Raw genomic sequence first — 51,868 nt, forward strand, 5'->3', positions numbered from 1 at the left:
GTCTCCGATCCATGGACCATTATTTCAATTGGGCTACGTGATTGGGCACATAGGTTCTAATTAATGAGCTCTAGTATCAGCACCCGCCATCGTGCTCGACATGGAGTTTCGCAATCAGGGCGTCTATGCCTATTTTCGCCTGACGCTGACCGACAAGACGGCTGGTGTGGAGTTGAACCATATCGCCTTCGAGGATGCCGACGAAGACCCGGCGAAGAACACGGCCAGGCTCGCCAACGCATTTGACGCCGCGCGCCTGCCGCTCAAAAAAAGAGCCTGAAGCATTTTCCGCAAAACTGCAAAGCGGTTTGCGGAAAATAAATAGTCGAACACCGGATGCCCAAGACATCCGGTATCGTTGTTTAAATCATTATGCTGCAGCTGAAATTAAACCAGATGCTGCACTTCCGGCATTTCGATAAGGCCAAGTGACAACGCTGTCGCGACGGCTGAAGTGCGGTTGGAGCAGTTGAGCTTGATCTTCGCATTCTGCAGATAGGTCACGACAGTCCAGCGCGCGATGTTCAGGATTTCGGCAATCTCTCCGTCCGTCTTGCCGTTGGCCGCCCAACGCAGGCAATCGATTTCACGCGGCGTAAGCAGGCTTGCGACCGTCGCGACATCCTTACAACCGCACAGAGCCGAATGAATGATCCCGGAAAGGCTCAAAAGGCGTGGACGAAGCTTGGCCACGAACTGTTCGCGATCCTCATCGGAGCCGATCTCGAAGCTGAACAGAGTGCACCCCACCGCTCCCTTCTGGCTGCGTGCCGACACGGCAATGTAGATATTGCCAAGCCCGTGCTTTTCGGCATCCTGCAACAGTTCTGCGATGTCCGGGCATTTGTTTGCATCTTCCTTGAGATCGCGAACGATGCCGCTCGCATCATTCTGGAAATAAGGCGCATCTTCCTGAAAGATCGGATCAATAACAAAGTAGTTCTTGGCAGAATAACGTGCGGCCCAGCCAGTCGGCATAGTCATCACGACCGTCAGGTCTGAAGAGTTGGTTTTCGTACAATCGCCCATGCGCCCTCGATAGGTATGCATGATATAGCGGCAACCGATCTCATCGCGAATTCGCGTCAGGAGAGCCAGCGTGTCGCTTTGGAAGGCCGTTCCAAAGAAGGTCTTTTTGAAATTCGGAAAATGAATGAGATCGAGTGTCATTTTATAATATCCTTGGTACGCAATTCCCAGGGGTGTTTTATCGCCTTTGAAATATCAGCGAATCGTGTCCCTAGAACTTTTCAATCGTTTATAAGTGACTAAAAAAATATAGCCTCTGGCAACCCGCAATTAATGGATTGCAAACCATTACACACAAAAACAGTGCAGAAATTAAGGCTCTCTTATGATTTTTATGGGTCAAGAAACGATATAAAATTGACCCAGCCGATTTGTAGAAATCAACTGTTCTCTTTCCGAACACTTTGCCGATCTTTTCCATAAGCGCGATAGAAAAAATCAATCGCCAGTTCGACATTCTTGCGAATCGTTTCCGCCGACGGCGGTTCCGGCAACGCACCGAACAGGCGCGGTCTGTAGAGACCGGACAGAAACAGGTCGGAAAGCTGATAGGCCATTTTCTCAGGATCGAAGGGCTCAAGCTCGCCTTTCTGGATCATGTCGTTGAGATATTTGGCCATGAGCACGAGGCTGCGCTTCGGCCCGCGTTCGTAGAAACGAGCAGCAAGCTCAGGCTTGCGCTCGCTAACGCCCAGAACAATGCGCTGCGCCCGCACTGCCGTCGACGACGTTATCAGCGTAACCAGTGCCACGCCGAAATCGGTCAGTTCCTGGCGTGAATCGAACCCCTTGTCGAGTTTTTCTATCAGTTCACGAAACATTGTATCGCGATAATGCTCGCACAATGCAACAAACAGGTCTTCCTTGCTGTTGAAGTAAACGTAGATCGTTCCCTTCGACACACCAGCCTCGCGCGTGATGTCATTCATGCTGGCCGCATCGAAGCCCATGCGCAGAAACACATCCTGAGCGCCTTCAAGGATTTGACGGCGTTTTGCAGGGTCCTGACCGGCACCGAGCCGCGTGCGGCTGCATTCCGGTTCGGAGCACGACGATTTGCTATCGCCCGGTCGGCCGGTATCTTTTTCGTCATGCCGGTTCCGGTCATGCATCATCGTAACTGTCGTTCCTTTGGTGTTGGGATCAGGTTTCATTTTTCGAGACTCTTAACCTTTTCGAACCAAGCGGTTCGATATCCTCTTGATATGCGCATCTTATTGATCTATGTCAACATCGAACCGAGCGGTTCAATCCGAAGGATGAGCAGAAAGTTTCCCTATGTCCGCCCCGAAGTCCGTTGATAAGGCCGATATTCATCCGTTCCCCAACGCCAAGAACTTCGCCTCGGCATCCCAGCCGGCGACGAGTGAGGCGCCCCTGAACGAGAGATCGCAGCCCCATACCGCACCGAGTCCGCAGGAAGCAGCCCCCAAGGAAACTGCCAAGGGCGGCAAGAAGAAGAGCTTCGGCAAACGTGTCCTGCTTCCTGGCATTCTGACGGTCGCGGTCGCCGGCGGCCTCTGGTTCGCCTATGACTGGTGGACGGTCGGGCGCTTCATGGTTTCGACCGACGACGCTTATGTTCAGGGCGACATCGCTTCCATAGCACCAAAGGTTACCGGTTACATCGAGAATATCCCGGTAGCTGCCAACCAGCAGGTCAAGGCAGGCGATGTGATCTTCCAGCTCGATGCGGGTGACTATAAGATCGCGCTCGATGAAGCGGAAGCAAAGCTCGCGACCCAGAAGCAGACGCTCATTCGCATCAAGGCGGAAACCGATGCAGCGGAGGCCGTGCTCCAGCAGGCAAACGCCGACAAGCAGGCCGCGACTGCGGTTCTGACCAATGCGCAAAATACGATTGCGCGCGTACAGAAGCTGCATGAAACGCGTTTCGTCGCTCAGGCCGAACTCGACACCGCCCAGTCCTCACTCGACCAGGCGCGCGCCAAGGTGGCCGGCAGTGACGCACAGATTGCTTCCGCCAAGGCCAATATCGAAGTGCTCAACGCCCAATATAGCGAGGCCGAAAGCACGATGAAATCGCTGGAACTTGCTCGCAATAAAGCTGCCCGCGATCTTTCCTTCACCACCTTGCGCGCACCGTTCGATGGTGTGATCGGCAATCTTGCCGGCAAAAAGGGCGATCTCGTTTCGCCGGGCCAGAAGATCGCGGCACTTGTCCCGGTCAATGAGCTTTATATTGACGCAAACTTCAAGGAAACGCAGCTCGCGAAGATCAAGACCGGCGAAACCGCGCATATCTACGTCGACGCAATTGACGGCACGAAGTTTGACGGCAAGGTTGCGTCCATCGCACCGGCTTCGGGTGCAGTGTTCTCGCTGCTGCCGCCGGAAAATGCGACCGGCAACTTCACAAAGATCGTACAGCGCGTTCCTGTTCGCATCACGATCCCGAAGGAAGCGCTGGAATCCGGCAAGATCCGCGCGGGCCTGAGTGTCGTGGTCGATATCGATACACGCACGGCGCCCGACGAAAAGACCAACTGATCGAACCTGCGGGTTGACTTGAAATAATAGATAGCGGCGCGGCGAAACGGGTTTCGCGCCGCCTTTTTCTTCCATTCCGGAGTGCGCCGTCATGGCTGCAGACACGACAATGGGGCCAATGGCCCCCGCAGACGACCGCATAGACCCAAAGAAGGCTATCGCCTTTCTGGCCATGGTGTTCGGCATGTTCATGGCGATTCTGGATATCCAGATCGTCTCGGCATCGCTGGCCGAAATTCAGGCGGGTCTGAGCGCCAGTTCCGACGAAATCTCGTGGGTGCAGACATCCTATCTGATCGCGGAAGTCATCATGATTCCGCTGTCTGGCTTCCTTGGGCGCCTGTTGTCGACGCGCGTGCTTTTTACGATTTCAGCTGCAGGTTTCACCCTCGCCAGCATGCTCTGTGCAACGGCGACGAACATCGAACAGATGATCGTCTATCGCGCCATTCAAGGCTTCATCGGCGGCGGCATGATCCCCAGTGTGTTCGCGGCGGCCTTCACTATCTTCCCGCCATCCAAACGCTCAATCGTCTCACCGATGATCGGCCTTGTGGCAACGCTTGCGCCTACAATCGGCCCAACGGTCGGTGGCTATCTTAGCCACGCTTTCTCCTGGCACTGGCTGTTTCTGGTCAATGTCGGCCCCGGCATTCTGGTCACCATCGCTGCATGGAACCTCATCGACTTTGACGAAGGCGACAGTTCACTCTTAAGCAAGTTCGACTGGTGGGGCCTTATCGGCATGGCCGCATTTCTCGGCTCCATGGAATATGTTCTGGAAGAAGGCCCGCGCAACGACTGGCTGCAGGATGAAGCGATTTTCGTCCTGACCATCCTCATGACCATTGGCGGCCTCGTCTTTTTCTATCGTGCGTTTACGGCGGAACAGCCCATCGTGGATCTGCGCGCCTTCAAGAATGTCAACTTTGCCTTCGGCTCGCTGTTTTCCTTCGTGATGGGTGTCGGTCTCTACGGCCTCACCTATCTTTATCCGCTCTATCTGAGCAGCGTTCGCGGCTATGATGCCCTGATGATCGGCGAGGCGCTTTTCGTCAGCGGTCTCGCCATGTTCTTCACCGCCCCGGTGGCGGGTTTCCTGTCCAACAGGATGGACCCGCGCCTGATGATGATGATCGGCTTCCTCGGCTTCGCCGCTGGCACCTGGATGGTGACGGGCCTCACTGCCGACTGGGATTTTTACGAACTGCTGCTGCCACAAATTCTGCGTGGTTGTTCGCTGATGCTCTGTATGGTGCCGATCAACAATCTGGCGCTCGGCACGCTGCCGCCAGCCTTGCTGAAAAACGCATCCGGACTGTTCAATCTGACCCGTAATCTGGGCGGTGCTGTCGGCCTTGCCGTTATCAACACGATCCTGACCCGCCGTGGCGACATGCATTACGAGCGTCTGGCCGAGCATGTCCGCTGGGGCAATGCCGAAGCGGAAAAGATGGTCGCCAATCTGACGGCCAAGTACAATGCCGCTGGTATGGACGGCGCAACAATCGCCATTGCCAAGCTTTCCGGCATGGTGCGCCAGCAAGCCACCCTGCTCTCCTTTATCGACGTGTTCTTCATTCTCACGATGATGTTCTGTTCGCTTGCCGTTTGCGCCATCATGCTGCGCAAGCCGAAACAGGTTGCCGGTGGCGGCGGGGGGCATTAAAGCGCGTTCTGATCTGATTGAATCAGACCGGCGCTCTAACTATTTGCTTTGGCGCGTACCTTGTTCGAAAGCCGTTTCGCGCCTTTCAGGATGCACTCGACCCCGCCCTCTTACAGCTTCGTATGAAACTCAATAAGGTTCGTCTGATTTTCGGAAATTTTCGTTTATCCACGACATAAATCGTTGATGCCGTGTTGAGACAAACCCTTGTCGCGCAGGGAAAAGCCTCCCGCAGAATTATGACAGTGACGAAACTCTTGTCACATTTCTTGTCATAAAAATGCTGCTCCCGCTAACGGATGAATTGCTAAGCCCCTGAAAACGTGTTTCACTTTCCGCCGATGACAGTTTGTGACAAACCATAAACTGTCATCCAACCGTCACGTAGGGCGGGTATCGGGAATGCGCGAGCACCGGAATCGACCGGGAGCGTTCGCCGGACTTAAACAGGGGAGTCAAACAATGCTTGCTTACACAGCGCGTCTACTGTCGCTTTCGACGGCAATCGCCGTTGCCGGGGTTTCCATCGCCGCTGCCGAACCGTCAGCCGAATTGATCGCCGCTGCCAAGGCAGAAGGCGAGCTGACCACCATCGCACTCCCGCATGACTGGTGCGGCTATGGCGACATCATCAAGTCCTTCAAGGACAAATATGGCATCAAGGTCAACGAACTGAACCCGGACGCCGGTTCGGGCGATGAAATCGAAGCCATCAAGGCCAACAAGGACAATAAGGGCCCGCAGGCTCCTGACGTCATCGATGTTGGCTTTGCCTTCGGTACATCAGCCAAGAAAGACGGTCTCATCCAGCCTTATAAGGTTGCGACCTGGGACGAAATTCCAGACAGCGCCAAGGACCCCGAAGGTTACTGGTACGGCGATTATTACGGCGTTCTCGCATTCGAAGTGAACAAGGACATCGTCACGGATATTCCGCAGGACTGGGAAGATCTGCTCAAGAGCGACTATGCGAATTCGGTTGCACTTGCAGGCGATCCACGCGTTTCGGCACAGGCGATCCTCGGCGTTCATGCCGCCGGTATTGCACGCGGCGCAGAGCCGGGCGAAGCTGCCGGCAAGAAGGGCCTCGAATTCTACAAGGAACTGAACGCCAACGGCAATTTCGTTCCGGTCATCGGCAAGGCCGCCTCGCTGGCGCAGGGCTCGACCCCCATCGTCATCCGCTGGGACTATAACGCGCTCGCCGACCGGGACACACTCAAGGGCAACCCGGAAATTGAAACCGTCATTCCGAAGTCGGGCGTCATCGCTGGTGTCTATGTTCAGGCAATCAGCGCCTACGCACCGCATCCGAACGCTGCGAAGCTGTGGATGGAACATATCTATTCGGATGAAGGCCAGCTCGGCTATCTGAAGGGCTACTGCCACCCGATCCGCTTCAACGCAATGGCGAAGGCTGGCAAGATCCCGCAGGAACTGCTCGACAAGCTGCCGCCAGCAGATGCCTATGAAAAAGCTATCTTCCCGACCCTGGAACAGATCGAAGCCGCACAGGCCACGATCACCAAGGAATGGGACAGCGTCGTGGGTGCAAACGTTCAGTAAGCGCATCTGTCGTATCGAATGAATATCGCGCCGGCCCTACACGGTCGACGCGATATCGAAGCAGATTTCATCTGAACCACCGTTCCTCTTTTCCAAACAGCGCCAGCTTGTTGGCAAACAGGAAATGCTCTAGCTATTTCCGGCAGGGGCGAATGGCAGCCTGCCGATCGCAAAAATAAAACAAAAAGTCGGAACGGTTCTGTCAGTTCCGTTCTGGCGGGAACCGGTCTAAAGAAAGAACGCATGAGTTCAATAGCCGAAACATCAGCCCCCAGCAGAGTGCGCAAGCGCCGACTTCCGCTGTCATGGCTTGGCGTGGCGCCGTTTTTCCTCTTCGCCATCCTCTTCCTGATCTGGCCCACGATGTATCTCATCATCGGCGCCTTTCAGGACCCGGCCGGAAACTTCACGCTCCAGAACATCCATGACCTGTTTCAGCCGCAAATCCTGAGCGCCTACTGGGTATCGATCAAGGTCAGCCTCGCATCGGCCATCGGCGGCGGGATCATCGGCTTCTTTCTGGCCTGGGCGGTCGTTCTCGGCAATCTGCCATCATGGCTGCGCCCGACGGTACTGACCTTTTCCGGCGTGGCGTCGAACTTCGCGGGCGTACCGCTCGCCTTCGCCTTTCTGGCGACACTGGGACGAACCGGCTTCGTGACGATCCTGCTCCGGGAATGGTTCGGCTTCAATCTCTATTCGACCGGCTTCAACCTTCTCTCCTTCTTCGGCCTGACGCTGACCTATCTCTTTTTCCAGATACCGCTGATGGTGCTGATCCTGACGCCTGCGCTCGACGGTCTGAAAAAGGAATGGCGGGAAGCCTCATCCATTCTTGGCGCGACCACCGCACAATATTGGCGCATGGTGGCCTTCCCGATCCTGTGGCCAAGCCTGCTCGGCACGACGCTCCTGCTGTTCGCCAATGCCTTCGGGGCGATTGCAACGGCTTATGCATTGACCGGCTCCTCGCTCAACATCGTGCCGATCCTGCTCTATGCCCAGATCCGCGGCGATGTACTGCATAACCAGAATCTCGGCTATGCGCTGGCGCTCGGCATGATCGTCATTACGGGTGTTTCCAACCTCATCTATATCTGGCTGCGCATTCGCGCCGAGAGGTGGCAACGATGAAAAAGAAAGGCTTCAATGCCCAGAAGATCGGCGCCTGGATCGCCTTCCTGATCGGCGCGATCTACTTCCTCGTTCCGCTGATCGGCACGTTCGAATTCTCGCTGCGCATGCGGCGCGGCGAATATTCCTTCGATGCCTATCGGGTCGTGTTCACCGACCCCAACTTTCAGGCCACCTTCGGTTATTCGATCGTGCTTGGCCTCCTGACCATTGTCTTCGGTGTGCTGCTGGTTGTACCGACTGCCTATTGGGTGCGTTTGCGCCTGCCGCAATTGCGCCCGGTGATGGAATTCATCACGCTGATGCCGCTGGTCATTCCGGCCATCGTCATCGTGTTCGGTTACCTGCGCATCTACAACTCGTCGTCATGGCTGCCGTTCACCGCATCGACGCGGGCAACCGACGTGCTTTTGATGTTCGGCTATATGACGCTGTCGCTGCCCTATATGTATCGCGCTGTTGATACGGCGATGCGCACCATCGACGTCAATACGCTGACGGAAGCCGCCCAAAGCCTCGGTGCGGGCTGGGGCCGCATCATGTTCAAGGTGATCTTCCCGAACGTGATTTCCGGCGTGATGAGCGGGGCCTTCATCACATTTGCCATCGTCATCGGCGAATTCACGCTGGCCTCGCTTCTGAACCGCCCGGCCTTCGGTCCCTATCTGCAGCTCGTCGGCGCAAACCGCGCCTATGAACCGTCAGCACTGGCGATCATTTCGTTCGGCATAACCTGGCTCAGCATCATCATGCTGCAGCTCGTCTCGCGCCTCAATAAATTCAAGACAACCGCCGGGTAAGATTCATGGCTTTTCTCAACATCAAGCACCTGAAAAAGAGCTTCGGCGCCAATACCGTCGTCCACGATTTCAACCTCGCTGTCGAAAAAGGTGAATTCGTTTCCTTCCTCGGACCCTCGGGCTGCGGCAAGACAACCGTTCTGCGCATGATCGCCGGTTTCGAAGCACCCGACAGCGGCGCCATCGAAATCAATGGCAAGGATGTGGTCGATCTCAAGCCCAACCAGCGCAATATCGGCATGGTGTTTCAGGCCTATGCGCTGTTTCCCAACATGACGGTGGCGCAGAATGTTTCGTTCGGCTTGCGCGTTGCCGGAAAGCCCAAGGCAGAAATCGACGCCACGGTGCAGGAGATGCTCGGCCTCATCCGCCTCGACCATCTGGCGGATCGCTATCCCTATCAGATGTCCGGCGGCCAGCAGCAGCGCGTGGCACTGGCCCGCGCGCTCGCAACCAAGCCGCAGGTTCTCCTGCTCGACGAGCCGCTATCGGCGCTGGATGCGAAAATCCGCATATCCTTGCGCGAAGAAATCCGCGCCATCCAGCAGAAGCTTGGCATTACGACCGTTTTCGTCACCCACGATCAGGAGGAAGCGCTGTCGATCTCCGACCGCATCGTGGTCATGCATGAAGGCCGCGCAGACCAGATCGGCTCGCCGTTCGATATCTATAACCGTCCTGCCTCGCGCTTCGTGGCATCCTTCGTCGGCACGCTCAACATGCTGGAAGCCTCGGTCAGCGAACCCGGCAAGAACAGCATCGATCTCGACGGCCGCACCATCACAGTGCAGGAAAAGCTCGACCACCACCCGAAGGGCAAGCCGCTGACGCTGGCCCTGCGCCCGGAAGCGGTGAGCCTCGAAGCGCGCAAGAGCCACGATACCTCACTGGATGCAACCATTGAGGACGTGCATTTCCTCGGCTCCGTGATCCGCACACGCGTAGCGCTCGGCAAAAACCGCCTGTCTTTCGACACGTTCAACGACCCGACCCAGCCGCCGCCGCAGCGCGGCGACAAGGTGACGGTGCATTTCGCCTCGCATGATCTGCTGGTATTGGCCGACTGACACCCTTCTTAACCTCACCCTTCGACAAGCTCAGGATGAGGGAGAGCGGAAGCAGCAAAGCACAAAGCCGCCCCGAGGGCGGCTTTGTTGTGATGACATGCGCAGTGGGTTGATAAGATTTCGGTTCATGACGTGCCGAAAATGGTGGCTTTCGAGAACCGGAGCGCAGCGTACATTGAGTACGTGAGCACCGGATCGCAGAAAGGCGCCATTTGCAGGCGGGTCAGGGACCGAAAGATTCAGCCCCACGGGCCGTGGAAATCACCATCCTTGTCGATACGCTTGAAGCCATGCGAACCGAAGAAATCGCGCTGGCCCTGAATGAGATTGGCTGTGCCGAGCGCCTGCGTGAAGCTGTCGAAATAGCTGAGTGCTGAACCGAGCGCTGGCAGAGGCAGGCCAGCGAGCGCCGCCTTGGCGACGATCTGGCGAAGGCCCTTGGAAGCCTTGCTCATGCGGTCGACAAAAGCAGGGGCGAGCAGCAGGTTGCGGCTTTCGCTGTCTTCAAAGGCATGGGCGATATCGTCCAGAAGCTGCGAACGAATGATGCAGCCCGCGCGCCAGATGCGCGCCGTTTCGGCAAGCGGAATGTTCCAGCCATGCTCCTGCGAGGCGGCTTCCATCACCGCGAAACCTTGGGCATAGGCAGCAATCTTGCCAGCAAGCAGGCCCTGCTCCAGATCGGCAAGGAATTTTGCCTGATCGGAAATGTCGAGGCTGCGCGAACCCGGCTTATAGGCTTTCGCGGCAAGCTCACGCGAGGGCTTCAGCGAGGACAGCGAACGGGCGGCAACTGCGGCTTCGATTGCCGTTGCCGGAACGCCGAGCATCTGGGCTTCAATCGCTGCCCAGCGGCCCGTGCCCTTCTGACCGGCCTCATCAAGGATCACGTCGACCATCGCCTTGCCGGTCTCCGGATCGGTTGCCTTCAGTACCTTGGCGGTGATTTCGATCAGATAGGAGTTGAGCGGACCTTCGTTCCACTTCTCGAACACATCGCCGATAGCCGGGGCCGAAAGCCCGAGACCGTCGCGCAGGATGCCGTAGATTTCGGCGATCATCTGCATGTCGGCATATTCGATGCCATTGTGGATCGTCTTGACGAAATGACCGGCGCCATCCGGCCCGACCAGCGCGCAGCAAGGCTCGTCCTTGTATTTGGCGGCAGCGGCGAGCAGGATCGGCGCGATACGCTCATAGGCTTCCTCGGTGCCGCCGACCATCATCGACGGACCATGGCGTGCGCCTTCCGCACCGCCGGAAACTCCCATGCCGACAAAGGTTGGGTCGTTGGGGCCAAGCGCCTTCAGACGGCGCACCGTATCGCGGTAATCGGAATTACCGGCGTCAATCATGATATCGCCCTTCTCAAGATATGCCTTGAGGCGGGTTGTTTCGGCGTCGACGGGAGCGCCTGCCTTGATGAGGAAGATGATGGGACGCGGCTTGCGGATATTGGCGGCCAGTTCCTCGAAAGTGGGGCAAGGGATGATCTTGTCGCGCAGCGGGCCAGCCTTTTCAATGAAGGCTTTCAGCACAGGCTCATCACGGTCATAGACAGCTACCGTGTAGCCTTTCTCGGCTATGTTCAGCGCCAGGTTGGAGCCCATGACGCCAAGGCCGACCATACCGATATCTGCTTTTTCCATTTTGTGCCCTTCGCAAATGCAACCGACCGGCCGTCGTCTAGACACATGCAAACATCGAACGCCGACAAGCCGAACCGATAAGAATAGGCCGCAGCCGGATTTCGGCAGCAGCGCATGTCAATCTGTATCCTATTGTGGGATGATCTAGGGCATATGACGCAAAGTTGATAGACCTCCCATGGCGAAAATCACCGGTTTCGCCTTCACAAACGTCTTATTAAATCGGTTAGCTCACTCCAAAAGCCTGTACTTTGCCAGTTTCACACCCGTTCCAGCTTGTGATGCGGAAGCGGCGGCAATTCGACAGCTATTGCATCATCCGCCTTCACCGTGCCGCCCGCAACAACGATGGTCATGATACCCGACTTGCGGATAAGTTCGCCATCGGGCGTGCGATCGAGCACGGCATCCAGAAGCCCGGTCTGGAAATTCTCAATCTGGGAACAGGGATTGCGCAAGCCCGTTGTTTCCAGAACGACCTCGTCGCCAATTCGGATCAAAGTGCCCTGCGGCAGCCCAAGAAGATCGATGCCGCGCGTAGTAACGTTCTCGCCAAGATCGGCAGGTGCGACGTCAAAACCCTTTTCCGCCAGCTCGTCGAAAAGTTCCGCATGAATGAGATGTACCTGTCGCAGATTGGGTTGCGTCGGATCGGCCCGCACGCGTGACCGGTGCTTCACCGTTACGCCCTGATGGGCATCGCCTTCGACGCCAAGCCCTGTGACAATGCGGATTTCCGGCACGACCTGTTTTGAAAAACGATGCGCGCCATCCCGCGCCACAGCCACGACAATTCCACGCATCACGCCCACCTCCTGATTTTTATGAAGGGCATCCTGACAGGACAAAGAAACTTCGTTAGCCGCATTACATGGGTTATATAGCACCTGTATGAAGCTGTGGGGCAAGCACGTGAATCGCGACAAGCAGGCAAAGACGGATTTTCGTTGGGGCATTTGGGGCACAGGCACGATAGCCGCCGCCTTTGCGGCCGATATTCAGGCGAGCGCTGGAATGTGCGTTACTGCAGTCTGCTCGCGGGCGCCAGAGACCGCCGAAACATTCCGCCGCCGCATCGGTGCCGACAAGGCGTTCAGCGATTCGGGTGAGTTTCTTTCCGATCCGGATATCGACGCCGTCTATATTGCGACGCCCAGCGCCATGCATGTGCTGCAGGCCATACAGGCAATCGCCGCGGACAAGCCCTGCCTGATCGAAAAGCCGCTCTCGCTGGATGCCGCTGGCGCACGTCAGATCGAAGCTGCGACAAAAGCAAAAAACGTCTTCGCCATGGAGGCCATGTGGAGCCGTTTTCTGCCAGCGATCCACGCAGCCAAAAAGCATATCGACAGCGGTCGCATCGGTACTGTGACGCGCATCGAAGCCGATCTTTCCTATATCCGTGCCTACGACCCGCAAAGCCGCTTCTTCAGCCCGGAGCTTGGCGGCGGCGCGGCTTTCGATCTCGGCGTCTATCCGGTTTCGCTGGCATTGTATTTTCTTGGCCTGCCGGATCATGTCGATGGTCGCTGGCAGCGCGCCAAAAGCGGCGTGGATATGCGCACCGAGTTCCAGCTTGGCTGGCCGGGCGCCACGGCCAGCCTCTCCTGCGGCTTCGACCGCGACGGCGACAATCGCATGGTAATCGAGGGAACCAAAGGCACGATACTGATCCACGCGCCGTTTTTGAAAGCCCAGAGGCTGACCCTGTTTTCAGCCTTTGCCGCACGGTCGTCGCTCGGGCCGAATGGCGGAAAAGGCTTTGTCGGCAAGGTTATGAACCGCCTGCCCCTGCCGGGCCGCACAATCGAGACTTATGCCTTTTCCGGCAACGGGCTGCAGTTTCAGGCCGAAGCGGTTCGCGATGCGGTACTGAACGGCCAGATCTCCAATGCGACCATGCCGCTCAACCAGAATGCCGCCGTAGCTGATATCGTTCGCAAGGTGCTGGCTAGAGCATGATTCCGAAAAGTGGGAACCGGTTTTCGGATAAAATCATGCTCAAACAAAAGTTTAGAGCGGGATAACGATTCAACTTAAAAACATCACGCTCTAAAGGTTAGAAGCTGCTTCTCATCCTGTAGGGCTGTGCATTCTCGCCAGCATTGTTCAAGGCAAGCGCGATTTCGGTGATATGCAGCGCCACATCACCGGAAAAGAATGCCTTGTCGCCAGTCTGGATAGCACGAGCCTGATCGGCAATCCCGCGCACGAAATCGATCTGCGAAGGGTACATCGGCAGCGACCGCTTGTCGGCCTTCGGATAGGGCAGCTTCGTGCCGACAGCCGGTTTCCATGCGAGAAACTTGCCGATGCGCATTTCCAGAATGCCGAACAGGCGCGCCAGAAAACGGCGTTTTTCTTCCGTGCGCTCGAGACGTACAGAAGAGCGATTATCCCAGAGATCGTCCACCACAATCGAGCCCTTGTCGGCAACGATTGTCAGGCTGCGGTCCTTCGGCATCGCAAGCCCCGATGTGAGACGCGCCACCAGCCCCGATTTGAAAACAAGACAGCCAACCGAAAAATCGGGCGCCATGTGAAGATGTTCGGTCCCCGGCCCCTTATTGGGAAAGGTTATGGCGGAAAATGCCGAGACGCTCTCGACCGGGCCGAACAGCGACACCAGCCATGACAGCGCATAGCCTGCATGTTCCAGCGTGCAGCCGATCTCGAACTCGTGCAGACCCGGCCATGGTGCGCCCGACTGCGAACGCCAGCTCGACCATTTGTCACGAAACACCGGCCCGTCTTCCATTTCGGCATAAACGAGACGCGGCATGCCGATGCCATTTATCACGCTTGCCACCAGACGATAGGCATCGCTGAGGCCGTTTGCCGGGGCCGCCGCAAGCGTGAGGCCGGATTGTCGTGCAAAAGCGACCAGCGCCTCCGCATCGTCGTAATTCATCGCCAGCGGCTTTTCGGAATAAACATGCTTTCCGGCGGAAAGCGCTGCATGTGAGATTTCAAAATGGCTTTCGGGCGTGGTCAGATTGACGACGATCTGCACTTCTGGATCGGCCAGTACAGCCTCGAAACTGTCATAGGCGCTGAGTGAATAGTACGCGCAGAACGCTTTCAGCCGTTCGGGCGAACGATCATAGGCTCCGCGGAGTTTCAACTCGGGATAATTGCGCAGCGTGGTCATGTAATAGTCGGCCACAAACCCTGTCCCGACGATTGCGATATTCATGAAGTGGCTCCGACTACCTTTTGGGGATGATAATTTTCGCGGTCAGCCTGAGGCCGAAGATCGCAAAGACGAGCGTAAGCCAGACCGGGTCCATGCGGCGGAAGAAAAAACTTTCCAGCATGGCGTTCAACGTTCCGAAGAACACGATCATCAGGAAGAAATCGGCAAGCAGCAGATTTTCGCGCACCGGGCGGCACCGCGCATAATTGATGAGCGGCATGACGATCATGACGAAGATGGCGCAAAGCAGCGCCGGAATTCCCATGGATACCGCGATATCGAGATAGCCATTGTGCCCGTGCACAATGCCGCGCACATCCCAATCGAGATAGTAGGGCTTTGCCGCCTCTTTCGCTGCCGGAGTACCCCAGAAGCTTTCATAACCGAAACCGGTCCAAGGGCGATGAGAAAGCGCCTCGACGGCAAAGGTCCAGATGGAGGTGCGCCCGGTAAAGGTGGAATCGACATCAAGCAGCAGAACAAGTTGACGCATTGGCTCGAAAAGAACCGTACCGAAGGTGAATAGTGCAAGCAGAAACTGGATGGTGAAGACCGCGACCGGTGCAAGGAAACGAAGACCGAAAATGCCGGGACCGATCACCAGCAGCATGGCGAGCGGCACCAAAGCTGCCGTCGTCTTCGATCCGGTCTGCGAAACGAAAATCAAGGCAGAGATAGCGATCAGAAAACCGCTCACGCGCCAGCCACGCCGCCACAGATAGACACCGGCGAAGGCAAAAGCAGCCATGACCGGCCCGGCAATGTTCTTATGCGTGAAGACGCCGCGCCACAGATAGGCGTTCTGCGGTTCCAGCGCGTCCGCGCCGTGGGTGCCGAGATTGGGCAGAAGAATGACGCCCGCATAGGAAATGACGATCACGATCGAAGCCACCGTGACCAGCATCGCCGAATAGGCGTCGCCATCCTGCGGCAGGCTCAAGACAGCGATTACCGTCAAAACACCGATCATCGTCAACAGCACACCGCGTATCGCAGTGGAAGGATCAGGGCTCGCAAAAACTGACGCGAACAGGAAGACAAACATCAGCAGCCAGCCGGGACTGACAATTTTGACTACCTTTTTCGGATCGGCGAACATCGCAAGCGACAGAAGCGCAACAGCCCCTAGGCAACCGAAGCCAAGCTGGTTGATCACATCACCGCCGCCCGATACGTCACCGCCCGTCGCCGCACTCAGCGGATTGAACGGACGGAACGAAACCAGCAGGATGCAGAATGTTGTCGTGGCGATAACGAGCGCAATCGTTCGGATTGTCGCCCGCATATCGTTTCGCGCAGCAAGGTCGGAATGGGCGTCAGTTCTTGTCCGGGTTGCGATACTGCTCATTCAGATATCCAAAATGGGCCATGACACGGCCCAGCCCGATATGGATGAAATAGGTTCCGACCGGCACGAAGCGCGCCGCAAAACCGCGCCGCAGCGCCTTGATTGGAGAATAGCCGAGAAGTGCAAGGCTCTTCAAGAAGACGCGAACCTGACCGAAAGGCTCGTCCTTGCGCTGGCGCTGTTCGATCAGCGTCGACAAGACGCCATTGCGCAAACCGCGCGCGGTGATCCAGTCCTTTTCCAGCCGCCGCGCCGGGATGGTCTCGCGGACAATGCCTTCGTTACACCAGGCGATATTGAAGCCCTTGGCCCGCGAGCGATTGATGAAATCGGAATCGCCGCCGCCGGTGAAGTTGAACTTCAGGTCCATGAACGGATAGCCGATGGCTTCCAGAACCGGACGCGCAATCAACAGATTGCCGGACGAATAAATGATCGGAACCGGGCCCGTTTTATTGTAGTGCGGCAGGAAGACGGGGTGTCTCGCCCATTTTTCCGCACCCGGCTTCTCGAAGATCGGATATTGCGGACCGCCGACGAGGCTGGCGTTGTAACGCTCGGCGGTGGCCACCATGTTTTCGATCCAGGCCGGATCGGCCAGTTCATCGTCATCGATGACGATGACATATTTGAAATTCGGGAAATAGGTCATCGCTGTCAGCCAGCCCGCATTATAGGCATTGCAGTTGCCGCGATGGGATTCGACGATCAGCATACCGGTATATTTCCCGGCATCGAACTGCGGCGCCGCAACCTTGGCACCTTCCCGATCCTCCGCCTCATTCTCGATCACCACGACCGCAAAGCGGCGGCTTGTGACCTGAGCGTTCAGTGTGTCGAGTGTGCGGATGACATGTTCCGGGCGGCGAAATGTCGGCAGTGTCACAACGACTTCGATTTCATCGAAACCAAGCCCAGGTGTTTTAGCAATTACTTCTATATGACTTGGTAAATTAGACATAAACGCTACCGGATATTTGGAACTTCTATATTTGTTTATCCGCCATTATTGAAAAACATTTAAAGAAAAGTTCACCGCTGGGTTATAAAAACTGACCAAGACTATCATAAAGCATGCCAGCCTGGAATGTCAGGCGTTTTAAGATCAAGTGATGTTCAGGAGTTGAATTGCCGTCCCCCCACCTTGTTTTCGTAACGTCGATTGTTCCACACGGAGTACCGACGACCGGCTATGAAGTGGCAAACGCCGCCGTGGTCGACGGTCTGCGTCGCTCGGGCGCAAAAGTAACCGTTCTTGGCTTCACTTGGCCGGGCGTGAAAGCCGATGCCGCAGATACTATCGTTCTGGGTGAAGTCGAAGTGCGGACTGAAGGTGCCGGCATCAGGCGCAAGATCGGCTGGGTTCTGAAATCCTTCCTGACAGGATTGACGGTTTCATCGGCGAAGCTGCGCGTGATACCCGCGCAGCAACTGCGGGAAGCCATCAAGCAGATCGGCCCGTTCGATGCCTATGTGCTGAATGGCGTAACGTTGCCCGGTGCGTTTGAAGATATTTTCAAAGACAAGCCATCGCTTTTCGTGGCGCATAATGTAGAATATCGCTCGGCAGAAGAAAATGCAGCCGATGCCAGAAGCTTCATCCAGAAATTCCTGTTCGGTCGCGAAGCCCGCATTCTCAAGGGGCTGGAAAGCCGCCTCAGCGGCAATGCCCGTTTCACCTTCACCTTTGCCGAGGATGACGGCCCGGCGCTCGGGCTTGGCTCTGATCGGTTTGCCACAATGCCACTCGTCACGCCGGGTGGCGCGCAGGCCGCACAGCAGCACCCGATCAAGTACGGCCTTGCCCTTATCGGCACATGGACATGGCATCCGAACCGCATCGGCCTTGAATGGTTTCTGCGCGAGGTAAAGCCCCATCTTCCCGACGACATTTCCATCGCGATTGCAGGGAACACGCCTGCGGATCTGATTGCAGCATGGTCCGGCGTCGACTTCTTGGGCAAAGTTCCGGACGCGACCGAATTCGTGGAAAGCGGCGCGCTCGTACCGCTTATCAGCCGAGCGGGAACCGGCGTGCAGCTAAAGACCATCGAAACATTCGAGTTGGGAATGCCAAGCGTCGCCACGGCGCATTCCGTGCGTGGTATCAGCAATATTCCGGACAATTGCACCATTGCCGACGACCCGCGAGCCTTCGCCGCAGCAATCATCGAGCGCATTGAAAAGACAAGATCAGGAGATCGCCAGCGGTTGGACGGCAAAGCCTTCACCCGGTCACAAATCGAAGGCATGGACCGCGCAGTTGCCAGAGGTCTGCAAGCACTTCGTGGCGAAGAGAGAAATACGGACCAAGCATGATGCATACAGAAAACGTCACTTACCGCAATATCCTGGGCGTGAAGGTCGCCTGTTTTGATTGGGACGGAGCCTTTGCCTTTTTCGAGAGCCGCATCAATGAAGGCCGGTTCATGAAACAGGGCTGGCTCAACGCCAATAATTCCAACATTGCGAATACCGACTCGGCCTATCACGCTGCACTGGAGGATTTCCTGATCCTGCCCGACGGTGTGGGCGTCGATATTGCCAGCAAGGTTGCCTATGGCAGCAAATTCCCTGCCAATCTCAACGGAACGGACTTCATTCCGGGCCTGCTGGACCACATGAAACGTCCGCTGAAAGTCGCTCTGCTAGGCGGCGGTCCCGGCGTTGCCGCCGATGCCGCGCAGCTTTTCAAGCAACAGACCCCACGCCATGACTATCGCGTCATTTCAGACGGTTTCTTCAAGCCCGCCGATCTTGATGGCATTCTGGCACAGCTCAAAGATTTCCATCCCGACATATTGCTCGTCGCGATGGGCGTGCCGCGGCAGGAACTCTTTATCGACAAGAACATCACGGGGGAACATTGCACGGTGGCGAGTGCGGTCGGCGCGCTCTTCGACCTGCATACAGGTCGTGTCCAGCGCGCCCCGCAATGGGTGCGCAATATCCAGATGGAATGGGTGCACCGGCTGCTGCAGGAGCCGCGACGGCTCGCAAAGCGCTATCTTATCGGCAATCCCGTATTTCTGTGGCGCGTCGCCAAAGGCTGGATGAAGGGAGGTCCCCGGTGAAAACCGCAATCGTCACAGCCAGTTGGGACCAGGATTTCGAGCGCTGCAAGCTGCTTTGCGAGACCATCGACAATTTTGTCAGCGGCTTCACAAAGCACTATATCCTTGTCGACAGCAAGGATGTCGCCTTGTTTCGCAAGCTCGAAAGCGCAAAACGGGTCATCATCGATGAACGCGATCTGCTGCCATCCTGGTTGCATGCCTTCTGGGACCCGACCTATCTGTGGCGCAGGCGGGTTTGGCTTTCGCTCCGAACCAAGCCGTTGCGGGGTTGGCATGTGCAACAATTGCGCCGCATCGCACTTGCCGATGCCGTGGAGGAAGATGGATTTCTCTATACGGATTCCGACACGGCATTTATACGCCCTTTTGATTGCGGTACACTCTGGCATGACAAAAAGCTCCGGCTTTTCGTGCGCCCGAATGCGCTTGCCAACCCGGAATGGCCGGAACACCCGGTCTGGGCTGCCAATGCGGCCAAGCTGCTTGGTATCGAGAACGGAAAAAGCGGGCTGAACGACTATATCGGACAGCTCGTCTCATGGCGGCGCGACAGCGTGCTTTCGATGTGCGAGAGGATCGAAGCCCACACCGGACAGCACTGGGTGGCGGCACTCGGCAATATACGGCGGTTTTCCGAGTGCTTCATCTATGGTCGCTATGTCGATGATGTGCTGCACGGCTCCGGTCATTACAGCGACACCCATGATCTTTGCCGGATGCAATGGTTCGCACCACCGCCGAGCGAAGACGAATTCCGGACTTTTATCGCCGAAATGGAACCTTATCAGGTTGCCATTGGGATGCAGTCCTTCCTCGGCCTTTCGGTCGATGATATTCGCCGGATCATAACTGTCTAGAGCATTTCCAGCAAAAGTGCGAAGCGGTTTTGCGTTAGAAAATGCGACAAAACAAATATTTAGAGCGGCTCCGGCGATTCTGTTAAAATAGGAACCGCTCTAGACCCGCTTTGCCGGCAAACGGATGCTCTTATAGGTGAAAACCAGCGACAAGAGATAAAGTCCGGCAAATATGATGTTGAGTCCGAGAATCCAGTCGTGACTATCGACAAAATTCACGAGCAACAGCCATACAAAGAGCGCTTTGGCGGCGGTCATCAGCACCATGCTCAATGTCCTGAGACCCGACTGGCCGCGCGCATAAAGAATTTCCGTCTGATACTCGATGAGATTGCGGAACCCTGGCACGAGCAGCACCAGCGGCAGCAACCCGACAATGGGAGCGACGCTTGAACCAAGTGCTTTCGGGAATATTTGCAGGAACACGACCATCGCACCAAGACCTGCCACCGACACGGCAAAGACCGCAAATTCCAACCAGACGCGGATGCGCAGCGATGACAACATGTCCGGCGTGCGCATGAGCTTTTGCACCAGCATCATGTTGAAGGAGCGCACCGGCAGGGCCGTCAGATCAACAAGCCGCATGATGATCGCATAAAGACCCGCCGTCACAGGCCCGCCAACGATCAGCACGAGAAGCTTGTCGAGCTCGGCCTGAATATAGAACAGCAGTTCTGCTCCCATCACCGCAATTGCATCGGAAAGCCGCCGCATATAAAGCGCCGGTTTGAAGCGAAGCCGAACCGACGGGTAAAATTTCAACGCCATCAGCAGCGCGACCCCATTGGCCGCCGCATACCACCACGCCCAATGGGCGATGTCGTGGACACTCGCCAGCCACATGAACAGAACGGCTGCGATGGCGCGCATCGCCGTCCCGAAAATCACCAGTCCCGCCGATATGCCGAACCGGCGCAGGCCGTTGTTGACGATGATGACGATTTCCGTCGAACGCCAGAACAGTGCCTCGGCAAATACCACCACGGCAAAAGGCAGAAACGAAATATCGCGGCTGAAAAAGACGAAATAGACCAGCCAGGAAACCAGCGCAAACAGCGGCAGAGAAACCAGAATGGCTACGAGAAAGCCCGCCGTGTAGACACCGAGCAAATGCGGCTTCACTGTCGATATGCGGTAAAGCGGTGAACTGAAGCCCAGAGAAATGATACGCGACAGAACCACGCCCGTACCCGAAGCGGTGGCAAAAATACCGAAATCACCAGTCGGCAGCGTATTTGCAAGCGCGATGAAATAGACAAGCGAGATCACCAGCCTGCCCGCAGAGCCGGAAAACAGGGACAGATAATCCCGCACCATTCCGGCATGGTTGCCTGACAGTTTCCAGAACGCTTTCGCTATCAACAGGGCGCCTCGTTTATCGCGGTATTCGGTTCTAGCGAAAAAGATTTAAACTTTTCTTTGCAAGCTTGAAGAGTAAACAAGCAAAAGCTAAAGTTGCAGATTCAGGGAATTGGCACTTCGTCTCGACATTATTTTAACGTTTTGTTTTCTATAAAAAATTACATTCGGTGTTCAAATGCAGGCTGACCGGATTTGGGCTCGGCATGCGGGAGCCTTGGCTTATGGATTTCAAAGCATCGATTGATACCGGAAACGGTTGAGACGACATACAAATACGGACGATTTCGGCAATGAGCGATCACGAGGAGCGTAGAAAAGTGGGGGGCGATAAACCTCTTCTCGCATTCTCCAACGCTCATCCGACCGGTCGCCCCGCTAATCGCCCGGCTAATCGCGTTGACAGCGAAACCGCACCCCCATGGACACCGCCCGCGACACCGGATGAACGCGCCGCATTTTTTCGCCAGCACGATCATGCCGTGCAGGAAGCGGCGGAACCCGTTCTCGATGAAGAACTGGATGACACGGATGTTGCCGAACTGCAAAAGCGCATCGCGCTGATCGAGGCAGAACTCGAACGCAAGGTTCAGGAGCGCGAACGCCACAAGGCCATGGCCGACACGCCCCTTCCGGCATCCAAGCCAACCGATGAGCCAATCCGACATGAACCGGCTTCCGTCATCAAAAGACCGACGGCGGACAGCGAGTGGAAGCCGCTGATAGACCCGCGCATCGCCATAGACGTGGTGCGGGGATCACGCAGGTTCCTGCTGGTCAGCACGATATTAGGCGGGGTGATCGCCGCGCTTTATGCATTATCTCTGCCGCAAATATATGTCGCTTCGACCGATATTCTGGTCGATCCGCGCAACATCAAAACGGTGGGAGACGAACTGACGTCGGGGCAGCTTCCGACCGATGCATCGCTGGCCGTTGCCGAAAGTCAGGCACGCATCATCGATTCCAGCAGTGTGCTGCTGAAGGTGATTGACAAGACCGAGTTGACAAAAGACGCCGAATTCAACGGCACTCTGGTTCCAACCGGCATTGCCGGGCTATTTGCACAGATCAAGAGCATGCTGTCGCCCCAAAAGACGACCGACAGCCAGACGCTGCAAACCCACGTTCTCAATAATCTGCGCAAAAGCATCGCCATCAGCCGCGACGCAAAGACATTTATCTATTCGATCTCGGTAAAAACTCGCGATCCGCAGAAATCGGCATCGCTTGCAAACACCATCAGTTCCGTTTTCCAGAGTGAGCTTGCATCGGTGCAATCCGATGCCGCGCGGCGCACTTCGGACGAACTGTCGAACCGTCTTGCCGATATGCGCGCCAATGTCGAACAAGCGGAGCGCGCAGCGGCTGATTTCCGTGCCTCGCACGATCTGGTCAATGTCGACGGCAAGCTGATAAGCGATAACGATCTGACGCAGCTCAACGACCAGCTGACCAACCAGCGCGCTGAAACCATGCGGCTTCAGGCCCGTGTGCAGGTATTGAGCAGCGCCACATCCGATAGCGTGGTGTCCGGGACTATGCCGGAAGATCTGCGTTCCAACACGCTGACGGCACTGCGCGCGCAATATGCACAGGCGCGCCAGACGGCAAGCGGCCTCTCCACCCAGCTTGGGCCGCGCCATCCGGCACTCATTCAGGCACAATCGCAGGCAGGCACGGTCCTGAACGACATCGATGCCGAATTGCGGCGAATCCGCTCCTCGCTGCAAGTCGAGGTCGCCCGGTCCGTACAACAGGAAAAAGATCTTACCGCCCGCCTGGCGCAGCTCAAATCGCAGCAGGCGAACAATAGCGGTGACCTAGTGAAATTGCGTGAGCTTGAACGCGAAGCCACGGCGCTGCGCTCAGTCTACGAAGCCTTCCTTCTGCGTTCGCGCGAGACGAACGAACAGGAAGGCCTGAATACGGCCAATGTCAGGGTTTTGTCGGAAGCCCGCCCGCCGCTGGATCCGGCAGGCACATCGCGCAAGCTCATCGTCATTGCGGGGCTGGTTGCAGGCTTCCTCGCAGGGCTTGCGATTACAGCCGTCCGCAACTTCGGACGGCTGCTGCGTTTATCTTAATTCACGCGGACTGCCGCAAAGAGGCTTCTACACGCGCCACCTTGCGTCCGCTGGCACGCAGAATGCCGTGTGCCCCGTCAAGATGGCCCGGTTTCAGCTCAAGCGCCAGAAAGCGACGCTTTTCATAAGGGCCGGGCATGGCAAGCTCGCCAGTCTTTTCGGCGGTAAAGCTAAAGCGCTCATAATATTCCGGATCGCCGACAAGCAGGATCGCACCATGGCCGCGGTCTTTTGCTTCATCAATCGCATGACGCATCAACGCCGAACCGATACCGCAACCGGCAGCAGATGGATCGACCGCCAGCGGGCCAAGCAGCAACGCAGACACAGGAAAGCCGAAAGCATCAAGACCAGCATGGATATCCCACAGCCGGACGGAGCCGGCAAGCGATCCGTCTTCACCAAGCGCGGCAAAAGCCAACCCTTCTGCGGGCAGGCGACCGCGACGCAGTTTCTCCGATGATTTCCGGCGACGGCATTCACCCATCGCACGATCGAGCAGCGCTTCGCGCGCCAGCACGTACTCCAGCGTTTCGTCCGCTATTGTGAAAGCCGGAGCGACAACGGTTGCGGTATGTTCCTGAATTTCCAGAGTTGCGTTCATGACATCTATCCCCGCAAAGCGGCTGCAGCACACTCCGCCCGGCGCCTTGCGGTGCCAGACGGATTGAGAGGATCAATTGGGTTTGAACCCTATTGATCAGATGACGTAGGATCGGAGCGGTTCGAAGCCGTTGAACGCCACCGCCGAATAGGTGGTGGTGTAGGCACCCGTGCCTTCGATGAGAATTTCATCACCGATGGTCAGCGAGAGCGGCAGCGGGTACGGCGTCTTTTCATAAAGCACGTCGGCGCTGTCGCAGGTCGGACCAGCCAGCACGCATGGTTCGGTTTCACTGCCGTCATGCGGGGTCACGATCTGGTAGCGGATCGCCTCGTCCATGGTTTCGGCCAGACCGCCGAACTTGCCAATGTCGAGATAGACCCAGCGCACATTGTCGTTGTCCGCCTTGCGGGAGACCAGAACCACTTCGGTCTTGATCACGCCTGCATTGCCGACCATGCCGCGGCCCGGTTCGATAATGGTTTCCGGGATACGGTTGCCGAAATGCTTGGACAGCGCATCGAAGATCGCCATGCCATAAGCCTGAGCGGTCGGTACGTCCTTGAGGTAACGGGTCGGGAAACCGCCGCCCATATTGACCATGCGCAGCACGATGCCTTCATCGGCAAGGGTGCGGAACACCGAAGCCGCATCGCCAAGCGCGCGATCCCATGCGGAGAGGTCCGTCTGCTGCGAGCCGACATGGAACGACACGCCATAGGAATCGAGGCCGAGCGACTTTGCATGGCGCAGAACGTCGATGGCCATGGCAGGCACGCAGCCGAACTTGCGCGACAGCGGCCATTCGGCGCCTTCACCGTCGGTCAGCACACGGCAGAACACGCGGCTACCGGGAGCGGCGCGGGCAACTTTCTCGACTTCTTCAACGCAATCGACCGCATAAAGGCGGATGCCCAGCTCGAAAGCGCGCGCGATATCGCGCTCCTTCTTGATGGTGTTCCCATAGGAGATACGGTTAGGCGTGGCGCCGGCTTCCAATGCCATTTCGATTTCGGCAACCGAAGCGGTATCGAAGCAGGAGCCAAGCGAAGCGAGCAGGCGCAGGATTTCCGGCGCAGGATTTGCCTTCACCGCATAGAAGATGCGCGAATAGGGCAAAGCCTTCTCGAAGCTCTGATAGTTGTCACGCACGACGTCGGTGTCGACGACGAGGCAGGGACCGTCCGGACGGCGGGTGTTGAGGAAGTCGATGATACGCTGCGTTGCCATGGTCGTTCTCCCGCACGGCTTATCTGTTGCCGTATCTAAGGGACAAAGTGTGCATGAACGCATCCGCCGTGAGGCCAGCCTTTGGAGGTGCTGATGTCACGCGAAAACTCATGCGGCGATGGAACAACGCTAGATTCGCGTTACTCCGCTTTGTCTGCCTTGGATTGGAATTGGAGAACCGCATCCGCACTTCTGGCAATGAAGGTGTGCCTCTTCAGTAATTTCGGCTTTTGGACAGCCGAAAGACACTAGAAAGGCCCGCACCGTCGTTGCTTCAAGATGTCCTCGATCTGGCGGTTGGCCAACAGATCGACTGGAGCGGTTAGGTCCAGGTACCGTACCGAATTCCTCACCATTCGAGGATCGGCGGACACCCACAGGCACGTGCGACTTTGGGCAAGCGCGATATAAGCGCAAAGTCGTGTCCATTCAATGACAAAAATTTCGTTGAGCGAATTTATTTTTGGCCGGATCGCGTTGAACGACACGCTTGCCATTGTTCAATATAAGTGAAACATTCTCCATCCAAACCTGCCTCGAAAGAGCGTAAACAACCCGTTAATTGCTGTATGTTGTGAACAATGGCCCGTTTCGATCCCTTCAACGCCATCATTGCAAAACCGGAAGAACCGCCTGTTCACGCATCGAGTGGGCCGCTTAAAAGTGAACGGCTGGCCGTAAAAGACATTTATGACGTCGCCGGAATGGTGACCGGATGCGGCAATCCGCAGATCGAGGCCGAATCACCTCAAGCCGAAAGATCGGCTCCGGTGGTGGCGAGGCTTCTCGCCGCCGGTGCCGAATTTGTCGGCAAGGCCCAGACCGACGAACTTGCCTTTTCCCTGATGGGGCAGAATTCGCATTTCCCCTATCCTATTAATCCTGCAGCACCGGATCGCGTTACCGGCGGCTCATCGTCCGGTTCGGCTGCGGCGGTGGCCAGCAAGCTTGCCGATATCGCGCTCGGCTCCGATACGGGCGGCTCCATCCGGGCACCCGCGAGCTTTTGCGGTCTCATCGGCCTACGCACTACCCATGGTCGCATTCCGCTCGAAGGCATCATGCCGCTCGCACCCTCGCTCGATACCATTGGATGGTTTGCACGCGATATCGACCTTTATGACCGCGTTGGCTCTATCCTGCTTGGCGACGACGCGCAGGAATTCAGCCTGACGCAGCTTCGCTATATGCCGGTTCTGGAGCAGCTTCTGCTCAGCCAGGAAGAAACTGACGCCTATCGCACCATGTTCGCCAATGTGCGCCCACACTTCTCGGGTCTCAAGGCGGCGAGCCAGCCGACGCTCTCGATAGACGAACTCTATCTGGTCTTCCGTCACATACAGGGTGCGGAAGCCTGGGCGACGCATGGCGACTGGATTTCTTCGGGTGATCGCAAGCTCGGCCCCGGCGTTGCCGACCGTTTCGCCTTCGGGGCGGACATCGCCGCTGATCTCGTTGCCCGCCAGCGTGTGCGGCGAGCACATTTTTCGCAGGAACTAGAACAGATTATCGGCAATGATGCCGTGCTGGCACTGCCGACCGTGCCGGGTGCTGCTCCGCTGGCAAAGGAGCCTTTCGAAACCTTGCAGGCCTATCGCGAACAGGCTTTGCGCCTGCTCTGTCTTTCCGTGCTTTCCGGCCTGCCGCAAATCACATTGCCATTGGGGCAGGTGCAGGGCGCACCTTTCGGCATTTCCTTCATCGGGCCACGCGGCAGCGACCGGGCGCTGATCGCACTGGCCAGAAATATCATCGGGAAGCGAGACTAGACCATGGATACCCTCACACGTATGCGCGCCTTCATCGACGTGGTCGAGGCGGAAGGCTTTTCCGCCGCGGCGCGAAAAATCGGGCGCTCCAAGGCACTGCTTTCCAAATATGTGCGCGAACTGGAAGACGAGCTGGGCGCACGCCTTCTCAACCGCACCACGCGGCAATTCTCGCTCACCGAGGCCGGGCACACCTATTATCACCGCGCGGTGGAGATCATCCGCGAGATCGACGCGCTGCAGGATGCCGTCAGCGAAACCAGCTCGGATGCACGCGGACGCATCAAATTGTCAGCGCCGCGCACTTTTGCCGATGCGGTCATCGGTCAGTCACTCATTGATTTCTGCCTCGCACATCCGGAAATCGTGCTCGATGTGCGACTGGATGATCGCTTTGTCGATCTGGTGGAAGAAGGCTTCGATCTTGCAATCCGTATCACGCGGTTGCAGGATTCTTCCCTCATTGCCAAGCGCCTCTCGCCCTTCCACTCCATCCTGTGCGGTGCGCCGGAACTGATTGCCCGCGTCGGCAAACCCGAACGTCCCGAAGATCTAGCCGACCGGCCTTGCATCATCGACACCAATGCACGCTCGCGCAACAACTGGCATTTCCGCAATACGGACGGTTCGATGATGACGGTTCCCGTCAACGGTCCGATTGAGGTGAACAGTCCGGTTGCAACCAAGAACGCTGCACTCGCCGGTCTTGGTTTCTGCATGCTGCCCGCGTTCATTGCAGAAGAAGAAATCGAGCATGGCAGGCTCGTCGCCTGTCTGGACGAGTTCATCGTGAGGGATGGCGGCATCTATGCGGTTTATCCGCATCGGCGCTATCTGCCCGCGAAAATCCGCGCACTGGTGGATTTTCTGACCCAATGGTTCAAAGAGCGGGAGTAGAGTGCTCCAGCGTCGCACTTTCGCCGCCTTCAGGCATAAGCGTGGGCAAACTCTAACGGAAAGTTTTATGCTGGTTTCGTCGTCTTGGCTCAAAAGCAGGTTCGTCCGGGCTGCCGCAACTGTGCTGCTGGCCGGGCTGCCGACGGCTGCGCTGGCCCATCCGCATGTCTTTGCCGAAGCACGGCTGGAGCTAGCCATCGCGCCCGACGGCACAGTTAAGCAGCTTGCGCATGTGTGGCGTTTCGACGATGTTTTTTCCTCCACCGTTTTGATGGAATTCGACAAGAACGGCGATCTGCAGCTCGACAAGAACGAGTTGATCGACCTTGCCCATGTCATCAATGGCTCAATTGCCGAATTCAAATATTTCCAGACCGTGCTGGACAACGGCAAGGACGTGAAAATGGCAAGGCCAACCGATCTTGCCGCGGATTTCACCGACAATCGTTTGCTCATCATCTTCACAAGCAAGCCCGAAAAGCCGTTGAAGCTGGCGCCCGGTCACAAGGTCAGCTTCGGTGTCTACGACCCCACCTTCTATACGGCCATCGATTACATGAACGACAGCGATCTGGTTGTGAAGGGCCTGCCTACAGGCTGCGCCTCCAAGGTGGTGCGACCCGATCCGGATGAGGCGCTCGCCCAGAACCAGGCGACACTGACCGATGCCTTCTTCAACGATCCGATGGGCACGGACATGTCGAAAATATTCGCAACCCGTCTCGAAATTGATTGCGCGGAGAAAGGAAAGACAGGCTGATGAGAAAACCGGCTACCCTTATTCTAACCCTCTGTCTTACGATGATTGTTGTGCAAGCCTATGCGCAATCATCGCTCGGCATTGGCGCGAATGAGGTGGCGATGAAGCCGACCGGGCCTTTCGCACATATCATTCTCTGGATGAATGAGCAGCAGCGCACATTCTACCTCGCCATGACCAACGCTCTGAAAGCCATGCGTGAGGATCCGTGGCAAGCTTCGGTTCTGGTCGGGCTTTCCTTTATCTATGGCATTTTTCATGCAGCAGGTCCCGGCCATGGCAAGGCCGTCATCTCCTCCTATATGATCGCCAATGAAACGGCACTTCGGCGCGGCATATTCCTGTCGTTCATTTCATCGCTTTTGCAGGCGATCATGGCCATCGCTGTGGTTGGCCTCGCATGGTTCCTGTTGCGCGGCACCGGCATTTCCATGAACCAGACCGCCCGCTACATGGAAATCGCCAGTTTTGCGCTTGTCCTGTTTTTTGGCCTCTGGCTTCTGGCGCGCAAGCTACCGCAGCTTTTCAAGAAGCGCGACGATGCAGGCCCCGCCGCATCGCTTTTCGCCACAGCACCCGAACCGGCAATGGCTTCCGGCCCGGCATGGCAGGGCAGTATTTCGCAAGCGACCCGCGCGGCTGCGACCGCCAGTACGGTCAAGCTCAATTACAAGCCCGCAGCCGCCACGGCAGCGGATCACATCTTCATCGGCGAAGGTGATGTGTGCGCAGCGTGCGGCAACGCCCATATTGCCGATCCATCGACGCTGGGCGACGATTTCAACTGGAAGACAGCCTGGTCGGCGATTTTCTCGGTGGGCCTGCGCCCCTGCTCCGGCGCGCTGATCGTGCTGACATTTGCGCTGTTGAACGGCCTGATGGTCGGCGGGCTTCTCTCGGTTTTCGCCATGGCCTTCGGCACATTCATCACCGTGGCGGTTCTCGCCACGCTCGCCGTCACCGCCAAGAACACGGCCTTGCGCTTTGCGGGCAGCAAGGCCATGTCGGGTCGCCTGAAAGCGGCAATCGAAGTTACCGCCGCGCTGTTTATCGCGCTGACGGGCGCATTGCTGCTCAGTGCCTCACTGGTTGGCTAATCCTTATTCTGGCGGCGCGAGCGCAGCCAGAAAATCGCGAAGAAGCCAAGAACGAAAACAATCGGGAAAATGATCGCCGCGATTTGCGAGCGTTCGCCCAGAGCCAGCATGATGCTGGGCACGAAATAGGCAAGCACCCCGAAGCCGATCAGGATGATGGCGGCGGCGATTGCCGGATTGCTCTTCTTGCCGTCAGCCACGATCACGAAACTCCTCCAGCCTTTTCTTCTGCTGGCCGTCACTATCAAAGTTTTCCGGCGCAAGCCATGCCTGATAGGCTTTTCTCAAGGCAGGCCATTCGCTGTCGAGAATGGAAAACCACGCCGTATCACGGTTCTTGCCCTTTGCCACCATATGCTGACGGAAAACTCCTTCAAACTGAAAGCCGAACCGCTCGGCAGCCCGCTTTGAAGGTTCGTTTTCGTTGTGGCACTTCCATTCGTAGCGGCGATAGCCAAGCTCATCGAAAATATACTGCATGAACAGGAACTGCGCTTCCGTGGCTGCGGGCTTGCGTGAAATCAGCGGCCCCCAATAGATGCTGCCTATCTCGATAACACCATGGGTCGGATCGATGCGCATCAGCGCCTGCCGCCCGGCGACCTTGCCGCTTGCCTTGTCGACCACCGCGAAAAACATGGGATCGTCGCTTTTAGACGCCTTTTCCAGCCACGGCTCCAATTCGGCGCGCGTTACGGGCGGAGCTTCGAACAGCCATTTGAAACGCCGGTCCGCATCGGCAACCGAAGAAGCGGCGAAAAGCTCGTCCCCATGCCTCTCAGGGTCCAGCGGTTCCAGCCGCACATAGCGGCCTTCAAGCACTTTGCGTTCCGGCCTGGGGCGCGGCGTCCAGTTCTGCAAATCAGTCATGCTGTTCTCCCAACCGGGTAACAGGAGCATAAAACCCACCGGGCCGAAACCGGATTATTGTCCCCGCGTCATTTTTCCCGGATAGCCGCCCGATCCACCGAAACCGCCTTCACCAGCGCCACCACGTCGTCACCGGTGCGCAACGCCAGTTCGTCCACCGAACGCCGGGTCAGCCGCGCACCGAGACGCCGTCCCTGAAAGTCGAGCGAAACATAGGCATTCGGTCCCTCCCCCGCCTCGATGCCAATCACCTTGACGGGCAGAAGGTTGCGGATGCTGATCGCTTCGGGAACTTTCCGCGCAATCGAAACATCGCGGGCGCGCACGCGCAGCCGCACATGCATATCCTGTTTCAGCCCTGCATCGCTGAGCTGGAACGACGCGCCGCCAAGATCGATTTCCGCCAGCTTGTAGCGCTCGTCATAGGACGAAACCACCCCCTCCAGCAGCACACCGCCGCCTTCACCTTCCGCATCGATCAGCGGGAACACATCTGCCGCCGCCCCGCTTGCCGTCACCCGGCCAGCGGACAGAAGCACGATTTCATCGGCAAGCCGCGCGACTTCATCGATTTCATGGCTCACATAGACAATCGGAACATGGCTTTCATCACGAAGACGTTCGATGAAAGGAAGGATTTCCTGCCTGCGCGCATGGTCGAGCGAGGACAACGGCTCATCGAGCAGCAGAAGTGCGGGATCGGACAAGAGCGCCCGGCCAATGGCGACACGCTGACGCTCGCCGCCGGAAAGCGTCGATGGCCGCCTGTCGAGAAGATGGTCAATGCCGAGCAGCGCCACCACCTCGTCAAAGCTACGGGTAGCCTGTCTATGTCCGGCCCAACGCGCATAAGTCAGATTGCGCTTGACGCTCATATGCGGGAAAAGCCGCGCTTCCTGAAACACATAGCCGATGCGGCGCTTTTCTGGTGGCAGATTGATACCCTTTTCGGCATCAAACAGCGTGAAGTCACCGACGGCAATGCGTCCGCTCTCCGGACGAAGTGTTCCGGCAATCATTTTCAGAAGCGTCGTCTTTCCCGCGCCGGAATGGCCAAACAATGCAGTCACACCCCAGTCGGCAGCGAAATCGGCCTCGACAGGAAACCTGCCATTGCGCCCTTTGATCGAGACAGCAAGCCCGCTCATTTCGTTGCTCCTGCAAGCTTGCGCTGCAGCCATTCGGACAGGACCACGGCCACAATCGAGATAGCTGCAGATATGGCGATCAGGCGGAATGCCTCGGCATCGCCCGATGGGGTCTGCATCAGGGCATAAATGGCAAGCGAAAGGGTCTGCGTTTCACCCGGAATGTTGGAAACGAAGGTTATCGTGGCGCCGAATTCACCCAGCGCCTTGGCAAAGCCAAGCACTGCGCCTGCCAGCACGCCAGGCAGCAAGGGCGGCAGAATGACCGTGAAGAAGGCTGTGAACCGGTTGGCACCAAGTGTGCGCGCTGCTTCCTCAAGCCCGCGATCAAGCCCTTCTATCGAAAGCCTGATCGGACGAACGAGCAGCGGAAACGCCATAACACCGGCAGCAAGGGCCGCGCCCGTCCAGCGAAAAGAAAAGGAAAGGCCGAACCATTCCTGCAAAGGCGCGCCCAACGCTCCACGCGCCCCAAAAAGGATCAGAAGCAGATAGCCTGTCACCACCGGCGGCAGGACCAGCGGCATGGTGACGATGGCCTGCGCCAGCGACTTGCCCGGAAAATTGAACCGGGCAAGAATCCAGGCGACGATGAAGGCAGCCGGCAGAGCGACAATGATAGCTATTCCGGCAACCCGGAGCGACAGAGACACGATCTGCCAGACATTACTCTCAATCATCTTTGGCCATCATTATTCAGCAGCCTCTGCAGCTCCTACAAAGCCCTTGTCCTTGATGATCGCCTGACCGGCATCGCTTTCAAGGAACGCAAGGAAAGCCTTGGCAGCATCGGTTTTGTTCTTCGCAACGAGTGCCGCCGGGTAAAGGATCGGTGCGTGGTTGCTAGCAGGGAAGCGATAGGCTTCGACCAGTTCCGGTGCTGCGGCACGGTCCGACGCGTAGACGATGGCCGCCTTCACTTCGGCACGGCTGACATATTGCAGCGCAACGCGCACATTCTCGGCAAAGACCGCATTCTTCTCGACATCCTTCCAGATATCGAGCTTTTCAAGCGCCGCTTTGCCATATTTGCCAGCCGGGACATTCGATGGATCACCCATGGCAAAACGGCCCGCGCTCAGAAGCGCCTTGGCATCGCTCTTCGGCGTGTCCTTCTGCGTTGCGATCACCAGCGCATTGCCCGCAATGACCTTGCGCGAAGCTTTGTCGATGGCATCGGCCTTTTCGACATAATCCATCCAGTCGAGATCGGCGGAAATGAAAATCTGCGCCGGAGCGCCCTGCTCGATCTGCTTGGCCAGAACCGACGAAGACGCAAACGACGCCACCACTTCGGTGCCGTCCCTGGCCTTCATCTGCTTCGCGGCTTCCTCGATAACGTCCTTCATGCTGGCGGCAGCGAAAACGGTCACCTTCTCGGCAGCATGAGCAACCGACGCAGCACCCGCTGCAACGGTGATGAGAAACGCAGCGATGAGTTTTTTCATGAATGTCCTCCATAATGTCCGTAAGCCACGGACAAATCCATCATCCGCCGGAAAACCGGCGTTGTTTCTGTGCGAGCATTGGAGATTTCCAATACCCCGACTTGCGATGATGGGTGTGATGGAGGCAAACGCGACCCGGATGCCGTCAAACCCTTGATGCACGGGCGTCCATGCAAAAGCCGCCCAAAATTCCGTAACGAATTCAGATCGTTCCAGAACCCAAGTCACCATAATGCGGTGAAATCCGTTTGACCAGCCCTATGACGAGCATGCGGCATCAGCTACCGATATGTTTGTGCGCCCCGCGCAGTTCGGCAAGCTTTACCTGCTTCTGGCGCTCCGCATAACGCGCACGATCTTCTGGCGTGCGTTCGTCATAACAACCGGCACAGGAAACGCCTTCCTCGAAAAACTGCGAAAGCTTGTCTTCGGGCGAAATCGGACGACGGCAGGCACGGCAAAGTTCAACGTCGCTTTCAGCAAGGCCGTGGCCAACGGCTACGCGCTCGTCGAACACGAAGCACTCACCGTTCCACATGCTGTCTTCACGCGGGATTTCTTCGAGATATTTCAGGATACCGCCCTTGAGATGGAAGACATCATCAAAGCCCAGCCCCTTGACGAAGGCCGTCGCTTTTTCGCAACGAATTCCCCCAGTGCAGAACATAGCGATCTTCTTGCCTTCCAGCTTGTCGCGGTTCTGTTCAACCCACTCAGGAAACTCACGGAATGTCTTGGTCTGCGGATCGAGCGCCCCTTCGAATGTGCCGATGGCATATTCATAATCGTTGCGCGTATCGACAACGACAGTGTTTTCATCGGCAATCAGGGCATTCCAGTCCTGCGGCGCGATATAGGTGCCAACGCTTTTCAGCGGATCAATGCCATCGACACCCATGGTGACGATCTCGCGCTTCAGCCGCACTTTCATGCGATGGAACGGCATTTCGCTCGCATGGGAATATTTGAGTTCGGGCTTGGCCAGACCGGGGATGGTAGTGATGTGCTGCACGAGTTTCTCAATCGCCTCGGCAGTGCCTGCAACAGTTCCGTTGATGCCTTCCGCCGCCAGAAGCAACGTTCCCTTGATACCATTCGAGCAGCAAAGCTGAGCCAGCGGCTCGCGCAGGCTTTCATATTGCGGCAGCGGCGCAAAGCAATAAAGGGCGGCAACGGTGAAAGGCAGATTGCTCATCGGTCCAGTCTTCTTTGAAAATTCATCCCGCAACTAATCCCCACAAACGGCGAATTCAAGTCAACTTTATCCTCATGCGGCCAAGTCGCCTCAAAATTCACCTCGAGACGCAACTTTTCGAGGAGAGATACATGTTCGACAGTCAGATGATCGCAGCCCTGACGGCGATGGCAAACGAGGTGGAGATCGATCCGGCGGCTTTGCTGGCAATTGCGGAAGTGGAAAGCGGCGGGCGGGCGCTGTTTGATATCAACGGAAGCAAGGAACCGGCCATCCGGTTCGAAGGACATTATTTCGACCGCAGGCTGTCCGGTCGCCTGCGCGACTATGCCAGGAGCAACGGGCTGTCGGCGCCAGTCGCAGGCCAGATACGCAATCCGAAATCGCAAGCCGCACGCTGGCTTCTGCTTGAACGTGCGATGGGCTTGAGCAAAAAGGCAGCGCTTGAATCCACATCCTGGGGGTTGGGGCAGGTCATGGGTGCACATTGGGAATGGCTTGGCTATCGCACCGTCGACGATCTTGTGGCGGAAGCGCGCGGATCGGTTGCCGGGCAGGCGCGGCTGATGCTGCGCTTCATCGAAAAGGCGGAGCTTCTTGAAGTGCTAGGGGCCTGCAATTGGCGCGAGTTCGCCCGACGCTATAATGGTCCGGCTTTTGCCCGCAACAAATATGACCAGCGTATGGCTGAAGCCTATCGGCGCTGGCAAAAGCAGCTCGACAGTTCTAAAAAGGCTGCGTAAATACGCCTCTTTCGGTGGTGGACAAACCGCCAAGGGAGATTTAAATCGATTTATACGGACGGAGCACCCTTTACCTTGATTGTAGCGGATGCTCCATCCATTTGTCCTGAAGCCGCGCATTCCGCCAATAATATGCGCCCAACAGCCGAGCAAGCCGATGTCCCAGAAAACCGATCTTCTCGTCCCCATCATGACAGGCCAGCCGGTCATTCCGGTTCTGTTGATCGACAAGGTGGAACATGCTGTTCCGCTGGCGCGCGCGCTTGCCAAGGGAGGACTGCCCGCCATCGAGATCACCCTGCGCACGGCAGCAGCACTTGATGCCATCCGCGCGGTTGCATCGGAAGTGCCGGAAGCAATCGTCGGCGCTGGCACGATCCTCAATGCGAAACAATATGAGGATGCAGCGAAGGCCGGTTCGCGTTTCATTGTTAGCCCCGGTGCGACGAAATATATCGTCGCAGCCGCAAATGACAGCGACGTGCCGCTTTTGCCTGCCGCCATCACGCCGAGCGAAATGCTGGCGCTCCGCGAAGAAGGCTATACTCATCTGAAATTCTTCCCGGCCGAACAGGCAGGCGGCGCATCGTTCCTGAAAGCGCTTTCCTCTCCGCTGGCCGGAACCGTTTTCTGCCCAACGGGCGGCATCAGCCTTGCAAATGCCAGGAATTATCTGTCGCTGCCGAACGTTGTCTGCGTCGGCGGTTCCTGGGTCGCACCGAAAGAACTCGTCGAGGCCCACGACTGGGATGCGATCACCGACCTTGCAAGCGAAGCAGCTGATCTGAAAAGCTGAACAAGACCAGATAAGAATGCAAAAAGGGGCCTCAACGGCCCCTTTTCTTTTGGAGTTGTCAACGGACCGATGGATCAGTTGGTTTCGGTGAACTTCGCCACTGTCAGGAAGGTAACGGCATTGCCGCTAAATTGGTTGGCGCGTTCGGTCGGCAGATTGCCGCGCTGGAAACCCGCCGTATAAACCATGGCCGGTGCCGACCGGAGCGCGTCGTTGCGGAGAACCGGATTGGTTACCGGCACCGCGCTGGAAACGGATTCCGTCGACATGGCGACTTCCGACGTCGGCATTACTGCCGGCTGAACGACTGCACGCGGCTTGGACTGAGCCCTGGCCACATAACGCCCGCCCTTCGCAGTGGTGCGAACGCCCGTTTCAGCTGCCTTGCCGATCGCTGCGACCTGTTTATGGACTGCAGCAGACGCGGTTGCCGTGGGCTTGGTCGGCGCTGTGCGGGCAACCGAGGCCGTCTGCACCGGTGCCGGAGCCTGTTTCGGCGCCGTGTCTGCAACCGGCTTGCTGTCATAATAGTCGTCGGAAGGCGGCGCTATCAGCTCGCCGATTTCATCCTTCTTGGATAGAAGGGCAAGCTGCGTATTGGCACGCGGCGCTTCCTTCGGCAGCGGGAAAGCTGCCGTTTCACCCGGCTGCGGCACAGTCACGTCGCCGGCATCGGCAACCTGGGTCGGTTCGGTCTGCTCGCGATTGACCAGCGCAGCAATTGCATCCTGACCGCTTGCGGCAGGGTTTTCACCCGGACGTGTTGGACGCGCCGACGGGACCACCGCGGTGGCAAGCTGCATATTATCCGTCTCAAGTTGCGGACGGGCCGACGGGATCGGAACAAAACCGTTCATCAATGACGAAGGCGTACCAGCATTGGCAACCTGTACCGTGTTCGCATCCACGGCCGCGCGGGCAGCAGCGGCAGCATCGGCGGCAGGTTCGGCCGCAGCGAGCGCCACGGCGTCCTGCGGCGCCATTGCCGGTTTGCGCGCCGGGATCGGAACATTGAGCGCAGCAACCGGAACTTCGACTGAGGCCTGTGCTTGGGCCTGGGCATCAAGGCCTGCTTCCGGACGCGGTGCCTGCATTGGAAGCGGAGCATCACGGGCAGGCAGAGCAGCAACCATGGTTTCACGTGGCTGCTGGACCGGCTCTTCCGGCACCGCTGCCGGAGCCTGACGTGCCGGCGCTGCGCGAGCCGGACGTGCCGTCGCCGGTGGAGCGCTCACATCACCAGTATCTTCTTCTTCATCGGCTCCGCCGCCAAACAGCGCACCGAACAGGCTCTTGCTGCGGCGCGGGGCGGAATTGCTGGCCACCATGACCTCGCCCCCGCCAGCCTTCCGCTTCTCGATCATGGCCAATGCCTGCTCGTAGCCGGGCAACGGCTTGCCGTCTGCAGGAAGGTGAGCGGTCTTGCCATCCGGAAACAACGCGAGCAACTCGCGGCGGCTCATGCGCGGCCAGGAGCGAACATTGCCGACATCCATATGGACGAATGGCGAACCGGAGCGCGGATAATAGCCGACGCCACCGATCTGATAGCGCATGCCGATGCCGCGCAGCTTCGCCAGCGGAACGCCGGGGATGTAAAAGTCCATCGCGCGGCCCAGCATGTGCTGGCTCTTCTTGGCAACCCCGGTATTCTTGGAGCGCGAACGCAGCATGGCATTTGTGGCTGGCGAACGATAAGCGGAAACGACGGTGATATACTGGCTCGATCCGGTGGAACGATAGACCTGCCAGACCAGATCAAACAGGCGTGGGTCCATCTTGGTCGGCTCGTTACGGCGCCAGTCGCGCAGGAAAACGTTGAGCTTTTTCAAACCCTGCGCATCAAAGCGACCGTTTCTCTTGAAGACGATTTCCGCCTTTTCGCCGGTATGAACGTAATAAAGCTTGAGAGAGCGCGTTTCGGCCGAAGCCTGCGAAGGAGACAGCGCCATGAGAACCGCAGCAGCGGCAAGGGCAGACGGAATGGATGCAGATACCTTCATCTTGGCCTTCATCCCGGTCCAAACCTTCGCAAAGCGCGCTTTAATGGTCGATATGCTGTTCATCGAATCGTATCGCCTTACCGTTTTCCGCCCCAGAGGCATTCTCATGGCATCCCTTGGGACGTTCTTTGTGATGCCACAAAAAGCCTGCGTCCCAGTTCTGCTCGAGCTCCGATTGTCGGATTTAATGGTTAATGGACGCTTAGTGAACAACAAATGAGGAAACACCATGGCAAAAAAGCCACACATGTGCACCTATTTTCGCCATGGTAAAAAAATTATTAACAGTCTTTAATCCGCAACACTACCTGCAAAAGGCGACAGCCATCCTATTATAAATTATTGAAATTCTATTAGTTATATGCTGTTGCGTCAGCTGGCGGCACGGTTGAAAGGAGTGGCTTCACCCTCGTCCTCATCGCCTGATCCCTTGCCGGAGATCGATGCCACATCGATGCCATATTCCTTCAGCTTCCGGTAAAGCGTGGTTCTCCCGATACCCAGACGCCGTGCAACTTCGCTGATCTGGCCGTCATAATGAGCAATCGCGAACCGGATCATCTCCTCCTCGGCCGCGGCAAGCGTGCGAACTTCACCTGCTCCATCGATCCCGCTGAACAAACCTGCCGAAGCACTCACACTTGGATCGTGATCGACAAGCTTGAACCGCGCGGACTGCTGTGCCGCCCTTGCCGGTTCATTCCCTGCACCGATCTGCGCGAAGTCAGCCGCCGTCAGTTCGCCGGTCTCGCAGAGAAGTACCGCGCGATAAACAGCGTTCTTCAGCTCCCGCACATTGCCGGGCCAGTGATAGGTTTTCAGCTTTTCCAGCGCATGCGTAGTGATGCCGGTTATATGCCCCATCCGCTCTTCACTGACATAGAGCATCATGAACTGGTGCAGCAGGATCGGAATATCTTCCAGGCGGTTACGCAGCGGTGGCATGGTGACGGCAAAGGAGCCGAGCAGATGATAAAGACCGGCATGGAATCGCCCCATAGAGACGAGATCGGCCAGGAGCCGGCTGTTCGAGGCCATGATTCGGGCATTGGAAAGCGTGCGCTCGCCTCCGCCGCCAGCCTCGAACTGCCCGGACTGCATGGCAGCAAAAAGCTTGATCTGTGTATGACGCGGCAACGCCCCAACTTCATCGAGAAAAAGTGTACCCCCATCGGCTTCAGCAAGCCTCCCGATGCTACGGATGGCATCTTCTTCGCGACGATCGCGCCGAGCAGCAGAGACACCAAAGAAAACCTCGTCGGCATTATCCACAGTCAGGCTGCGGCAATCGACGGTCACGAACGGGCCGCGCCAACGAGCACCACCGCTGCAAATGGCACGTGCCAGCGTCTCCTTGCCGCTACCGGGCTCTCCCTCGATCAGTAGTGGGGCATCCAGCGCCGAAGCCCGTCGCGCCAGAATACTGACCCGCTCCATTTCGGGGCTTTTTATCGCCATGTCGGAAAGCGTCAGGTGAGCTTTCAAAGAAGACCGGGCTCGGCGGATTTCCTGCGTCAGCGCATCAATCTTCAGGACATTGGAAACTGAAACCTGCACACGCTCGAAGACTACTGGCTTGGTCACGAAATCGACCGCGCCAAGCTTCATTGCTTGCAGAACCGGCTGAAGATCATCGTTTTGGACCAGAACGATGGCGGGAACATTATTTCCAGCTTCGCGCATCCGGCGCAATACGGTCAGGCCGTCCATGTCAGGCATCGACAGATCGAGCAGCATCAGGATTATGTCCTTGCGCTGACTTACAAAGCCGAGCGCACTCGCTCCGCCATCGGCAAGGATGGTCCGATAGCCCATACGCATGACTATCGCTTCCAGATTGCGGCGATGAATCGGATCGTCATCCGCTATGAGTATGCGCGTGGCCATTAAGAGCTATCATCAACCTATGGAGTTCCCACGCCCAAAATATTTAAACAGTTTAAATGTCTCAATATTCCAGGCGCGTCATTTGGCGCCAAGCCTTCATTGAATGCAAGGCACTAAAATGTGCCTGAGTACCCCATTCACAAAATTTGTATCCTGAATCCGCTTCGCAACTCAGACATTTGCCTTCCCATTATCCGGCGCTGGACGAGCGTTCACAAAATTTCGAAGCGCTTTTCCCACCTCTTGGCGATCCAGACAAGACATGCGAGAAGAAGCCCAACAGAACGGTTCCGGTTAACGCGAAATCGTGGAGCCGCTCTATCTCTTTGTTTGAATGCATTGTCCGACGAAAAACCGCTTCGCACTTTGCCGGAAATGCTCTTGGAGAATATTCATGACCCGCTTTTCAGAACCCGTTTCCTTCATCAAGGTTTTACACGCACCTGTCGGCGATGCGGCTGCGGCCGAAAAGATTGATCTCGGCACCCTGCCGGAGTGGAATCTCGGCGACCTTTATCCGTCTGCGGATAGTGTAGAACTGAACAACGACATCGAAAAGGCCATGAAGGATGCAGCGGCTTTCGAGGAACGCTGGAAGGGCAAGCTTGGCGACGAAGCAGCCAAGGCCAATGGCGGAAATTTTGCCGATGCTGTTCTGGAATTCGAGGCGCTGGACGAACTGATGGGCCGGATCGGCTCCTTCGCGGGCCTCTATTACTATGGCGACACGTCTGATCCGAAGCGCATGAAGCTTTTCGGCGACGTGCAGCAAAAGCTGACCGACGCCAGCACCCATCTCATTTTCTTCAGCCTGGAACTCAACCGCATCAATGATGCTGTTCTGGAAAAGGCGATGAGCGACAATGCGGCCATCGGTCATTACCGTCCATGGCTGACCGATCTTCGCCTGGACAAGCCTTATCAGCTTGATGACAAGCTGGAACAGCTTTTCCACGAAAAGTCGATCACCGGCTATAGCGCCTGGAACCGGCTGTTCGATGAAACCATGTCGGGTCTTCGCTTTGAAATCGACGGCAAGGAACTCAGCATCGAGCCGACGCTGAACATGCTTCAGGATGCCGATGGCGCCGTGCGCAGAAAGGCATCGGAAGCGCTGGCGAAGACCTTTGCGGCCAATCTACGCACATTCACGCTGATTACCAACACACTCGCCAAGGATAAGGAAATATCCGATCGCTGGCGCGGTTTTCACGATATCGCCGACAGCCGCCACCTCGCCAACCGCGTTGAACGCGAAGTGGTGGACGCGCTCGCCAAGGCGGTGGAGGACGCCTATCCCCGCCTTTCGCACCGTTATTATGCCTTGAAGGCCAAGTGGCTCGGCCTTGAAAAGCTTGAAAACTGGGACCGCAACGCGCCGCTGCCGGAAACCCCGCAAGCGTTGATCCCTTGGGATGAAGCGCGTGAAACCGTGCTTTCCGCCTATGGCAATTTCGCGCCGGAAATGGCCGCGATCGCCAAAAACTTCTTCGATAAAAACTGGATCGACGCGCCGGTGCGCCCCGGCAAGGCGCCGGGCGCCTTCGCCCACCCGACCGTGCCGTCAGCGCATCCTTATGTGCTGCTCAACTATATGGGCAAGCCGCGCGATGTAATGACGCTCGCACATGAGCTTGGCCATGGCGTGCATCAGGTTCTGGCAGGCGGTCAGGGTGCACTGATGGCATCCACCCCGCTGACGCTTGCCGAAACGGCGTCCGTGTTCGGTGAAATGCTGACCTTCCGCTCGCTTCTGGAACGTACGAAGGACAAGCGCGAGCGCAAGGCCATGCTGGCGCAAAAGGCCGAGGACATGATCAACACGGTCGTGCGCCAGATCGCCTTCTACCAGTTCGAGCGCCGTGTCCATACCGAGCGCCGCGAAGGCGAACTGACCTCTGAGCGCATCGGCGAAATCTGGATGGATGTGCAGCGCGAAAGCCTTGGCGATGCGGTCAATCTCAATCCGGGCTATGAGACCTTCTGGACCTATATCCCGCATTTCATCCATTCGCCGTTCTATGTCTATGCCTATGCCTTCGGCGACTGCCTGGTGAACTCGCTCTATGCGGTCTACCAGAGCTCGGAAAAGGGCTTCCAGCAGAAGTATTTCGATATGCTCAAGGCTGGCGGCACCAAGCATCACAAAGAACTGCTTGCGCCCTTCGGTCTGGATGCAAGCGATCCGGAGTTCTGGAACAAGGGCCTGTCGGTAATCGAAGGCATTATCGACGAACTCGAATCCATGGAAGACTGAGCAAAAGCTGTGACCCGGCCGGGGAACAAACCACTTATTCTCTTTCGGGACGACAAGGCGGGCCGCGACGTGCTTTTCGCGGCTCCCTCGACGATTATCCGCGCCGACACGCCGGACGCGTTCGAACCCGCATGGGAAGCAATGCAGGCGGCGCACGAGGCGGGAAAATGGCTCGCGGGCTATCTTTCCTATGAGGCCGGCTATCTGCTGGAACCGAAGCTGAAACCGCTTTTGCCGGAGGGCCGCAAAGCGCCGCTTCTATGTTTCGGCGTGTTCGAGGGTCCGTCCGACGGGCAACTCCATACGCGCGAAAGCGACAACGCCACCTTTCTGCACGATCCCGTCGCACAATGGTCGTTCGAGGATTATGCCCCGCGCTTCGAGCGCCTGCACCGGCATTTGCGCGAAGGCGATTGCTATCAGGGCAACCTCACCTTTCCGATCCATGCCCGGTGGGGCGGCGACCCGCTGATCCTGTTCAACAGGCTCGCGAAACGCCAGCCGGTCCGCTACGCGACCTATTGCGATCTTGATGGACCGATCATCCTGTCACGCTCGCCGGAGCTTTTCTTCGAGGTCGATGGCGACGGATGGATTGAAACCCATCCGATGAAAGGCACCATGCCGCGCGGCGCGACGCCGGAAGAAGACGAGCGGAACCGGCAGTTTCTGCTGAACGATCCGAAAAACCGCGCCGAAAACCGCATGATCGTGGACCTGTTGCGCAATGACATTTCGCTCATCAGCGAAGTGGGGTCGCTGGACGTGCCGGAACTTTTCCGCATCGAAACCTATCCCACTGTCCACCAGATGGTCAGCCGCGTGCGGGCGAGGCTGAAGAAAAACCTGCCATTGCATTCGCTTTTTGCCGCCCTTTTTCCGTGCGGCTCGATCACCGGGGCGCCCAAGATCAGCGCCATGGAAATCCTCCGCAAGCTGGAAACCGGACCGCGCGACATTTACTGCGGGTCGCTCGGCTGGATCGAGCCCGGCGGGCGCATGCGTTTCAACGTTGCCATCCGGACGATCTCGCTTCTGGATAAAAATCGTGCGATCTTCAATGTCGGAGGTGGCGTGGTCTTCGATTCCACGGCGCAAGCGGAGTATGAGGAATGCCTTCTGAAAGCACGGTTCGCAGCATTGTAGAGCAGCAAGGGGCACAGGCTGTAACCATGGAACCGGATTACCAGCTGATCGAAACAATGCGCTGGGAACCGCTTTCAGGCGTTCTGCGCTTCGACCTGCACATGGCACGCCTCGAGAATTCCGCCCGTGAACTGGGTTTTTCCTGCGATATGGAAACCGTCCGACAGAAGGTTGTCGAAAGCGGAACCGGCGAACAAGCCCTCAAACTGCGTCTGACGCTCGCTCCAGATGGCATAGCGACGGTCTCAAGCATTCCTTACGAAACGCTGCCATCCCAAACGATCTGGCGGATCGCAATTGCGCGCACACATCTCGATCACAACGATCCACTGCTGCGCCACAAGACGACAAGACGACAGGCCTATATCGCCGCGCGCGAGGAATATTCTCCAGTGGAAGTCGATGAGGTCGTCCTGCTCAACGATCGCGGCGAAGTCTGCGAGGGGACCATCACGTCGATATTTCTCGATGTGGGTGGGACGACCTGCACGACGCCAGCGCTTTCCTGCGGTCTTCTCAACGGAGTGCTACGCCGCGAATTGTTGAAAAACAATGTCGTTGAAGAAGGTATCGTTACCGTCGATACACTCAGGAATGCGCGTAACATCCTCGTCGGCAATTCGCTGCGCGGCATGATCCGGGCAAGGCTCATCGAAAGCTGAAACACCAATATTCGTTAAACATGTATTGATGTCATAGGTTTGTGACGTTTCTTTCTTTTTATGAAGTTGTGTTATCGTTCCCGCGCGTAAGCTAGAGCGGTCCCGGTTTAAACGGAATCGTCGGAACCGCTCTAGCTATTTGTTTCACGCATTATCCGACGCAAAACCGCTTCGCACTTTTGCTGGAAATGCTCTAACCGGGATATGAATGGCCCGACACCGCAATTCTGCGGCTACCAAGAGGAAGAAAATGGCGAAAGCGAAATGGCAAGTCTATGGTGAGATAACCGGCCCCGTCATCATGATCGGCTTTGGGTCGATCGGGCGCGGTACCCTGCCGCTGATTGAACGTCATTTCAAATTCGACAAATCCCGCATGGTCGTGATCGATCCGAGCGAAGCCAACCGCAAGATCCTCGATGACAAGGGCATTCGCTTTCTCAAGGAAGCGATCACCAAGGACAATTACAAGAAGGTTCTCGGGCCTCTCCTGAAAGAAGCGGAAGGCCAGCCTTTCATTGTCAATCTTTCGGTCGATACCGGATCGCTCGATCTGATGCGTTACAGTCGCGAACATGGAGCACTTTATATCGACACGGTAGTGGAACCCTGGCTCGGCTTCTATTTCGATGAAAAAGCCGACAATGCCTCGCGCACCAATTATGCATTGCGCGAAACGGTTCGCGCCGAAAAGCGCAAGCACCCCGGCGGCCCGACCGCCGTTTCCTGCTGCGGCGCCAATCCGGGCATGGTCTCGTGGTTCGTCAAGAAAGCGCTTGTCGACCTTGCGAGCGAACTGAAACTCGACTTCACCGAACCGGCGGCAGATGACCGTCACGGCTGGGCGAAACTGATGAAGAAGGCTGGCGTCAAGGGTATCCACATCGCGGAACGCGACACCCAGCGCGCAAAAGAGCCGAAGCCTTTCAACACGTTCTGGAACACATGGTCGGTGGAAGGTTTCATCGCCGAAGGCCTGCAGCCGGCAGAACTTGGCTGGGGCAGCCATGAAAAATGGATGCCCAAGAATGCCCGCAAGCAGAAGAAGGGCAACAAGGCCGCGATCTTCCTCGAACAACCCGGCGGCAATACCCGCGTCCGTACCTGGTGCCCGACGCTCGGCGCGCAATATGGCCTGCTGGTCACGCATAATGAAGCGATTTCCATCGCCGATTTCTTCACCCTGCGCGACAAGAAGGGCAAGCTCGATTTCCGCCTGACCTGTCATTATGCCTATCATCCGAGCAATGATGCCGTTCTAGCACTTGATGAAATGTTCGGCGCGGGCGGCAAGGCACAGCCGGTGCAGCACGTTCTGGAAGAGCATGAAATTCTGGACGGCAGCGACGAACTCGGCGTTCTGCTTTATGGTCACGACAAGAACGCCTATTGGTACGGTTCGCAGCTGACCGTTGAAGAGGCGCGCAAGCTCGCGCCTTATCAGAATGCAACCGGACTGCAGGTTTCTTCGGCTGTTCTGGCAGGCATGGTCTGGGCACTGGAGAATCCGCAGAGCGGCATCGTCGAGACTGATGAAATGGATTATCGCCGCTGCCTTGAAGTCCAGATGCAATATCTGGGTCCTTTGAACGGATATTACACCGACTGGACGCCGCTGGAAGGTCGCGGTCACCTGTTCAAGGAAGGCCTCGACACCAAGGACCCGTGGCAATTCCGGAATATTCTGGTGCGCTAACTGAATAACTGCCCGGCAAAAATCGGGCAATTTTCATTGCGGCAGTTTCGCAACAATCACGTAATCCTCACAATGAGGGCTTGTTTTCATGCAAGTTTCAATACATCAAACTAATCAACCTCGAGCGGTTCCAATCAGCACGGAATCGTTGAAGCCGCTCTAACTACTTGGTTTTACGCATTTCAGAGGCCAGCCGTTGCACAGTTCTGGCCTGGAAATGCTCTAATGGAGAGCTTGGATATGAAACGCTTCCGCATCATTGCCCCTCTTGCAGTCATGTCGCTGGCGTTGGCCGCGTGTGAAACGACCGGCCCAGTCGGCGGCAATATTCCGACTGTCTCTCGTGGCCCGGCTGGCATCGAAGGTAGCTGGGTCGATCCAAATGGCATTGTCTCGTCATTCAATGGCGGCATTTTCGAGACCCGCGCCACCGACACGAATGAGAAGCTAGCCGAGGGCAACTACCGTTACCAGTCGCCGCAGCTTGTTGAAATCGACATGCGCTCCATCGTGCGCGGCACGTCGTCGAAGGTGAACTGCGCGCTCGTCTCGCCATCGCAGCTCAACTGCACGTCGTCATCGGGCTCGCGCTTCTCCCTGACGCGTCGCGCTGCAGCATAAGCACACGATATCTTGCGTAAATTTCAAATATTTACGGCGCGGGAAACACCCGCGCCGATAGAATTTCGCCAGCGACAACTGTCAGGATTGTAATTTGTCTTTTTTTCTCTAGTTTTCCGGCTGAACAGGAGTCGGAAGATGAGTGAAATGGATAAAGTGCAGGAGAAACCCAGCCAGACAATCAAGCCGGAGGCGCAGGCAAAGCTGCCCAAGGTGGGTGTCCTGCTGGTCAATCTCGGCACACCGGATGGCACGAGCTATGGCCCGATGCGCCGCTATCTGGCTGAATTTCTTTCGGATCGCCGCGTCATCGAATGGCCGCGCCTCATCTGGTATCCGATCCTTTACGGCATCGTCCTCAACACTCGTCCGAAACGTTCCGGCAGGCTTTATGACCGCATCTGGAACCGTGAGAAAAACGAATCTCCGTTACGGACCTATACCCGCGCGCAGGGCGAGAAGCTTGCAAAGGCGCTTGCCGAATATCCCAATGTGGTCGTGGACTGGGCGATGCGTTATGGCCAGCCCTCCATCGAAAGCGTAACCGACCGCCTTTTGGCGCAAGGTTGCGAGCGGATCGTCATGTTCCCGCTCTATCCGCAATATTCGGCGACGACGACGGCGACGGTGAACGACAAGTTCTTCGAAGCACTCATGAAGAAGCGTTTCCAGCCGGCAGTGCGCATCGTGCCGTCCTATGAAACGGAACCGGTATACATCGACGCTCTGGCTCGCTCCATCGAGAAGCATCTGGAAACGCTGTCCTTCAAGCCGGAAGTGATCCTCGCTTCCTATCACGGCATTCCCAAGAGCTATTCCGACAAGGGCGACCCCTACCGCCAGCAATGTCTCGAAACGTCACGCCTTTTGCAGGCGCGGCTGGGACTTGATGACAGCCAGTTTCGCTCCACGTTTCAGTCGCGCTTCGGACCCGAAGAATGGCTGCAGCCTTATACCGACGAAACGGTGAAGGAACTGGCTAAGCACGAGGTCAAATCGATGGCTGTTCTCAATCCGGGTTTCGTGGCTGACTGCCTGGAAACAGTCGATGAGATCGGCAATGAGGCCGCTGAAGAATTTCTTGAAAATGGTGGCGAGAATTTCAGCCATATTCCTTGTCTGAATGACAGCGAAGACGGCATGAAGGTCATCGAGACACTGGTGCGTCGCGAATTGCAGGGATGGGTGTAGATTGAAGGGAGTAAGGCGATAGGGCAGTAAGGCAGTATGTTCTATCTGTGCTAGAATCCGCCTACTGCCTTATTTGCCCTACTGCCCTATTGCCTTAAGGAAAAACAATGACCGGTTTCGATATAACACTGCTCATTCTGGCCGCGCTGGTTCTGGCGACGCTGTTTGCCGGCATAAAGACCGTGCCGCAGGGCTATAATTACACGGTCGAGCGGTTCGGTCGCTATACGCGCACGCTCAATCCGGGCCTGAACCTGATCGTGCCGTTTTTCGACCGCATCGGCGCGCGCCTCAACATGATGGAGCAGGTACTCGATGTGCCGACGCAGGAAGTCATCACCCGCGACAATGCCATTGTAGGCGTGGATGGCGTAGCCTTCTATCAGGTGCTGAACGCGGCGCAGGCCGCCTATCAGGTAGCGAACCTGCAATATGCGATCCTCAATCTGACAATGACCAACATTCGTACGGTCATGGGTTCGATGGACCTCGATGAGTTGCTGTCGAACCGCGACGCGATCAATGATCGCCTGCTGCGCGTGGTGGATGAAGCGGCCCATCCCTGGGGCATCAAGATGACGCGCGTGGAAATCAAGGACATCAATCCGCCGGAAGACATCGTCGCTTCGATGGCACGCCAGATGAAGGCCGAACGTGACAAGCGCGCGCAGGTTCTGGAAGCGGAAGGTGACCGCAACGCGCAGATTTTGCGCGCCGAAGGCCAGAAGCAGTCGCAGATCCTCGAAGCCGAAGGCAAGCTGGAAGCAGCCAGACGCGAGGCGGAGGCACGCGAACGTCTGGCCGAAGCAGAAGCGAAGGCCACCACCATGGTTTCCGATGCCGTTGCAAACGGCAATGTGCAGGCGCTTAACTACTTCGTTGCTCAGAAATATACGGAAGCGCTCAGCAATATTGCCAGCGCCAAGAACCAAAAGGTCGTTCTCATGCCGCTTGAGGCAAGCTCCCTTATCGGCTCACTTGGTGGCATTGGCGCGATTGCCAAGGAAGTTTTTGGCGACAGCATCCGGCCGACAGACCCGGCACCACAGTCACCGCCCCCTGCCCGTCCACGCAGCGTTCCACCTGCAGGGCGTTAAAAAAGAGAGGGCGCCATGATTATTGAATTTCTGTCCGGTCTCGGCATCTGGAACTGGCTTGTTTTCGGGCTGGTCCTGCTCATTCTGGAAATCTCGGCGCCCGGTTTCTTCTTCATCTGGTTCGGACTTGCTGCACTTGTGACCGGCGCGCTCGCCTTTCTCCTGTCTTCGACAACAGGGTTTGGCTGGCAGTTTCAAACCGTTGTGTTTCTGGTTCTGGCAGTTATTTTCGTGCTCGCGGGACGTCGCTTCTTCGGCTCGCGCAGCACCGATGCCGACGAACCCTTACTCAATCGTCGCGGCGAACAGCTGGTGGGCCAGCGCGCCACATTAACGGAACCGATCATCAATGGTCGCGGACGTATCCGTATTAACGATACGATGTGGCGCGTGAAAGGGCCCGATCTACCCACGGGCACCGAAGTCCGGGTGATTGCTTTCGATCCGGTTTCGCTGGAGATTGAAGTCGCTGAATAGGGGAATTTGAAAGAATCGGATAAGCTAAAGCAAGTTATTTTTTAACTTACTCCCTTACTCCCTTACTCCCTTACTCCCTTTCACGCCGCGCCTATCCGCAACAGATCGTGGAAATGCACGAGCCCGATGGGTCGCCCGGTGTCCACCACGATCAGCGCACCAATATGATTTTCGTTGATGGTGTTGAGTGCAGCAGTCGCCAGCATATTCTGGTCCACCGTCTTCGGCTTGCGTGTCATGATGTCGTCAACCGCCAAAGCCGCAAGATTGCGGCTTAGATTGCGAGAGATGTCGCCATCCGTGACGATGCCTGCCAGATCGCCACCATCATCGACAACCACCACACAGCCGAAGCTCTTTTGCGCCAGAACCTTCATCGCGTCCGGCAGGGACGTACCCACTTTTACCAGCGGGAGGCGTTCGCCGCGATGCATGATATCCCGAATATGGACGAGACTGGCACCCAACGAACCACCAGGATGAAAGGTCTTGAAGTCGCTTGGGGTAAAGCCGCGCGCTTCCAGAAGCGCGATTGCAAGCGCATCTCCGATGGCGAGCTGCATCATGGTCGAGGTTGTCGGCGCCAGACCATGCGGGCAGGCTTCGGCAGTCTTCGGCAAAAGCAGCACCACATCAGCCGACCGCCCTAGGGCTGAATCCTCGCGCGAAGTGATGGCAATGAGCGGAATGCGGAAACGCTGGGAATAATTGACGATACCCTTCAATTCCGCCGTTTCGCCCGACCATGAGATAGCCAAAATGACATCGTCGCGACCGATCATGCCAAGGTCGCCGTGATTGGCTTCCGCAGAATGAACGAAGAATGCCGAAGTACCGGTCGAAGCGAAGGTAGCGGCAAGCTTAGAGCCGATATGGCCGCTCTTGCCTACGCCCGTAACCACCAGACGTCCGCGCGAGGCGACGATACGCTTCACCGCTTTGACAAAGGGGACGGAAAGGCCGTTATTCAGCGCTTCTTCAAGCGCCGTAAGGCCAGCATTTTCTGTCTTTATGGTGCGCAGCGCCGAAGCGATAGCCGCTTCCGCGTCTGCCGGAGGGATGATCTGATCGAGCTTTTCCATGGCGGAAAGGGTTAGCTTCTTCGCAGCCGGTTGTCCAAACATTTGTGCTGCGCGCATGATCGTGAATTCGGCCAAAGCAACTAAGAATTAACCATGTGCCTTTACCGTTCATCTACCACGTTGCGACGGTTTGAAAACACGACATGCTTTTTGCCAAGGTCCCTTATGGCGGTTCGGCGCCTATTGCCCGCAGGCTCCAATGCCTGTTTCTATCGGGCGTGGCCATGGCAATCAGTCATAGCGCTTCCTTTGCCCAGGATGCCTACCTACGCGGGAGCGTCGCCGAGGATGTGCTTTCAGCCTCCTCGCCTGAAACGCTCGCAAATCGCGGACTTGCCGCGCCCAGATATGATGACGGCGCCAGCGAGACGACCGACGGAAGCTACACGCCGCCTGAAAACACGACAGCGTCAGACCCGACCACCGCAGTGCAACCGGCTCCCGCAGCTCTCATACCGCAAGATCGCCAGTCGCTGCAGCCCGACAATATTCGTGTCGGCTCGGTTGATAGCCAGACAAGCGATGAAGCGGTGCGTGTACAGCGCGAAAATCTTCGTCAATTACCCGAACAAGGGCGCAGCTCCACGCAGGAAGCCGATCCATTCGCGCCGGTCGGCATTCGCACGGGTTCGTTTATCCTCCGACCATCGCTGGAGCAAGGTATCCGTGCTACGACCAACGGCGACAACAGCGCAACCGGTTCCAGTGCGGTGCTCAACGAAACTACATTGCGGCTCAATGCCCAGTCGGACTGGGCGCGCCATCAGGCAACGCTGGACGCATCCGGCACCTGGGCCAAGTCCATTTCGGGCGAAGACGTTTCGGAACCGCGGGTCGATATTCAGGGTAAAATACGCTTCGATCTCGGCGATCAAACCACCGTCAACACCGGTGCGGGCTATCAGCTGCGTCGTGAAAGCGCATCAAGTCCGAACGGGATCGTCGGCGCCTTGCAACGGCCTCTGGTTCATACCCTCAACGGAAGTCTCGGCGTCGAACGCGATATGGGCCTGATCTTCGGCAGTGCAACCGGGCGGGTCGAGCACAATATCTACGGCGATGCGGAGCTGTCATCCGGCGGTACGGTCAGCCAGAAGGACCGCGACAACACCTATGCCAGTATTACGCTGCGCGGCGGCTTCAGCCTGTCCCCGGCGATCAAGCCCTTCACCGAAGTTGAATTGGGCAAACGCATCTTCGACGAGAAGGTGGACAGCAATGGCTATAAGCGCAGTGGATCGCAATTTGCCCTGCGCGGCGGTATGATGCTGGATATGGGCGAGAAGCTGAGCGGCGAATTCGCCGCCGGTTACATGCGTGCAAACAGCGATGATTCTCGTCTCAGCGACATCAGCGGCCCGTCGATCAATGCGGCGCTCAACTGGTCCCCGTTGCGCGGAACCGATGTACGCCTCTATGCACAGACCACTGTCGATACTTCGACCACACCCGGCATTGCCGGGTCACTCCTTCATTTCGCAAGCCTCGACGTGACCCGTCGCATACGCTCCGACCTTAGCCTCAATGGCAGGCTCGACGCCAATATCCGGCAGAACAAGGATGGCACCGGAACCGATTACACGATCGGCGCACAGATCGGAGCAACCTACTGGATCAATCGTTTCGTCGGACTCGATGCACGCCTGCGTCACGAGTTCCTGACGAGCAAGATTTCCAACCGCGAATATAAGGCTAACAGCGTCTATCTCGGCGTAAAAGTTCAGCGTTAGAGAGAAGATAAAACGGCATCCCTTGCGGGATGCCGTCAGGCTGCTGACAAACCCGTTGATATTTTTCGGCGGGTTTTGTTTTTTAGGAGGGGCCGCGTTTTGCGACAGCG

General features: G+C 57.1%; 46 protein-coding genes and 1 pseudogene. 28 read left to right on the forward strand and 19 right to left on the reverse strand.

Annotated features, from left to right (window positions below; all coding sequences use genetic code 11):
• Window positions 1-76: 76 nt before the first annotated feature.
• Window positions 77-280, forward strand: a pseudogene (locus JNC70_RS19735) (BspJ family T4SS effector nucleomodulin); the annotation flags it as partial.
• Between the two features lie 107 nt (window positions 281-387).
• Here JNC70_RS19735 and JNC70_RS19740 read toward each other — a convergent pair.
• A complete protein-coding gene (locus JNC70_RS19740; RefSeq protein ID WP_104756704.1) occupies window positions 388-1,170 on the reverse strand; it encodes a helix-turn-helix transcriptional regulator in 783 nt (260 codons plus the stop codon).
• A 239-nt stretch (window positions 1,171-1,409) separates the two neighbouring features.
• Window positions 1,410-2,183, reverse strand: coding sequence for a TetR/AcrR family transcriptional regulator (locus JNC70_RS19745; RefSeq protein WP_104756705.1), 774 nt, complete (start codon window positions 2,181-2,183; stop codon window positions 1,410-1,412).
• Between the two features lie 124 nt (window positions 2,184-2,307).
• On the opposite strand from JNC70_RS19745, the gene JNC70_RS19750 reads away from it, so the two are divergent.
• From JNC70_RS19750 to JNC70_RS19775, 6 genes are all read left to right on the forward strand, one after another.
• Window positions 2,308-3,540 carry an HlyD family secretion protein gene (locus JNC70_RS19750; RefSeq protein ID WP_104756706.1) on the forward strand — a complete coding sequence of 411 codons (1,233 nt, stop codon included), beginning with the start codon at window positions 2,308-2,310 and terminating at the stop codon, window positions 3,538-3,540.
• Between the two features lie 91 nt (window positions 3,541-3,631).
• Complete coding sequence (locus tag JNC70_RS19755) at window positions 3,632-5,209, forward strand: DHA2 family efflux MFS transporter permease subunit (RefSeq protein ID WP_104756707.1); 1,578 nt, start codon at window positions 3,632-3,634, stop codon at window positions 5,207-5,209.
• 462 nt (window positions 5,210-5,671) lie between these two features.
• On the forward strand, window positions 5,672-6,775 hold the full coding sequence (locus JNC70_RS19760; RefSeq protein ID WP_104756708.1) for an ABC transporter substrate-binding protein: 1,104 nt from the start codon (window positions 5,672-5,674) through the stop codon (window positions 6,773-6,775).
• 243 nt (window positions 6,776-7,018) lie between these two features.
• Window positions 7,019-7,909 carry an ABC transporter permease gene (locus JNC70_RS19765; protein WP_104756709.1) on the forward strand — a complete coding sequence of 297 codons (891 nt, stop codon included), beginning with the start codon at window positions 7,019-7,021 and terminating at the stop codon, window positions 7,907-7,909.
• Entirely contained in the window at window positions 7,906-8,709 is an 804-nt protein-coding gene (locus tag JNC70_RS19770; RefSeq protein ID WP_104756710.1) for an ABC transporter permease, read from the forward strand. Before JNC70_RS19765 ends, JNC70_RS19770 begins: the two co-directional genes overlap by 4 nt.
• A gap of 5 nt (window positions 8,710-8,714) precedes the next feature.
• A complete protein-coding gene (locus JNC70_RS19775) occupies window positions 8,715-9,776 on the forward strand; it encodes an ABC transporter ATP-binding protein (protein WP_104756711.1) in 1,062 nt (353 codons plus the stop codon).
• A gap of 239 nt (window positions 9,777-10,015) precedes the next feature.
• On the opposite strand, the gene gnd is transcribed toward JNC70_RS19775, so the two are convergent.
• Both gnd and JNC70_RS19785 read right to left on the reverse strand, forming a co-directional pair.
• Window positions 10,016-11,425, reverse strand: coding sequence for an NADP-dependent phosphogluconate dehydrogenase (gnd, locus tag JNC70_RS19780; RefSeq protein ID WP_104756713.1), 1,410 nt, complete (start codon window positions 11,423-11,425; stop codon window positions 10,016-10,018).
• A gap of 260 nt (window positions 11,426-11,685) precedes the next feature.
• Window positions 11,686-12,228, reverse strand: a complete 543-nt coding sequence (locus JNC70_RS19785; RefSeq protein WP_104756714.1) for an MOSC domain-containing protein — start codon at window positions 12,226-12,228, stop codon at window positions 11,686-11,688.
• 109 nt (window positions 12,229-12,337) lie between these two features.
• Here JNC70_RS19785 and JNC70_RS19790 point away from each other — a divergent pair, with 109 nt between their 5' ends.
• Window positions 12,338-13,387: a Gfo/Idh/MocA family protein gene (locus tag JNC70_RS19790; RefSeq protein ID WP_104756749.1), complete on the forward strand. Its 1,050-nt coding sequence runs from the start codon at window positions 12,338-12,340 to the stop codon at window positions 13,385-13,387.
• A gap of 97 nt (window positions 13,388-13,484) precedes the next feature.
• On the opposite strand, the gene JNC70_RS19795 is transcribed toward JNC70_RS19790, so the two are convergent.
• From JNC70_RS19795 to JNC70_RS19805, 3 genes are read right to left on the reverse strand one after another with little or no spacing between them, the layout of a single operon-like run.
• Window positions 13,485-14,621, reverse strand: coding sequence for a Gfo/Idh/MocA family protein (locus tag JNC70_RS19795; protein ID WP_104756715.1), 1,137 nt, complete (start codon window positions 14,619-14,621; stop codon window positions 13,485-13,487).
• Window positions 14,622-14,634: 13 nt separating this feature from the next.
• The gene (locus JNC70_RS19800) at window positions 14,635-15,969 is read right to left on the reverse strand and encodes an O-antigen ligase family protein (RefSeq protein ID WP_104756716.1); all 1,335 of its coding nucleotides are present in this window, start codon (window positions 15,967-15,969) and stop codon (window positions 14,635-14,637) included.
• The gene (locus tag JNC70_RS19805; RefSeq protein WP_104756717.1) at window positions 15,938-16,930 is read right to left on the reverse strand and encodes a glycosyltransferase family 2 protein; all 993 of its coding nucleotides are present in this window, start codon (window positions 16,928-16,930) and stop codon (window positions 15,938-15,940) included. Before JNC70_RS19805 ends, JNC70_RS19800 begins: the two co-directional genes overlap by 32 nt.
• 167 nt (window positions 16,931-17,097) lie before the next feature.
• Between JNC70_RS19805 and JNC70_RS19810 the strand changes: the two genes are divergently transcribed.
• Genes JNC70_RS19810 through JNC70_RS19820 form a run of 3 tightly spaced genes read left to right on the forward strand, consistent with a single transcriptional unit; the run spans window position 17,098 to window position 19,903 of the window.
• A complete protein-coding gene (locus JNC70_RS19810; protein WP_104756718.1) occupies window positions 17,098-18,288 on the forward strand; it encodes a glycosyltransferase family 4 protein in 1,191 nt (396 codons plus the stop codon).
• On the forward strand, window positions 18,285-19,043 hold the full coding sequence (locus tag JNC70_RS19815; RefSeq protein ID WP_104756719.1) for a WecB/TagA/CpsF family glycosyltransferase: 759 nt from the start codon (window positions 18,285-18,287) through the stop codon (window positions 19,041-19,043). Before JNC70_RS19810 ends, JNC70_RS19815 begins: the two co-directional genes overlap by 4 nt.
• Window positions 19,040-19,903, forward strand: a complete 864-nt coding sequence (locus JNC70_RS19820) for a DUF6492 family protein (protein ID WP_208623481.1) — start codon at window positions 19,040-19,042, stop codon at window positions 19,901-19,903. The genes JNC70_RS19815 and JNC70_RS19820 overlap by 4 nt, the downstream gene beginning before the upstream one ends.
• 99 nt (window positions 19,904-20,002) lie before the next feature.
• Here the strand turns inward: JNC70_RS19820 and JNC70_RS19825 are convergent, their stop codons facing one another.
• On the reverse strand, window positions 20,003-21,268 hold the full coding sequence (locus JNC70_RS19825; protein ID WP_104756720.1) for a lipopolysaccharide biosynthesis protein: 1,266 nt from the start codon (window positions 21,266-21,268) through the stop codon (window positions 20,003-20,005).
• A 290-nt stretch (window positions 21,269-21,558) separates the two neighbouring features.
• On the opposite strand from JNC70_RS19825, the gene JNC70_RS19830 reads away from it, so the two are divergent.
• A complete protein-coding gene (locus tag JNC70_RS19830; protein WP_104756721.1) occupies window positions 21,559-23,352 on the forward strand; it encodes a GumC family protein in 1,794 nt (597 codons plus the stop codon).
• 1 nt (window position 23,353) lies between these two features.
• On the opposite strand, the gene JNC70_RS19835 is transcribed toward JNC70_RS19830, so the two are convergent.
• Together JNC70_RS19835 and odc2 are read right to left on the reverse strand one after the other, a co-directional pair.
• Window positions 23,354-23,956 carry a GNAT family N-acetyltransferase gene (locus JNC70_RS19835; RefSeq protein WP_104756722.1) on the reverse strand — a complete coding sequence of 201 codons (603 nt, stop codon included), beginning with the start codon at window positions 23,954-23,956 and terminating at the stop codon, window positions 23,354-23,356.
• Between the two features lie 96 nt (window positions 23,957-24,052).
• A complete protein-coding gene (gene odc2, locus JNC70_RS19840) occupies window positions 24,053-25,186 on the reverse strand; it encodes an ornithine/lysine decarboxylase (protein ID WP_104756723.1) in 1,134 nt (377 codons plus the stop codon).
• A 581-nt stretch (window positions 25,187-25,767) separates the two neighbouring features.
• Here odc2 and JNC70_RS19845 point away from each other — a divergent pair.
• The 4 genes from JNC70_RS19845 (at window position 25,768) to JNC70_RS19860 (ending at window position 29,709) form a co-directional block, all read left to right on the forward strand.
• Entirely contained in the window at window positions 25,768-26,955 is a 1,188-nt protein-coding gene (locus JNC70_RS19845; RefSeq protein WP_104756725.1) for an amidase, read from the forward strand.
• A gap of 3 nt (window positions 26,956-26,958) precedes the next feature.
• The gene (locus JNC70_RS19850; RefSeq protein WP_104756726.1) at window positions 26,959-27,852 is read left to right on the forward strand and encodes a LysR family transcriptional regulator; all 894 of its coding nucleotides are present in this window, start codon (window positions 26,959-26,961) and stop codon (window positions 27,850-27,852) included.
• 67 nt (window positions 27,853-27,919) lie between these two features.
• Window positions 27,920-28,612 carry a DUF1007 family protein gene (locus tag JNC70_RS19855; protein ID WP_104756727.1) on the forward strand — a complete coding sequence of 231 codons (693 nt, stop codon included), beginning with the start codon at window positions 27,920-27,922 and terminating at the stop codon, window positions 28,610-28,612.
• On the forward strand, window positions 28,612-29,709 hold the full coding sequence (locus JNC70_RS19860) for a nickel/cobalt transporter (protein ID WP_104756728.1): 1,098 nt from the start codon (window positions 28,612-28,614) through the stop codon (window positions 29,707-29,709). Before JNC70_RS19855 ends, JNC70_RS19860 begins: the two co-directional genes overlap by 1 nt.
• On the opposite strand, the gene JNC70_RS19865 is transcribed toward JNC70_RS19860, so the two are convergent.
• The 6 genes from JNC70_RS19865 to trhO all read right to left on the reverse strand — a co-directional run bounded on the left by JNC70_RS19865 (window position 29,706) and on the right by trhO (window position 34,370).
• Complete coding sequence (locus JNC70_RS19865; RefSeq protein WP_104756729.1) at window positions 29,706-29,915, reverse strand: hypothetical protein; 210 nt, start codon at window positions 29,913-29,915, stop codon at window positions 29,706-29,708. The genes JNC70_RS19860 and JNC70_RS19865 overlap by 4 nt on opposite strands.
• The gene (locus JNC70_RS19870; protein WP_104756730.1) at window positions 29,902-30,579 is read right to left on the reverse strand and encodes a GNAT family N-acetyltransferase; all 678 of its coding nucleotides are present in this window, start codon (window positions 30,577-30,579) and stop codon (window positions 29,902-29,904) included. The genes JNC70_RS19865 and JNC70_RS19870 overlap by 14 nt, the downstream gene beginning before the upstream one ends.
• Window positions 30,580-30,647: 68 nt before the next feature.
• Window positions 30,648-31,727, reverse strand: a complete 1,080-nt coding sequence (gene modC, locus JNC70_RS19875; protein WP_104756731.1) for a molybdenum ABC transporter ATP-binding protein — start codon at window positions 31,725-31,727, stop codon at window positions 30,648-30,650.
• Window positions 31,724-32,407 (reverse strand): molybdate ABC transporter permease subunit, encoded by a 684-nt coding sequence (gene modB, locus JNC70_RS19880; RefSeq protein ID WP_104756732.1) that lies wholly within the window; start codon window positions 32,405-32,407, stop codon window positions 31,724-31,726. Before modB ends, modC begins: the two co-directional genes overlap by 4 nt.
• 12 nt (window positions 32,408-32,419) lie before the next feature.
• Window positions 32,420-33,175, reverse strand: a complete 756-nt coding sequence (modA, locus tag JNC70_RS19885; protein WP_104756751.1) for a molybdate ABC transporter substrate-binding protein — start codon at window positions 33,173-33,175, stop codon at window positions 32,420-32,422.
• Between the two features lie 277 nt (window positions 33,176-33,452).
• The gene (gene trhO / locus JNC70_RS19890) at window positions 33,453-34,370 is read right to left on the reverse strand and encodes an oxygen-dependent tRNA uridine(34) hydroxylase TrhO (RefSeq protein ID WP_104756733.1); all 918 of its coding nucleotides are present in this window, start codon (window positions 34,368-34,370) and stop codon (window positions 33,453-33,455) included.
• A 131-nt stretch (window positions 34,371-34,501) separates the two neighbouring features.
• Here trhO and JNC70_RS19895 point away from each other — a divergent pair, with 131 nt between their 5' ends.
• Together JNC70_RS19895 and JNC70_RS19900 are read left to right on the forward strand one after the other, a co-directional pair.
• A complete protein-coding gene (locus JNC70_RS19895) occupies window positions 34,502-35,113 on the forward strand; it encodes an N-acetylmuramidase family protein (protein ID WP_104756734.1) in 612 nt (203 codons plus the stop codon).
• 157 nt (window positions 35,114-35,270) lie between these two features.
• Window positions 35,271-35,909, forward strand: a complete 639-nt coding sequence (locus JNC70_RS19900; RefSeq protein ID WP_104756752.1) for a 2-dehydro-3-deoxy-phosphogluconate aldolase — start codon at window positions 35,271-35,273, stop codon at window positions 35,907-35,909.
• Between the two features lie 74 nt (window positions 35,910-35,983).
• Here the strand turns inward: JNC70_RS19900 and JNC70_RS19905 are convergent, their stop codons facing one another.
• Window positions 35,984-37,912 (reverse strand): peptidoglycan L,D-endopeptidase MepK, encoded by a 1,929-nt coding sequence (locus JNC70_RS19905; RefSeq protein ID WP_245414783.1) that lies wholly within the window; start codon window positions 37,910-37,912, stop codon window positions 35,984-35,986.
• Between JNC70_RS19905 and JNC70_RS19910 the strand changes: the two genes are divergently transcribed.
• The gene (locus JNC70_RS19910) at window positions 37,893-38,132 is read left to right on the forward strand and encodes a hypothetical protein (RefSeq protein WP_167394081.1); all 240 of its coding nucleotides are present in this window, start codon (window positions 37,893-37,895) and stop codon (window positions 38,130-38,132) included. The genes JNC70_RS19905 and JNC70_RS19910 overlap by 20 nt on opposite strands.
• A gap of 152 nt (window positions 38,133-38,284) precedes the next feature.
• Here JNC70_RS19910 and JNC70_RS19915 read toward each other — a convergent pair whose 3' ends face one another.
• The gene (locus tag JNC70_RS19915; RefSeq protein ID WP_104756736.1) at window positions 38,285-39,799 is read right to left on the reverse strand and encodes a sigma-54-dependent transcriptional regulator; all 1,515 of its coding nucleotides are present in this window, start codon (window positions 39,797-39,799) and stop codon (window positions 38,285-38,287) included.
• Between the two features lie 394 nt (window positions 39,800-40,193).
• Here JNC70_RS19915 and JNC70_RS19920 point away from each other — a divergent pair, with 394 nt between their 5' ends.
• The 8 genes from JNC70_RS19920 (at window position 40,194) to JNC70_RS19955 (ending at window position 48,946) form a co-directional block, all read left to right on the forward strand.
• Window positions 40,194-42,056 carry a M3 family oligoendopeptidase gene (locus tag JNC70_RS19920; protein ID WP_167394083.1) on the forward strand — a complete coding sequence of 621 codons (1,863 nt, stop codon included), beginning with the start codon at window positions 40,194-40,196 and terminating at the stop codon, window positions 42,054-42,056.
• Window positions 42,057-42,065: 9 nt separating this feature from the next.
• Window positions 42,066-43,202, forward strand: coding sequence for an aminodeoxychorismate synthase component I (locus JNC70_RS19925; RefSeq protein ID WP_104756737.1), 1,137 nt, complete (start codon window positions 42,066-42,068; stop codon window positions 43,200-43,202).
• Window positions 43,169-43,864 carry an aminotransferase class IV family protein gene (locus tag JNC70_RS19930; RefSeq protein WP_104756753.1) on the forward strand — a complete coding sequence of 232 codons (696 nt, stop codon included), beginning with the start codon at window positions 43,169-43,171 and terminating at the stop codon, window positions 43,862-43,864. The genes JNC70_RS19925 and JNC70_RS19930 overlap by 34 nt, the downstream gene beginning before the upstream one ends.
• A 250-nt stretch (window positions 43,865-44,114) precedes the next feature.
• Complete coding sequence (locus tag JNC70_RS19935; RefSeq protein ID WP_104756738.1) at window positions 44,115-45,560, forward strand: homospermidine synthase; 1,446 nt, start codon at window positions 44,115-44,117, stop codon at window positions 45,558-45,560.
• A gap of 240 nt (window positions 45,561-45,800) precedes the next feature.
• Window positions 45,801-46,181, forward strand: coding sequence for an outer membrane lipoprotein Omp10 (gene omp10 / locus JNC70_RS19940; protein ID WP_104756755.1), 381 nt, complete (start codon window positions 45,801-45,803; stop codon window positions 46,179-46,181).
• 138 nt (window positions 46,182-46,319) lie between these two features.
• Entirely contained in the window at window positions 46,320-47,372 is a 1,053-nt protein-coding gene (gene hemH, locus JNC70_RS19945; protein ID WP_104756739.1) for a ferrochelatase, read from the forward strand.
• Window positions 47,373-47,479: 107 nt separating this feature from the next.
• Complete coding sequence (locus JNC70_RS19950) at window positions 47,480-48,469, forward strand: SPFH domain-containing protein (RefSeq protein ID WP_104756740.1); 990 nt, start codon at window positions 47,480-47,482, stop codon at window positions 48,467-48,469.
• A 15-nt stretch (window positions 48,470-48,484) separates the two neighbouring features.
• The gene (locus JNC70_RS19955; RefSeq protein WP_104756741.1) at window positions 48,485-48,946 is read left to right on the forward strand and encodes an NfeD family protein; all 462 of its coding nucleotides are present in this window, start codon (window positions 48,485-48,487) and stop codon (window positions 48,944-48,946) included.
• An 80-nt stretch (window positions 48,947-49,026) separates the two neighbouring features.
• Here JNC70_RS19955 and JNC70_RS19960 read toward each other — a convergent pair whose 3' ends face one another.
• Complete coding sequence (locus tag JNC70_RS19960) at window positions 49,027-50,028, reverse strand: KpsF/GutQ family sugar-phosphate isomerase (protein WP_104756756.1); 1,002 nt, start codon at window positions 50,026-50,028, stop codon at window positions 49,027-49,029.
• 143 nt (window positions 50,029-50,171) lie between these two features.
• On the opposite strand from JNC70_RS19960, the gene JNC70_RS19965 reads away from it, so the two are divergent.
• Window positions 50,172-51,758, forward strand: a complete 1,587-nt coding sequence (locus tag JNC70_RS19965; protein ID WP_104756742.1) for an outer membrane beta-barrel protein — start codon at window positions 50,172-50,174, stop codon at window positions 51,756-51,758.
• Window positions 51,759-51,868 lie beyond the last annotated feature (110 nt).

The organism is Brucella oryzae, from assembly GCF_041929965.1.
GTDB classification, from domain to species: Bacteria; Pseudomonadota; Alphaproteobacteria; order Rhizobiales; family Rhizobiaceae; genus Brucella; species Brucella oryzae.

Excerpts from the sequence above, each read along its gene's own strand:
- JNC70_RS19740 (WP_104756704.1), bottom strand. The coding sequence starts at position 1,170 with ATGACACTCGATCTCATTCATTTTCCGAATTTCAAAAAGACCTTCTTT.
- JNC70_RS19745 (WP_104756705.1), bottom strand. The coding sequence starts at position 2,183 with ATGAAACCTGATCCCAACACCAAAGGAACGACAGTTACGATGATGCAT.
- JNC70_RS19750 (WP_104756706.1), top strand. The coding sequence starts at position 2,308 with ATGTCCGCCCCGAAGTCCGTTGATAAGGCCGATATTCATCCGTTCCCC.
- JNC70_RS19755 (WP_104756707.1), top strand. The coding sequence starts at position 3,632 with ATGGCTGCAGACACGACAATGGGGCCAATGGCCCCCGCAGACGACCGC.
- JNC70_RS19760 (WP_104756708.1), top strand. The coding sequence starts at position 5,672 with ATGCTTGCTTACACAGCGCGTCTACTGTCGCTTTCGACGGCAATCGCC.
- JNC70_RS19765 (WP_104756709.1), top strand. The coding sequence starts at position 7,019 with ATGAGTTCAATAGCCGAAACATCAGCCCCCAGCAGAGTGCGCAAGCGC.
- JNC70_RS19770 (WP_104756710.1), top strand. The coding sequence starts at position 7,906 with ATGAAAAAGAAAGGCTTCAATGCCCAGAAGATCGGCGCCTGGATCGCC.
- JNC70_RS19775 (WP_104756711.1), top strand. The coding sequence starts at position 8,715 with ATGGCTTTTCTCAACATCAAGCACCTGAAAAAGAGCTTCGGCGCCAAT.
- gnd (WP_104756713.1), bottom strand. The coding sequence starts at position 11,425 with ATGGAAAAAGCAGATATCGGTATGGTCGGCCTTGGCGTCATGGGCTCC.
- JNC70_RS19785 (WP_104756714.1), bottom strand. The coding sequence starts at position 12,228 with ATGCGTGGAATTGTCGTGGCTGTGGCGCGGGATGGCGCGCATCGTTTT.
- JNC70_RS19795 (WP_104756715.1), bottom strand. The coding sequence starts at position 14,621 with ATGAATATCGCAATCGTCGGGACAGGGTTTGTGGCCGACTATTACATG.
- JNC70_RS19800 (WP_104756716.1), bottom strand. The coding sequence starts at position 15,969 with ATGAGCAGTATCGCAACCCGGACAAGAACTGACGCCCATTCCGACCTT.
- JNC70_RS19805 (WP_104756717.1), bottom strand. The coding sequence starts at position 16,930 with ATGTCTAATTTACCAAGTCATATAGAAGTAATTGCTAAAACACCTGGG.
- JNC70_RS19815 (WP_104756719.1), top strand. The coding sequence starts at position 18,285 with ATGATGCATACAGAAAACGTCACTTACCGCAATATCCTGGGCGTGAAG.
- JNC70_RS19830 (WP_104756721.1), top strand. The coding sequence starts at position 21,559 with ATGAGCGATCACGAGGAGCGTAGAAAAGTGGGGGGCGATAAACCTCTT.
- JNC70_RS19835 (WP_104756722.1), bottom strand. The coding sequence starts at position 23,956 with ATGAACGCAACTCTGGAAATTCAGGAACATACCGCAACCGTTGTCGCT.
- odc2 (WP_104756723.1), bottom strand. The coding sequence starts at position 25,186 with ATGGCAACGCAGCGTATCATCGACTTCCTCAACACCCGCCGTCCGGAC.
- JNC70_RS19845 (WP_104756725.1), top strand. The coding sequence starts at position 25,768 with ATGGCCCGTTTCGATCCCTTCAACGCCATCATTGCAAAACCGGAAGAA.
- JNC70_RS19850 (WP_104756726.1), top strand. The coding sequence starts at position 26,959 with ATGGATACCCTCACACGTATGCGCGCCTTCATCGACGTGGTCGAGGCG.
- JNC70_RS19855 (WP_104756727.1), top strand. The coding sequence starts at position 27,920 with ATGCTGGTTTCGTCGTCTTGGCTCAAAAGCAGGTTCGTCCGGGCTGCC.
- JNC70_RS19860 (WP_104756728.1), top strand. The coding sequence starts at position 28,612 with ATGAGAAAACCGGCTACCCTTATTCTAACCCTCTGTCTTACGATGATT.
- JNC70_RS19870 (WP_104756730.1), bottom strand. The coding sequence starts at position 30,579 with ATGACTGATTTGCAGAACTGGACGCCGCGCCCCAGGCCGGAACGCAAA.
- modC (WP_104756731.1), bottom strand. The coding sequence starts at position 31,727 with ATGAGCGGGCTTGCTGTCTCGATCAAAGGGCGCAATGGCAGGTTTCCT.
- modB (WP_104756732.1), bottom strand. The coding sequence starts at position 32,407 with ATGATTGAGAGTAATGTCTGGCAGATCGTGTCTCTGTCGCTCCGGGTT.
- modA (WP_104756751.1), bottom strand. The coding sequence starts at position 33,175 with ATGAAAAAACTCATCGCTGCGTTTCTCATCACCGTTGCAGCGGGTGCT.
- trhO (WP_104756733.1), bottom strand. The coding sequence starts at position 34,370 with ATGAGCAATCTGCCTTTCACCGTTGCCGCCCTTTATTGCTTTGCGCCG.
- JNC70_RS19895 (WP_104756734.1), top strand. The coding sequence starts at position 34,502 with ATGTTCGACAGTCAGATGATCGCAGCCCTGACGGCGATGGCAAACGAG.
- JNC70_RS19900 (WP_104756752.1), top strand. The coding sequence starts at position 35,271 with ATGTCCCAGAAAACCGATCTTCTCGTCCCCATCATGACAGGCCAGCCG.
- JNC70_RS19910 (WP_167394081.1), top strand. The coding sequence starts at position 37,893 with ATGGATGCAGATACCTTCATCTTGGCCTTCATCCCGGTCCAAACCTTC.
- JNC70_RS19905 (WP_245414783.1), bottom strand. The coding sequence starts at position 37,912 with ATGAAGGTATCTGCATCCATTCCGTCTGCCCTTGCCGCTGCTGCGGTT.
- JNC70_RS19915 (WP_104756736.1), bottom strand. The coding sequence starts at position 39,799 with ATGGCCACGCGCATACTCATAGCGGATGACGATCCGATTCATCGCCGC.
- JNC70_RS19920 (WP_167394083.1), top strand. The coding sequence starts at position 40,194 with ATGACCCGCTTTTCAGAACCCGTTTCCTTCATCAAGGTTTTACACGCA.
- JNC70_RS19930 (WP_104756753.1), top strand. The coding sequence starts at position 43,169 with ATGCCTTCTGAAAGCACGGTTCGCAGCATTGTAGAGCAGCAAGGGGCA.
- JNC70_RS19935 (WP_104756738.1), top strand. The coding sequence starts at position 44,115 with ATGGCGAAAGCGAAATGGCAAGTCTATGGTGAGATAACCGGCCCCGTC.
- omp10 (WP_104756755.1), top strand. The coding sequence starts at position 45,801 with ATGAAACGCTTCCGCATCATTGCCCCTCTTGCAGTCATGTCGCTGGCG.
- hemH (WP_104756739.1), top strand. The coding sequence starts at position 46,320 with ATGAGTGAAATGGATAAAGTGCAGGAGAAACCCAGCCAGACAATCAAG.
- JNC70_RS19950 (WP_104756740.1), top strand. The coding sequence starts at position 47,480 with ATGACCGGTTTCGATATAACACTGCTCATTCTGGCCGCGCTGGTTCTG.
- JNC70_RS19955 (WP_104756741.1), top strand. The coding sequence starts at position 48,485 with ATGATTATTGAATTTCTGTCCGGTCTCGGCATCTGGAACTGGCTTGTT.
- JNC70_RS19960 (WP_104756756.1), bottom strand. The coding sequence starts at position 50,028 with ATGGAAAAGCTCGATCAGATCATCCCTCCGGCAGACGCGGAAGCGGCT.
- JNC70_RS19965 (WP_104756742.1), top strand. The coding sequence starts at position 50,172 with ATGCTTTTTGCCAAGGTCCCTTATGGCGGTTCGGCGCCTATTGCCCGC.